This window comes from Niveispirillum sp. GW835-FHT14G11 (genome assembly GCF_058793615.1).
Map to the genome: position 1 here is coordinate 167,327 of NZ_JBXAFZ010000004.1, position 56,995 is coordinate 224,321.

Sequence of the window (56,995 nt, forward strand, 5' to 3'; positions counted from 1 at the left end):
ACTTGATGCGTACTACTTTCCAGGCGATTGCGGCGATGCCCAGCCGAATTGGTGTGCAGGAGATGATGGATTTGGCTCGGGGGTGTTGTGATCGCAGCGGGATGCCGGGGCGGCTGGGCGTGGGCCTGGTGGCGTTGGCGGGCCTTTTGTCGATCGGCTTCAGCACCCTTGCCACCCAGGCACCCAAGGGGGAAGGGCCCCTGCTGCTGGTTACAGAACCCAACCCGCCCGTCAATTTCCTGGACCCGCTGACGGGACAATTGATCGGTCTGGCCACCGACAAGGTGCGTCTGATCATGCAGGATACGGGCATTTCCCATGAATTCCGTATTCTGCCATGGCCGGAGGCGGTTGCCACCGTTGACAGCCAGCCCAATGCCTGCATCTTCCTGATGAACCTGACGGAGGAGCGGCGCCCGCATTACCAATGGGTCTCGCCGTTGATGGAGGGCGGTTGGGCGTTGTTCGCGCCGCTGGGCTTTCAGCGCAAGATCACGTCTCCGGCGGACCTGTCGGGGCTGCGGATCGCCGTGCAGGCCGGCGGTGCCCTGGAAACGCATCTGCGAGACATCACCCGCGACGTGGCGAATGTCACCCTTGTGACGGCGGAAGGGGCTGCGGAGATCGGGAATATCTTCAATGGCAAGGCCGATCTTTATGCCGGCGGTGCCTGGGCGGCACCTTATCAGGCGCGGCAGGTGGACATGCCGGTGCGCATGGTCATGCGCCTGACCCGGTCCACCGGCGCCCTGGCCTGCAACAGGAATGTTCCGGCCGCCACGGTGACCCGATTGCAGAAGGCCCTGCAGGCCATTATTGCCGACGGCCGCGCCGCCTCGGTCGAACGCCGCTATAGCACCCCGGGCAGTTGGGGCGGTTGGGGGCTCGACCGGCGGCCTTGATTGGAAAGTCGCACCTCGAAATAGAATCTACCCAGTCTACAGAAATGCGCCTACAGACATTTGCGTGATAATTTAAATTATGGAAAATACACTTTAATGGATTTCTTTATGAGTCTGATAAATATCAAAACCTTATGACGCGACCTTCCATGGCGCTCTCATGCCCGGCCTCGATCAGTTCCATTACGGCGACGGCTTCATCGGCGGTGACAGGATTATCGCCCGTACCGGCGATGGCCGCCTGAACGGCGGCGTAATAGTGCCGGTAGTCACCGGCCAGTCCTTGGACCGTCTCCACCCGCGGTGCCCCATCGATGATCCGTGTTAATACGCCTGGTGACGGGTCGGCCCCCCAGCCGTCGCAGCCCGGATGGTGGCCAGCCTTCAACATGTCTTCCTGGCTGTCCAGTCCACGCTTGATGAAACTGCCGCGATCACCATGCACGGCGAAGCGCAGACCGCTGTCCTGTGTCAGCATCGACCCGTGCAGGATCACGCGCAAGCCATCGGCATAGGACAGCAGCGCGTGAAAATAGTCTGGTGCACCGCCACCCGACCGCTGCGTACCGATATCGGCGACGATGCTGGCCGGTCGCCCGAACAGGCACAGGGTCTGGTCAATGATATGCGGGCCCAGATCGTGCCAGAGGCCGGCGCCGGGCACGCCAGCCCGCTCGCGCCAGCGGTCACGGGGCACGGGGCGGAACCGGTCGAAATGGCTTTCGAACTGGGTGACCCGGCCAAGCTCGCCCCGCTTGATCAAGCCCGAGAGGGTCAGGAAATCCGCATCCCAACGCCGATTATGGAAAACCGACAGTACCCGGCCCGAGTGCCGCCCCAACGCGGCCAGTTCGTTTGCATCCTTCAGGTTCACAGTGAAAGGTTTGTCCACCACCACATGCTTGCCGGCCGCCAGCGCTCGGCGAGCCAGATCGGCATGGGTGTCGTTGGGTGTGGCGATGACCAGCAGATCGATCACGGGATCGGCCAGGACCGTGGCCATATCGGCCACCACCGGCACTGACGTCCAGGTCGTCCGCACCTTGTCCGGGTTGCCCGAGACGATGGCGGCCAGTTCCAGCCCCGGCGTGGCGGCGATCAGCGGCGCGTGGAAGGTCTGGCCGGCATAGCCGAAGCCGATCAGGGCCGTGCGGATCACGCTCATGATCTTATCCTTTAAAAACAATCTCTTATATGGAGAGTCTCAGTCCCCCTGCCCGCCCGGCACCACCACCATCCCGTCATGGGCCGGCTCCACGCCGGGCGGCAGCATGCTGCGCAGCGTGTCATAATCCATGGACTGGTTCATATGGGTCAGGATGGCGCGGCGCGGCCGCAACCGCTCGATCCAGCCCCTGGTGATCTCCCAATGGGCATGCACCGGGTGCGGCGGGGCCACCCGCACGCAATCCACGATCCAGGTATCCACCCCCAGCAGAATGTCGAACGCATGATCGTCCAGCGCCACCACATCGGTGGAATAGGCGATGGGACCGAAGCGGAAGCCGACGGACCTGGAATAACCGTGATCCTGCTCGAACGGGATTATGTCAATGGAACCAATGCGCAACGGCCCGGTCAGCAGGTGCGGTATCAGCACGGGGCGTGGAAAGAAGGGCGGCCGCGCCGGCGGCGGCTCGAAGCAATAGTCGAACCGCCGGGTCAGGATCTCCAGCGTCGCCCGGTCGGCATGGATATTGACCGGCGTATGCTGCTGCCAGTTCACGGCCCGCAATTCATCTATGCCATGGGCATGGTCGGCATGGGCATGGGTGTACAGCACCGCGTCCAGCCGCCTGATATCGGCATCCAGCAGCTGTTCGCGCACATCCGGGCCGGTATCGACCAGGATGGTCGTGTCCCGGCTCTGGACCAGGATGGACGGCCGGCGGCGGCGGTTGCGGGGATTGGCCGGATCGGCCGCCCCCCAATCATTGCCGATCAGTGGCACGCCACTGGACCCGCCGCAGCCCAGGATGGTGATGCGCAGATCATCCACTTGCTTTAAACCACCTTCACGGCCGATGCCGGCACCTTGTTGAAAAGGCGCAGGAAATTGGCGGTGGAGACCCGTGCCATCTCGCCTGCATCCACGCCCTTCACCTCGGCCAGATGGCGGGCGGTATGGGCGACGAAGGCCGGCTCGTTGCGCTTGCCGCGCATGGGTACCGGCGCCAGATAGGGCGCGTCGGTTTCCACCAGCAGCCGGTCCATGGGCACGATGGCGGCGGTGTCGCGCAGATCGTCCGACTTCTTGAAGGTCAGGATGCCCGACAGCGAGATATGGAAGCCGATTTCCAAAGCCTGTTCAGCCAGTTGCCGGCTGCTGCTGAAACAATGCAGCAGCCCGCGCAACCGGCCCTGCCCTTCCTCCTTCAGGATGCGGATCGTGTCGTCGTCCGCGTCACGGGTATGGACGATGATCGGCAGGTCGGTTTCCAGACAGACGCGGATATGGCGGCGGAAGCTTTCCTGCTGCACGTCGCGCGGCGACTTGTCGTAGAAATAATCCAGGCCCGTCTCACCGATGCCCACCACCTTTGGCTCCCGCGCCAGGCGCAGCAGCGTGGCTTCGTCACAGAGCGGGAATTCCTCGGCCGCCTGATGCGGATGGACGCCCAGGGTGCAATAGACGTCGTCATAGGCCATGGCCACGTCATGGACCTGGGCGAACCGGCTGATATGGGTGCAGATGGTCAGCATCAGGCCCACGCCGGCATCGCGGGCCCGCTGCACCACGGCGTCGCGTTCGGGCGCGAAGTCGGGGAAATCCAGATGGCAATGGCTGTCGACCAGCATCACTTCGCCTCCTCCGGCTCGACATAGCGCGGGAAGGCCGGGGCCGGGGGCGGCAGCAGCGTGCCGGGTGTCAGCGGATTGGCCGCCAGATTGGCAAAGCCACGCTGGTCAGTCGGGACCACCAGCATATCCAGGATACGGTTGCTGGTATCAGGCATGAAGGGTTGGGTCATGATCGCCAACTGGCGAATGACATCTGCCAGGGTATAGAGGACCGTACCCAGCCGCACCTTGTCGGTCTTTGACAGGGTCCATGGGGCCATTTCCTGGACATAGCGGTTGGCCTCGTCCACGACGTGCCAAATCGCATCCAGCGCCCTGTTGAAGGCCTGAAGGTCCAGTTCGGCCCGCACGGCATCCAGCATACCCTTGGCGGCATTCAGAAGGGCCTGGTCATCATCGCTCAGCGTGTCCGGTGCCGGCAACTGGCCGTCGTGATACTTCTGAATCATTGAGAAAACGCGTTGGCACAAGTTGCCGTAACCATTGGCCAAATCGACATTGATCCGCTGCGCCATGGCGCGCTTGGAAAAGTCGCCATCATTGCCGAACGGGATTTCCCGCATCAGGAAATAGCGGGTCTGGTCCAGGCCGTAGGTATCGATCAGGTCGGCGGGCTTCACGACATTGCCCAGCGATTTGGACATTTTCTCGCCCTCCACCGTCCACCAGCCATGGGCGAACACGCGCTTGGGGAGTGGCAGCTTGGCGGCCATCAGGAAGGCTGGCCAATAGACGGTGTGGAAGCGCAGGATGTCCTTGCCCACCATATGCAGGTCGGCCGGCCAGAACTTAGAAAAATCAGCACTTTCATCGGGATAGCCGACGGCGGTGATGTAGTTGGCCAGCGCGTCCAGCCAGACATACATCACATGCTTCTCATCGCCCGGCACCTTGATGCCCCAGTCGAAGGTGGTGCGGCTGATCGACAGGTCGCGAAGGCTGCCTTTCACGAAGCTGATCACCTCCGACCGCTTGCCCGACGGCATGATGAATTGCGGCTGGTCCTCATAGAGCTGCAGCAGACGGTCAGCATAGGCCGACAAGCGGAAGAAATAGCTGGGTTCTTCGACCCATTCGACGGGCGCGCCGGTGGGGGCGAAGCGCTTGTCCTCGCGCACCGTCAGCTCATCCTCGTTGTAATAGGCCTCGTCACGGACGGAGTACCAGCCGCTATAGCTGCCCAGGTAGACATCGCCGCTATCGACCAGCCGGTGCCACAAGGCCTGCACGGCCGTGATGTGGCGCGGCTCGGTGGTGCGGATGAAATCATCGTTGCTGACATTCAGCAATGCCGCCAACTCCCTGAAATTTTGGGAGTTCTTGTCCGCCAGCTCCTGCGGGGTGGTGCCGAACGCCTCCGCCGATTTCTGGACCTTCTGGCCATGTTCGTCGGTGCCGGTCAGGAACTTGACGTCGAAACCGTCCAGCCGCTTGAAACGGGCCATCACGTCGCACGCGATCGTCGTGTAGGCGTGGCCGACATGCGGCGCATCGTTCACGTAATAGATCGGCGTGGTGATGTAATAAGGCACGCGCCCGGACATGGGGGTCTTCTCCGCAACTCGAAGGACAGGATGGTTCAGCCGACGGCGGCCTCAATCCGCGACAGCACCGACATCAACGTCTGGCGCCGGTCGAGATTGGCGGATTCCGCCTTGGCGAACATATGGTTGGTGTTCTCCCACACGTCCACCCACCGATCAAGGCCGCCCACCCGGTGGCTCCCCTGCATCAGGCGATGGACAAGGGCGGCCTCGCCGGGCACCACCTCCGCCGGGATGGTGCCACGGGCCCCGGCACGGGCCAGGCGGCCCAGCCACCAGCCCATCAGTTCGGTCACCGCCACCCAGCTCGCCTCCTCATTGCCGCCGCCCCGCAGGACGGCGTCGATGAAGGCATAGGCTTCCACCACGTCCAGACGCGGCAAGGTCTCGAACACGCCCAGCATGGCCTTATAGAGGGTCAGGCCGCCGGCCGTATGCAATTCCATGGCCCGGCCGATGCTGCCCTCCGACAGTCTGGCGAGTGCGGTGCGCTCCGCATCCTCCAGGTCGGGCAGATAGCGGAACAGCAGCGCCTTGACCTGCGCCTCGCTCAACGGTTCCAGCGCCAGTTTGCGGGTGCGTGAGCGGATGGTGGGCAGCATGGCGCCGACATTGTCGGCGACCAGCAATATCAAGGCCTTGGAGGGGGGTTCTTCAAGGATTTTCAGAATGGCGTTCTGGCCGCTGGTGTTCAGCTGGTCGGCACCATCGACGATCACCACGCGCCAGCCGCCTTCCGCCGAGGTCAGGCGCAGAAAGGGGGCGATCTTGCGGATCTCCTCCACCGGCAGGTCGCGCTTGAACCGCTTGCGCTTCTCGTCCCAGGTGCGCTGGATGGTCAGCAGGTCGGCATGGCCGCCCGATGCGATACGGTGGCTGACGGCGCTGTCGGGATCGACCACCAGGCTGGTCGGATCCGGCGGCGGGCCGAACAGGCCTATCTCCCGCTCCCCCGGCAGTCCCTTGGTCAGCACGAAGCGCGCCATGCGGAAGGCCAGGGTGGCCTTGCCGATGCCGGGCGGCCCGCCGATCAGCCAGGCATGGTGCATGCGCCCGGAATTCCAGCTGTCCAGCAGCAATTTCTGTGCGGTGACATGGCCTTCCAGATGGGTGTTGCGACGCGGGTTGAACGCGTCGGCCGGATCGGGCGGCTGCCCGCTCACAGCGCCACCCCCAGCCGGTCAGTGACGGCGGCGCGGATAGCGGTCTGGATGGCATCGATGCCGGCTGAGGCGTCGATCAAGGCGCAGCGGAAAGACTCAGCCTTTGCAATGGCTTGGTATCCTTTCCTCAACCGCTCATGGAACGCGACCTGCATCCGTTCATAGCGGTCTTCGCCGCCCCGCCGTGCGGCGGCGCGGGCCAGGCCCTGGGCCGGGTCGATATCCAGGATCAGGGTCAGGTCGGGTCGGGTATCGCCCACGGCGATGTCGCGCAGCGTGGTTAGAACGCCGTGGTCCAGGCCGTGACCGAAACCCTGATAGGCCATGGTGCTGTCGGCGAACCGGTCGCACAGCACCCATTGCCCGGCATCCAGGGCCGGGCGGATGGTGCGCATGACATGGTCGTGCCGGGCGGCGGACAGCAGCATGGCCTCGCTGACCGGCAGCCAGCGGCCGGGGTCGCCATTGACCAGCAGGTCGCGCACGGCCTCCGCCCCCGGTGATCCGCCGGGCTCGCGCGTCGTCACCACCTCGATACCGACAGTGCGCAACGCTTCGGCCAGCAGGCGGATCTGGGTGGATTTTCCCGCCCCCTCGCCGCCCTCCAACGTAATGAAGCGCCCGCGTGCCATGCTGGCCGTCACGGTGCCGGCGGGGCGGCTGGGGCCGCCGCGGGCTCCGACGAACCGCCACCGAAGAAGTGCGACAGGGCGGCACCCATGCGGCCGAACAGGCCCAACTGTTCCACGGCCGCACCGGCCAGCAGCGGCAGTTCCACCGTGTCCAGGCCCGGCGCGGTGATGGTCAGGGTGCCCAGCACCGTGCCCTTGGCCACCGGGGCGGCGACCGGGGCATTGGCCTTGAAGCTGACCTTCATCTTCTGCTTCTGGTCATGGGTCATGGTGATCTTCACCTGGTCCTGGACCACGGCCGGCACTGTCGGTGCCACGCCCAGCCAGACCGGCAGATTGTCCACCGTCTCCCCCGCCTTGAACAGGGTGAAATTGTCGAACTCGCGCCAGCCCCATTCCAGGATGCGGGCACTCTCATCGGCGCGGGCCTGCATGCTGGGCAGGCCGTTGACCACCAGCACCAGTCGGCGCCCGTCACGCTCACCCGATGCGATCAGGCCATAGCCGGCGGCCTCGGTATGGCCGGTCTTGATACCGTCCACGCCCATGTTGCGATAAAGCAGCGGGTTGCGGTTGCCCTGCTTGATGCCGTGATAGGTGAATTCCAGTTCCGAATAATAATGATAATACTCCGGGAAATCCCGGATCAGGTGGCGGGCCAGCAGCGACAGGTCGCGTGCCGTGGAATAATGGTCCGGGTCGGGCCAGCCAGATGCGTTCATCAGGTTGGTGTTGGACAGGCCCATTTCCTTCAGCCGCTTGGTCATGGCGGCGGCAAAGGCCGGCTCCGTGCCCGCCATCCCTTCGGCCAGGACGACGCAGGCATCATTGCCCGACTGGATGATGACGCCGCGGATCAGATCCTCGACCTTGATGTTGTTGCCCAGTTCCACGAACATTTTGGAACCCTGGACCTTCCAGGCGCGCTCCGACACGGGCAGCGTATCGTCCAGCGAGATGCGGCCTTCCTTGATCCGCTCGAACAGCATATAGGCCGTCGCCACCTTCGACATGGAGGAGGTGGGCATGCGCTGATCGGCGTCCTTTTCGAACAGGACGGTGTTGGTTTCGGCATCGACCAGGATCGCCTGGGTGGCAATGGTCTCCAGATCGGCCGCCGCTGCCGGCAGCACCGCCACGGTGAACAGCAGGGCCGTCGCAAATTTGCGGGCGGCACCCTTCATCCGATGTGCGATCCGACTATCCATCTCTCTCAAATCCTTCACGTGACCCTAAGGAACAGACGGGGGAGCACGCCCCCGGCGACGGTGGAACGGGCGGAGCGGACATGTCCAGCCCCGCACGCCACCCCGACATTGTGCAACATCGTGAAACATGAAACCGCCCCTGTCGCACAGGGTCAGCCTCATCAATCGACGATGATGCGCGCCTCCGCCGTGCCGGCCTGAAGCACCTGAGCCAGCACCTGATCCGCGCGCTCGACCTGATCGAACGGGCCGACGCGGACGCGGAAATATTGCTGGCCATTGACCATGGCGTTCGACAGGTTGGTCGGCGCGATGGAGTTCAACTTGGCCCGCAGACGGTTGGCATTGTCGTAATTGGCGAAGGCGCCGGCCTGGATATAGATCTTGCCGGCCTTTGCGGGCAGCGCCTGCTGTTCCACCACCGGTGCCGGCATGAAACGGCCATCCGCCGTCGTGGTGCCGGCCAGATTGGTGGGGGCGGCGATGGTGCGCGGCCCGGTGGGTGCTGCCTGGGCCACCTTGGGCGGCAGCGTGCTGCCGGGGGCGGCCTTGGTGCCGGCGGGCGGAGCCAGCGGCGTGGATTCCACTGTTACGCTGGGCCGCGGCGCGGCCTGGGGTAGCGGCCCGCCATCGGGCGACAGGCCGGACACCTGCATGCCGGCATTCATGGCGGCGGCGGCGATGGCCCGGCTTTCCTCTGCCAGCACCTCGACACGCACCTTGGCCGTGCCCTTCTGGTCAAAACCCAGCAGTTGTGCGCCCTTGCGCGACATGTCGATGATGCGGCCCGACACGAAGGGGCCGCGATCATTGATGCGGACCACGATGGACTTGCCGTTTTCCAGGTTGGTGACGCGGACCAGGCTGGGCATGGGCAGCGTCTGGTGCGCCGCCGTCAGCTCCATCTCGTTATAATCTTCGCCATTGGCGGTGACCTTGGCATGGAATCCCGGCCCGTACCAGCTGGCGATACCGGTTTCGTTATAGCCGTAATCGACGCGCGGATAATACCAGACGCCGTCGATCTGATAGGGGGTGCCGACCTTGTAGCTGCCGCCCGGCGTGGGCTTGGGTTCCACCGGTGCGGGTGCAGCAGCGGGAGGCTTGGGCGGCGGGGGCGAGGAACAACCGGCCAGCCCCGCGAGGGAGATGCCCAGGACCGCCATTCTTACAAGATTTGCCCGCGCCATACTTATCCACCCCAACCGATTGTGGCCGCAGCCTACATCAACTCATTTGCCCGCGCCAATATGGTCGGCAAGGATTCCGACCGCGGTTGCGAAATAGGTTGACCGGTTCCAGTCCATGATCGTGCGATAGTTGCCATAGACCAGGAACGCCTTGCCCTTGGGGCCGTCCGGCTGCACCAGCCAGGCATCGATGGCGGCCTTGGGCAGGGCCTTGCCATCGGCGTTGCGCAGGCCGCGCTTCGCCCACACCGACAGGGGCTGCCCCGGCTTGTCCAGACCGGCCCAGGCGGTCGAATCAGCCCCCTTGGGCAGCCGCACGGCCCGGCCCCAGGTCTGGTCGGTCTTCCAGCCGACGGTGGACAGGTAATTGGCGGCGGACGCGAAGACATCGGCATGGGTGGTCCAGATGTCGCGCTTGCCGTCCCCGTCCCCGTCCTGGGCGAACTTGAAAAAGCTGGACGGCATGAACTGGCACTGGCCCATGGCACCGGCCCAGGAGCCCAGCATGCGGTCGGGGGCCACATGGCCTTCATCCAGGATGCGCAGCGCCTTCAGCAGCTCACCCCGGAAAAAGGCACTGCGGCGGCCGTCATAGGCCAGGGTGGCGAGCGCATCGACCACCTTGAACCCGCCCATATTGCCGCCGAAATCCGTCTCCATACCCCAGAGCGCCACGATGAAGCGGGCGGGCACGCCATATTTCTTCGAGACATTTTGCAGCAACGCCTTATGCGTCACCATCCGTTCGCGCCCCTTCTTGATGCGCAGCTTGGTGACGCTGCGTGCCAGATAGGTGTCGAAACTGATGGTGCGTTCCGGCTGCTTGCCATCCAGGTCCAGGATGCGCTGGATAGGGGTGATGCCGGTCAGGGCCGCATCGGCAGTACTGGGCCGGATGCCTTCGCGCAGGGCCTCCAGCCGCAGGTCGGTCAACCATTGCTGGAAATCCGGCGCGGCATGGGCGGTGGGCACCAACAGGGCCGCCAGCAGGGTGGCCGCCGGCAACAGGTGGCGAAGGCGGCGGGTCCGCATCGCTTTGATCATCATCTTGGGGCCTCCCGCCATGGCTGTCCCCATGGGTTGTGGCACGGGCGGGCCGGACGGGGCAAGTGTCAGGGCGGAGGTAGTACCGCCGGGATACGACCGGCGAGGCGATAGGCCACCAGCCCCCGCCATTCATGGGCGGCATTCTCCATCCGCTCCAGATTTTCGGCCAAGTTCAGGCCGAAACGATGGGCCTCCGCCCGGTTGGCATTGTAGCTGACGGGCCAGGCGACGAAGTCCGTCTGCGGCAGCACTGTGCGGAACACGCCGATCGAGCGTGGCATATGGGCGGCCGATGTCACCAGCAGCCAACGTTCGCCCTTGCCCACCAGAGGGGCGCTGTTCACCGCGTTTTCCCATGTATTGCGCGACACGTCCTCCAGCGTCACGCGGTCCGTATCCAGGCCCCAGTCGGCCAGCAGGGCCAGCACGAACGTCGCTTCCCGGTCATCCGGCGCGCGCGGATCGCCGCTGCCACCAGTGAAAACCACCCGGGCGTCGGGAAAGCGGCGCATCAGACCGGGCAGCACGGTCAGCCGTTCCGCCTCCCGATTCAGCTGCGGCGTGCCATGTTCCTTCGACCCCACGGGCATCAGCGCCCCACCCAGCACCATGATCCCGTCCACCTGTCCCAACGAGGCGGCGTCCGGCATCGGGAATCGTTGTTCCAACGGCATCAGCGCCCATGTGGAGACGGGCGTGGTGGCGATCAGTGTCAATCCCAGGACACCGATTGCCACCAAACCGCCGCCCCAACGCCGCCGGCCGAAGCCCAGCATCGTGAGCCCGGCCAACAGCAACAGCAGCAGCAGATTGCCTGGCGATGTCACCGCGGCAAACAGCTTGCCCAGGCCAAATCCCATGGCACCTTACCCTTTCGAAACCCAGGGAAACCAGCTTCGGGCACAGTGGCAGAAAATGGCCAGCCGCTCCATTGATGCGTTCCATCGCCCCTGGGGATGTGCAATGATATTACGCAGGTCGTCGTGGCGCGGCGACGCGGGCGGTATCAAACCGAATTGCGCTTGCTAAGTTCTGGGGACGGGGTGACATGAGCTTTGTAACAATATTCTCGCCCCTCGGCCTTTCGCCTTCCTGACCCGGTACCACGGAACATAGCCGTCGTGACCCTGTCCAAAAGCCTGATCCCGGAAGCGGCCGCCGCGGCCGACTACATCCCCCGCGACGCGGTGACGGGGGTGTGGGAGATGCGGCCTTTCGTGACCCGGGTCGGCGAGATCATGGAACAGCATGGCGGCAACCTGATTGCCGGCCTGTTGGTGGTAGAATTCGACCGCCTGCCCCAGCTGTTCCGCGTCCATGGCCAAGGGGCCCTGGATCTGGCCATGGCCACGCTGGTCAAGCGGCTGACGCCCGTCTGCGGCACCAACGATCTGATCTGCCGATTCGCCCAGACCCAGTTTGCCATCTTCCTGCCCGGCCTTGACCATGCCGGCAAGGCGCTGTTCGCGGCATCGGCCATCGCCAATTCGATGGGTGAGCCGATCATCATCGAGGGCCAGCAGCTGTTCGTGTCGGCCAAGATCGGCATTGCCGTGTCGCCCAACGACGCGACCGACGGCTCTGCCCTGGTCCGCAATGCCTGCGTGGCGCTGGAACAGGCGGTGCAGTCGGGCACGGCCAGTTATCTGCACTTCACCCGCTCCATGCGTGACGAGCTGAAGGAACGGCTTGACCTGGAGGATGAGCTGCGGGCCGCCATCCGCAACAACCAGCTGGTCCTGCATTACCAGCCCAAGGTCGCCATCCAGGGTGGGGAACCGGTGGGTGGGGAGGCGCTGCTGCGCTGGCGTCACCCGGTGCGTGGTATCGTTCCGCCTGGCGTGTTCATCCCGACGGCGGAGGAAACGGGCCTGATCGTCCCCATCGGGGAATGGGTGCTGCGCAACGCCATCAAGCAGATCCGTGAATGGCTGGATGCGGGCCTGCCGCCGATCCAGATCGCGGTGAACGTGTCGGAACGCCAGTTCCGCTGGGGCCATCTGCCCGCCCTGATCGATGTGCTGCTGGCTGAAAGCGGCATCCCGCCGCATCTGCTGCAGCTGGAGATCACGGAAACCATTCTGCCGGACGATCTGGAAGGCGCCTTGCAGCAGATGCGCTGGATCGCCGACCGGGGCGTGGCCCTGGCGCTGGACGATTTCGGCACCGGCTATTCGTCGCTGTCATACTTGCGCGAACTGCCGCTGGACTGCCTGAAGGTAGACCGCAAGTTCGTGATGGATATGGAGCGCGACCAGAGCACGCGCCATATTGTGGAAGCCATCGTGGCCATGGCCCAGGCCATGGACCTGAAGGTGGTGGCCGAAGGGATCGAAACCCCGGCACAGTGGGAAATCCTGAAACGCCTGGGCGTGGAGGAAGGCCAGGGCTACCTGTTCGCCCGCCCCATGCCGGCCGAAGGTTTCGCGGAATTCATCCGCCACGCGGCGCCGGCGGCTTAATATTTCGTTCCCTCAGGCGCCGGCAGTCGCTGGCCTCCAACGGTCATTTTTCCATGACCGTTGGCATCAAGCCTTCTTCTCCCATCCGCCGCGTTCGTTCTGCTGCCAGTAGGTGAGATCGTCGCCGGCCGCCTTGGCCGCGCGCCAGCGGTCGCGCGCGGCGGCCAAGGCATCGGGGTCGTTGCCGTCGAACAGGTCGCAGACCAGTTCCACGCCCGTCAGCCCCTGCCCGTCCACTCCATCGGTCAGGAACAGCACATGGGCCCCGTTGGGTGGCTTTTCCGGCACGCCGTCGGTTGCCGGATGGATCAGCACGGGCTGATGATCGGGGTGCCCGTCCTTGGCGGTGCCGTGTGGCAGGAAGCTGTCATTCTTAAAGGTCCAGAGATGCTGGTTCAGCATGTCGGCCCGTTCGCTACTGCCTGTCATCACCAAGGCGCGCCAGCCGCGTTCCAGCGACTTTTCCAGCAGACCTGGCAAGGTCTGTTCCAGGGTCTTGCGCGTCAGGTGATAGAAACGCCGCTCCGTCATCAACTGATCCCGCCAATGTTCCCGGCCTTGGCTTTAGCATAAAAGCCGGCCGGGAACAGCAGCCTGGGTCTATTTGGCGATCTCCACCGCCAGCTTATATTCCGGCACCAGCCGGGCGCCCTTCAGTACCGCCACCTGCCCACCGGCTTCCTGCACGGGCTTCACCTCCTGCTGGATATAGATGGGCGCGTCGGCGCGTAGCGGCATGATGGTGAGCGTCAGCGGCTCCCGGATTTCCGCCGCGAAGCGCTTCAGGGCGATCCGCCAGGCGGGGCCATTGAAATAATGATCGTCGATCAACCTTGTGCCGGCGAACAGCCGCCCGACATCGCCCTGGTAATCCAGTTCCAGCCAGGCATCGGCCACGCCCTGCAGCACGTCGCGCGGCAGCGTCAGGGTCCAGGCGGCGGAACGGCCATAGGCTTCCGGGGCTGGCTGCATGGCGGCCTTGGCCGGGCCGCCGATACGGATGGGCGGCGCCTTGCCGGCTTCGCGCAACTTTTCCACCGTCACCGGCAGCACCGGGCGGGCCGGCACGGACCGTTCATAGGATGTGAACAGCCCGTCCGCCTTGCCGCCCGGCCCGATGGCAGGCAGGGTCGCATAGCGGAAGACATTGCTGCCGCGGCTGCGCATCTCGAACCCGCGATCCGACGGGTACAGGTCGGTGCCGCTGATTACCGCAACGTCGCGCCCGTCGCGGCGCAGCAGGGTCAGGTTCTCCGCCTGCGCCTCCGTCAGGACCAGCAGGCGCTTGGGCCTGCCTCCGGCCGTGAAGCCGACCACGGCCCCGGTCCCCGGTTCCAGCCCGGTGACGATGCTGCGCCCGTCTTGCTGTTCAACCTTGGCGCCCACCGCTTCCACCTTGCCGGCCCCGGTGAGCGCCAGTTCCACCGGCACGCCCGGTTCGGCCTGCAGGATATGGGTTTCCACCCCATCCACCATGATCCGTGTCACCGGCTGCGCCGTGGCATAGGCCAGCCTGGCACCGCCCAGATCCATGTTCACCGGCCAGATGAAGTGCGACCCGGCGGGGATGGTGATGGGTTTCGCGGGGAAACTCACCCGCCCGCCGGGCAGATCGATGGCGAAACGCACATCGGTCGCCGGCTGCATGCTGTATTGCCGGATATGGGCGCTGAAGAACAGGAAGCCGGCATCGCCGGCACTGCGCAACGACCAGCGCGGGGTGGACAGATCGTCCAGCGCCTTGGGCAGCACCACTGGGGCCTGCGGCACCATGGGTGCCAGCTGGTCCCCGTAGGATGCCGTGAACAGATGGAAGGGCCGTACCCGGCGCAGTACGGGCCGCATGTCGCCATACTGGCCGATGGGCGCCTGGAAATCATAGCCGATGATCGGCGTGTCGTTATGGCCATGGATGGAAGTGTTCTCCTCCAGCGTGGTCCGGCCCAGCGGGTTGCGGCCGCCATGGAACATGTAATAGCCGAACAGGTTGACGCCCGACCCGATCTGGACCGGCAGCATGGCGGAGATGTCGGCCGGATCGATCACGGCCCGGCGGCGATACATGGCCGGCACGCCGCCGCCATATTCGGCGCCCAGGAAGGGCGTGTGCGGAATGTCGGGATCGGCATCGCCCTGGCGCGTGGCCATGGTCTGGGCGCCCAGATTGCCGCTCACCCGGCTGTCGAAGCGGAACGCATAGGTCTCCTTGGGTGGCAGGATGTCCGGGCTGGCCTTCCAGGGCTCGTCCGGATAGCCGCCGAACACCGGCACCACCTGCCCGCTGGGATAGACCGCCTGGTCCCAGCCGGTGACGGTATAGAGCGGCACGTCGAAACCGGCGGCCAGGGCCAGCCGCTTCAGGCTTGCAATATGCTCGCGCCCCTGGCCCGGCCCCGTCAGGTTATATTCATTCTCCAGCTGCACGCCGATGACAGGTCCGCCATCTTTCCACAGCAGGCCCTGCACCTGGGCCGCGATCTGCCGGTAATAGCGGTCGACGAAGCCCAGATATTGCGGGTCGTCACCGCGCGTCGGCATGGCATCCACCACCCAGTCGGGAATGCCGCCATAGCGCACCTCCGCATGCGACCAGGGGCCGATGCGCACCACCAGTTTCAGCCCATGCCTGGCGCACAGTTCGGCGAAGCGGCGCAGGTTGCGGTCGCCGTCCCAGGTGAAGGTGCCCGCCACTTCCTCATGATGGTTCCAGATGATGTAGCTGGCGACGATGTCGACGCCCGCCGCTTTCATCTTGGCCAGCTGTTCGTCCCAGCCATCGGCGGGAAAGCGGCTGTAGTGGAACTCGCCCATGATGGGCAGCCACGGCTTGCCATCCAGGGTCAGATAGCGGTTGTTGATGGCGATGGTGCCACTCTTGGGGCTTACCCCCTGCCCCATCTTCAGATAGCCGGTCTCCAGCGCCGGCGCGGGCCTGGTCGCATCCACGGTCAGCAGCGTTTCGGCAACCGCTATACCGGTCCCGCCCATCAGGGTCGCAACCAGAAGGGCCGTGGCCGTCCGGCCCGGTTCAACGCGCATTCCAACCTCCCAAGACATGATCTTATGCTTGGGTGGGATTATTATACGATAAATATGATGCATGAAACCGGTTCCTGGCCCCCATCCCGGTTTTGTACCGGGATGGGGGTGGATATGGGCAAGCGTCCAGGTGCTTTGCCTTATGCAAACGTCACCTGTTTGCCGCCCCGCAGCACGGGGATGGCATTGCGGCGCAGCTGCCGGGTGCCGGGGTTCAGGATCACTTCCGGGCTGTACTGTGCCAGATAGACACGGCGCATGCGGTCAGTGCGGTTGGCCCCCGTGGCGTGCAGCAGCAGGGAGGAGAACGCCACGATGGAGCCGGCCGGTACCGCCACCACCACCCCTTCCTCATCCCCGCTCCAGCCCACCAGATCGTTGGTGCCGGGCTGGCGGACATGGGGGACGATGCCATCGCGGGTGGCCGGCGCCTGGCTGAACGGCAGGACGCGGACGGTGCCATTCTCGATGGTGGTGTCATCCAGCGTGCACCAGCAGGTCAGATAGGGCTTGTGGTCCGGCGGGCCGCCATTGCCCACGACGTAACCTGAGTCCTGATGCCAGCTGAAGGACATGCCGCCGCCGGCCCCCTTCACCACATATTGATCATAGAAGAAATAGGCGTCGTCGCCGATGGTGGCACGGCAGATATCGGCCATCAATTCGGAGAACAGCATCTCCCGCAATTCCGGCTGCACCCGCTGGCATTCGCCGGCGAAATAGCGGTTGCCGCGATGGGTGATGCCATCGACATCGACCCCCAGCGCGTCCAGGCGTGCATCCTCCCGTTCCACCATGCGGCCGCACTGGGCGCGCAGGATGTCAAGCAATGGCCCCTCCAGCACGCGTTCGAACACGGCATAGCCTTCACGCTGAAACTGTTCACGCTGCGCTTCATATTTCATCTTTTCCTCCCGGCATCGGCTGCTGTTGGAACCATTCTGGCGCCGGATCGGCCATCGCATCCAATCGAATTGCATCACGACTTCATTCGTGAATACTATGTCCCCATGCGGATGCGACAGGTCGAGGCGTTCAGGGCGGTGATGATGAGCGGCGGGGTGACCGCCGCCGCCGCCATGCTGAACATCTCCCAGCCGTCCGTGAGCAGATTGATTGCCGACCTGGAATATGCCGTGGGCTTCCCCCTGTTCGAACGGCGTGGCGGCCGGGTGCATCCCACACCGCAGGCCGAAACCCTGTTTGAGGCGGTGCAGCGTTCCTTTACCGGCCTGGACCTGCTGTCCCAAGCCGCGCGGCGCATAAGGGCGCATCCCGTGGGTACGGTGCGCATCGCGTGTTTGTCGGCCATCGCTACCTCGGTGCTGCCGCCGGTGCTGACCCGGTTCCGCGCCAGCCATCCGGACGTGAAGGTGACGGTGGAGGCGCTGGGGCAGCGTTCCATCGAGGATCGGGTGTTCCTGGGCCAGGCCGATCTGGGTATCGGGGTGGCCGCGTCCCCGCGCGACGGGATCCGCACCGATCCCCTGATCCGCGCCGATTATGTCTGTGCCCTGCCCGCCGGGCACCGGCTGACGGCGCAGGAGATGGTGCGGGTGAAGGACCTGGCCGGGGAGCCGTTCATCGGTCCCATGCATGAGGCCGACGCCCTGTGGAACGGCATCGACGCAGCCCTGGCAGCCCATGGCGTGGTGGTGGAGCGCTTGCTGGAATGCCAGCAATCGCTGCCCATCTATGCCTATGTCGAGGCCGGGCTGGGCCTGGCCATCGTCGAGCCCTTCACCGCCCGGCTGTTCCGCCGGCTGGGTGTGGCGGTGCGGCCCGTGACACCCGCCATCGGCTTCGACTTCACCCTGATCGAACCTGATATCGGTCCCACCCCGCCGCCCGTCGCCTGGCTGCGGGCGGCGGTGCGGGATGAGGCGCAAGCCTGTCTAGCCGGGTCATAGCATCCGCGCATGAGCCGTTGAACGATTGCGATTGGACGGGGCGGGGAGAATGGCGGAAAGCAGCAGGGCCATCACACCGGAGAAACCGATGCCCCGCCTGCTGATCCTGCAATCCGTCTGGGGGCTGGACAAGTGCCCCGGCTTCGATGTGTGGAACGACCTGGAAACGGCGCTGCAGGCCGTGGTGGATGCCGGGTTCGACGGGGCCGGCACCAATCTGGCGCGCAAGGAACGCACCGCCATCACGTCGTGCTTCATGAATGAACGCGGCCTGGCCTGGGAGGCACAGGTGCTGGCCCGCGACGCCGACGAACTGGCGCGGTTCGCCGATGAGGCGGCGACACTCGGCGCCCATCATCTGAACGTCCAGATCGCCGGGCCGATGGACCGGGTGGCCGATGCCATGCGGCTGGTGAAGGGGATGGAGCGGGTGCGCGAGCGGGCCGGCCTGCCCCTCTTCTATGAGACGCACCGGGCGCGGCTGACCCAGGACCTGCCCTTCTTCCTGCGCCTGCTGGACGCAATGCCCCACCTGCCGCTGACCGCCGACCTTTGCCATTATGTCGTGGCCGGGGAATGGGACCTGCCCATCAATCCGGCCCAGCATGAAGCCATCGACCGCGTGCTGCGTCGGGCCCACGCCTTCCATGGCCGCGTCGCCACGGCGCATCAGGTGCAGGCCCCCATCGGCGGCCACCATCAACCCTGGCTGGATCTGTTCCTGGGCTGGTGGCGGCAGGGTTTCGCCCATTGGCGGGCGGGTGCGGGCCCCGACGACACGCTGAGCTTCATGGTCGAACTGGGTCCCCCGCCCTATGCCGTGGTCGATACACGGGGCGGGGAACTGACCGACCGGTGGGAAGAGGCCAGGCGCCTGAAGGACATGGTCCGCGCGCTCTGGGTCTGATCCTTATCCGCGTTCCCGGTGATCGCAACCGATCACCGGGCCTCAGGCGCCGGCGCCAACATCCGTTGGCTTGGCTACGCGGCACGTGCCGCGCGGCGGCAGTCGCCGCCGTACCGGATTCCGATGATTTGTAATCATCGGAATCCGGTGTCACCCCAGCGAGGCGTTGAGGCGGATCTCGGCGTTCAGCACCTTGGAGACCGGGCACATGGATTTGGCCTGGGCGGCGATCTCCTGGAACTTGTCGGCGCTGATGCCCGGCACCTTGGCGACCAGGGTCAGTTCCACAGCGGCGATCTTCCAGCCGCCCCCCTCGCTCTCCATGATCAGGACGGCCCCGGTCTTCAGCTCATCGGGCGGGAAGTTCGCGGCGGTCAGCAGGAAAGACAGCTGCATGGAGAAGCAGCCGGCATGGGCGGCGGCGATCAACTCCTCCGGATTGGTGCCCTTGCCGTCACCGAAGCGGGCCACGAAGCTGAACGGCACGCTGGACAGTGTGGCGCTTTGCGTCGTCAGGGTACCGGAGCCGTCCTTGCCGGTGCCGTTCCACACGGCGTTGGCGGTGCGCTTGATCTGGGCCATGTCGCTTCTCCCTCAGGAATGGTTTTGGCGGCGAAGCGTAGCACCAGTCGGTGACAAACCAGAGGGGGCCGCGGACGGATTTTGCGGAATTTAACCAAACTTGCGCTGAACTCCCGGCCGATCACCGCCGCCGCTTGGTGTTCTTGCCACCGAACTCGATGCCGCCGACCTCCAGCCCGCCATCCTTGGTCTTGGCCGCCCCCTTGGTGCGTCCGCCCTTTTCCGGTTTGCGGTTCGGTGCCCGCGACTTCTCCCCCTGGGCCGAGGCGCGGATGGGCGAGGCACCGGGCGACAGGCCCAGCTCGATGGCCTCCAGCCGGCGGATCTCGTCGCGGATGCGACCCGCCTCCTCGAATTCCAGGTCGGCGGCGGCGGCCCGCATCTTCTTTTCCAGCTCGGCGATGATGGTCTTGATGTCCTTGCCGGCCAGACCGATGCCTTCGGCCGCACCGGTATCCACCTCCACCCGGTCGCCGCGCTCATAGACGCTGCCCAGGATGTCGGCGATGTTCTTCTTCACCGATTCCGGGGTGATGCCATGGGCGGCATTATATTCCAGCTGCTTGGCCCGGCGCCGCGCCGTTTCCTCCAATGCGGCCGTCATGCTGGCCGTCTCGCGGTCGGCATACAGGATGGCGCGGCCTTCGATATTGCGGGCGGCGCGGCCGATGGTCTGGATCAGGCTGGTGCGGGAGCGCAGATAGCCTTCCTTGTCGGCATCCAGGATGGCCACCAGCCCGCATTCGGGAATGTCCAAGCCTTCGCGCAGCAGGTTGATGCCGATCAGCACGTCGAACACGCCCAGGCGCAGATCGCGGATAATCTCAATGCGTTCAAGGGTTTCGACGTCAGAATGGATGTAGCGGACCTTGATCCCCGCTTCCATCATATATTCCGTCAGCGCTTCGGCCATCTTCTTGGTCAGCGTGGTGACCAGGACGCGCAGGCCCTTGGCCGTGACCTCGCGCACCTCCGCCATGACATCGTCCACCTGGGTGTCGGTGGGGCGGATGATCACCGGCGGATCGACCAGGCCGGTGGGCCGCACCACCTGTTCGGTGAACACTCCGCCCGTGCGCTCCAACTCCCAATTGCCCGGCGTGGCGGACACGAAGACGGAGATCGGGCGCATCGCGTCCCATTCCTCGAACTTCAGCGGGCGGTTGTCGGCGCAGGATGGCAGGCGGAAGCCATAGTCGGACAGGGTCGACTTGCGCATGAAGTCGCCCCGGTACATGCCGCCCACCTGCGGCACCATCACATGGCTTTCATCCACCATCAGCAGCGCATCGGGCGGCAGATATTCGAACAGGGTCGGCGGCGGCTCCCCTGGATTGCGCCCCGAAAGATAGCGTGAATAATTCTCGATCCCCGCACAGGAACCGGTGGCCACCATCATCTCGATATCGAAGGTGGTGCGCTGTTCCAGCCGCTGTGCCTCCAGCAATTTTCCTTGTGGAACAAGCTCTTCCAGCCGTAGCTTCAACTCACGCTTGATCTGTTCCACCGCCTGGAACAGCGTCGGCTTGGGCGTGACATAGTGGCTGTTGGCATAGATGCGCACCTCCTTCATGGAGGTCAGCTTCTCCCCCGTCAGCGGGTCGATCTCATGGATCGCTTCCAGTTCGTCGCCGAACAGCGACAGGCGCCAAGCCCGGTCCTCCAGATGGGCGGGGAACAGTTCCACCGTGTCACCGCGCACCCGGAACGACCCGCGCCCGAAGCCCACATCGGTGCGCCGGTACTGAAGTTCAACCAATCTCTGAAGAAACGCCTGGCGTTGCAGGCTCTGCCCCACTTTCAGGGGGATGGTCATCTCCGAATAGGTCTCCACCGACCCGATACCGTAGATGCAGGAGACCGAGGCGACGATGATGCAGTCCTTGCGCTCCAGCAGGGCGCGGGTGGCCGCGTGGCGCATGCGGTCGATCTGCTCGTTGATCGAGCTTTCCTTCTCGATATAGGTATCGGTCCGGGGCACATAGGCTTCGGGCTGATAATAATCATAGTAGGAAACAAAATACTCTACGGCATTGTTCGGAAAGAAACTTTTCATCTCCCCATACAGCTGCGCCGCCAGTGTCTTGTTCGGCGCCAGGATCAGGGTCGGGCGCTGCACGTTCTGGATGACATGCGCCATGGTGAAGGTCTTGCCCGAGCCGGTGACGCCCAGCAGCACCTGATCCCGTTCCCCGCGCAGGATGCCGTTGGTCAGTTCTTCGATCGCGCGCGGCTGGTCGCCGGCCGGGACATAGTCCGACACGACGGTCAGCGGCTCGATATAGGGTCTCTCCTCCACCTTCACGCGCCAGGGCATGGCGGCTTCCAGGGCGGACAGGGCGGCAGCATGGGCGGCTATCTGGGTCATGGCCCTAATCTATGCCGGACCGGGCCGCCCGAAAAGGGGGATGATCCGTTTTTGTTCCCTATTGTCAGCGCTCACCCGATCCGTCCAGCAACTGGCGTCCATCCCAGGGGCTCAGCATCAGCCGGAACCCGTCGCCCGACCGTTCCACATGACGGATCAGGATGGTCGCCGCTTGGAAATCCAGCGCCGTTTCCACCGACAGGGCCACCTGGTCCAGGTCGGGATCGCGAATACGCAGCTGGTTGACCAGGCGCACCAACCGGACCAGGGACGCCGCCAGATCGTCGGGCAGGCTGGATATGTCGGGATAGGTGAGCATGGGCGTAGTATGCCCCCGATCACGCAGGCATGCGACCCGTGGCCGAGCGCTCTTCCAGGTAGGTCTTCGCAAATTCACTGGACCAAATGCCCATCGCGCCTATAACGAATATTCTATGTCCGTCCGGCAGGGTGCCGGGGCGGTGATGGGGGGAGAGTGGGCCGGTGTCTCAGGCGCTTCAAACAGTTGCCCAGCTGGCGCGCGCAGCAGAGAAGGGTTTGCCCATCGGTCCCGGTGCCGTCCGCATGGACGAGGCCGGCGATTTCACCGTCACCAGCCCGACCACCGCGTCCCGCCATCATTTCTTCCTGGATGGGCTGATGTTCCATATCAGCCTGACACCCACCGGCGGTGACACGCTGTTCCAGGTCTGGGCCGAGGTGGGGTACATGCCCTTCACCATCGAATCGCCCGAGAAGCGCGTGCGCCTGTCCAAGGTGCTGCGCGCTGCTGCCGGGAACCTGTCCGCCGCCCGCTTCGTGGTGGATGAGAAGCAGATGATCATGGTTCTGGGCCAGGCTACCGTGTCTGGTCATGTCACCCTGCCCGACCTGATGTACGAGATCGTGCAGTTCGTGCAGGAGGCGCGGCCCTATCTCAAGGTGCTGGGGCAATATCTGTAATCAAAGGGCGGCCAGCGCATCGGGCGTATCCACGTCCAGCAGCACGCCCGCATCCGCCACCGCCACCTCGCACACGGCACCCGCATGCCGGGCGATCAGGGATTTCGCCCCCGCATCGCCACTGAGCCCCATCATCTCCGCCACATAGGCGCGATCCCACAGCACGGGATTGCCCTGCCTGCCGCCGCAGGTGGGCAGGATGATCCCGCGCCCGTCAACCGGACTGAAGGCGGCGACCAGCTGGTCGATGATGCCGGTGGTGACACGCGGCATGTCACCCAGCAGCACGATCACCCCGTCCACATCATCGGGCAGGGCCGCCAGCCCGGCCTTCAGCGTCGCGGATAGCCCGTCCCCATGGTCCGGCGCATGCGCGAAATCCAGGCCCAACCCCTCCAGGGCGGCCCGTACATCATCGGCCTGATGGCCCGTGGCCACGGTGACGCCGGCCAGTTGTGCGGCCAGAGCCGCCTCGGCCACATGCCGGACCAGGGGCTTGCCCTGCCAGGGATGCAGCAACTTGTTGCCGCCACCCATGCGCCGGCTGAGGCCGCCGGCCAGCACCAGCCCGGCAATGCGCGGGGCCCGCGGCAGGGACGTGGCCAGGGCGCGCGGCAGGGGCCGGCCGGCGATTTCCGCCAGCAGCCCGCCCACGCCCATGCCCATCAGGGTGCCGGCATCCACGGGCAGCCCGGCACCCAGCCGCTGCAGCACCCAATCCACACCGTTCAGCTTGGGCGAGCGGGCGCAGCCTGGCAGGCCCAGCACCGGCCGCCCGTCCAGGTCGCCCAGCAGCAGCAGATTGCCCGGATCGACCGGCATGCCGACATGCAGCACACGCCCGCCCGCCGCCTCAATCGCGGCCGGCACCACATCGCGCCGGTCGGTGATGGCCGAGGCACCGATGACCAGCAGGATATCGCCGTCGGCCGCCTGCAGCGAAGCTGCCAGCGGTTCCACCGCATGCGGCACCCGCATCTCCCCCACCAGATGGCTGCCGATGCCGGCCAGCCGCTCCGTGGTAACGGCGACGCTCTTGTCCAGAACGCCAGGCTTCGTGCCCGGCAGCATGGTCTGGATCAGGCCGGCCGACAGCCCGGCCCAGGGGGAAAGCGAAATGGGGCCGGTGCCCGCCAGCATCCATTCCAGATTCGAAATGACATCGCTGGCCACGGCGAAGGGAATGATCTTGATGGTGGCGATCATCTGGCCCTTCAGCACGGGCGTGAAGGGCGGCAGGGTGGCGATGGTCACCGCCTCATGCACGCGGTTCAGTGCATGGATGGTCGATGCCTCCACCAGCGCCAGCCCATCTGCCGCCGCGAACAGGTTGACCCGGCCGGTATAAGCGGCGCTGACCGTAAGGTTTGCACCCGCCAACCGGGCGGCGACGCGCGATGCCGCCGCATCCTCCCCCACATCGCCATCCTCCAGCCGGGCCACGGTGACCGTTTCGATGCCAGACCGGACAAGGGTCGCAATGTCATCGGCGCCGATCACGCGGCCCTTGGCGAATCGTCCGCCTTGATGATGGACGCCATGGGCCAGGATGGCGCCCAGCGCGTGGGCGACCGGGACGGGACCGAAGCGCATTATGCCGTCTTCCATTTCGGCCCACGCAGGGCCAGCACGATGTCGGCCAGGATGGCGACGGCAATCTCCGCCGTCGTCACCGCCCCGATATCCAGGCCCACCGGGCCGTGGATACGGTCCAACTGCACCTCATCAAGCCCCTGCCCGCGCAGCCGTTCCCGCCGCGCCGCCGCGTTGCGCCGCCCGCCCAGGGCACCGATATAGAAGGCGTCGCTGGCCAGTGCCGCGATCAGGGCCGGGTCGTCGAACTTGGGATCATGGCTCAGCACCACCACGGCCGTGCGGGCATCGGGCCGCAGCGTTGCCAGCGCCTCATCCGGCCAGTCGGTGGACAGGGCGGTGTCGGGGAACCGTTCCGGCGTGGCAAAGGCGGCGCGCGGGTCGATCACCGTGACATCGAACCCGGCCAGCCTGGCCGCCGGCACCAGCGCCTGGGCCAGATGGACCGCACCGACGATCAGCAGCCGGTTGGGCGGCGGGAAGATATTGATGAAGAAGCGTCCATCGTAGAACGCCACGATGCCGCGTCGGTCCTGGTGGATGGCGTCCAGCACCTGTGGCAGGAACTCCTCCTCCAGCCCCACCTCCCCCTGCTGGCGCCCGTCGGCATCGACCAGGGTCTGCAGGCCGGAGCCCAGGTCGGTGACCAGGGCCATCGGGCGGCGGTCGGCCAGCGCCTTGCGCAGCGCATCGAACAGCCGGGCTTTCATTGGATGGGCTCCACATAGATTTCCAGCTTGCCACCGCAGGCCAGACCAACCTCCCAGGCCATCTCATTGCTGATGCCGAAGGACAGGAACCGCGCCTCCCCGTCGGCCAGCACCTTCGCCGCCTCCAGCGCCACGGCCCCTTCCACGCAGCCGCCGGAGACGGAGCCGGCCATGGCGCCATCCCCTGACACGGCCATCAGGCTGCCCACCGGCCGCGGGGCCGATCCCCAGGTGGCAATGACATGGGCCAGCGCCACCGGCACGCCGCATTCCCGCCAGCGGGCGGCCTGGGCCAGGATGGCTTCGTTATCGTCTTGTCTCATGCGGATCGGGGTCCTGAAAGGGCATGGGTCATCAAATGGGGTGGCAAGGGGCGATTGTCACCTCCCCGTCATGCCGCACTGCACCCTGCCATAAAGCCGCGACAAAAGGAAAATCCGGCCCGATGCATGGTTGCGCGGCGGCGTTATTTTCTGAAAGATCGGGCATTAACCATGTGGGGCCAGGACAGCCCCCAACGCCCTGCCTTGGGCGTCAACGAAATCGGGAGGATGGGACATGCGGATGCTGAACCGGCGGCAATTCGGTCTTCTGGGTCTGGGCGCTACGGCAGCCATGGGCGGGGCGCTGCCGTCCCTGGCACAGGCACCGCGCTTCATCACCATCCTGACCGGCGGCACCAGCGGCGTCTATTACCCGCTGGGCGTGGCCCTGTCGCAGATCTATGGCAAGGCCATGCCCGACACCAAATTCTCCGTCCAGGCCACCAAGGCCTCGGCGGAGAACCTGAACCTGTTGCAGGCGGGACGCGGCGAACTGGCCTTCACCCAGACCGATACCCTGGTCCAGGCCGTGCGCGGCGATGCGGAGGTGGGGTTCGCCAAGCCGCTGGACAAGCTGCGCAGCCTGGCGGTGATCTATCCCAACTATATCCAGATCGTGGCGTCGGCGGCGTCGGGTATCAAATCCCTGGCCGACCTGAAGGGCAAGCGCGTGTCGGTGGGGGCGCCCAAATCGGGTACGGAGCTGAACGCGCGGGCCGTGGTCAAGGCCGCCGGCCTTTCCTATGGCGATTTCGCCAAGGTGGAGTACCTGCCCTTTGCCGAAAGCGTCGATCTGATGAAGAACCAGCAGTTGGACGCCACGCTGCAATCGGCGGGGCTGGGCGTGGCCTCCTTGCGCGATCTGGCCAGTTCCATCGACATCACGGTGGTGCCGGTGCCAGCCGAAACCGTGGGCCGTATCGGGGAAGCGGTCTACCGTTCCGCCCTGATCCCGGCCAACACCTATAACGGCCAGACGGCGGATGTGCCGACGGTGATCACCGGCAATGCGCTGGCCACCCATGATGGGTTGCCGGACGAGACTGCGTACCAGCTGACCAGACTGATGTTCGAGAATGTGGCCGCCTTGCAGTCCGCCCATGCGGCGGCCAAGCAGATCGTTCTGTCCAAGGACGCGGCGATGGAATTCGCGCCGCTGCATCCGGGGGCAAGGCGCTTCTACACGGAGAAGGGGGTGTTGTGAGGGGTTTTCCCACCGCTTCCCTTTCCTCCCTTCTCGTCATTCCACGACAAGGCCTCGCATGACGACCACCCCGCCCCCGGCCATCGACGCGGAAGCGATCCGCCGTGCCGTGGAAAAGGATGATCCGACATCGGCGATCGACCGGCTGCGGGCCGGCGACCGCCGGGTCATCTTTCTGATCGCCATCGCCTTCGCGCTGTTCCAGCTCTGGACGGCGACGTTCAACCCGCTATCCAGCCTGGTGGTGCGGTCGGTGCATGTGGGCTTCCTGCTGCTGATGGGCTTCCTGCTGATCGGCGCGCGTGACGGGATGCGGCGGGACCGGGTGCCGGCCTATGACTGGGCGCTGGGTGGACTGGCCTTCCTGCTGGGGCTGTACCATTGGGTGTTCGAACATGACCTGATCATCCGGTCGGGCACGCCGACGGACCTGGATCTGTGGGTCGGTGCGCTGAACACAATGCTGGTGGCGGAGGCGGCGCGGCGCATCATGGGCTGGGGCCTGCCCGTGATGTGCCTGATCTTCGTGCCTTACGCCATGTTCGGGCCCCACCTGCCCGCCTTCCTGGCCCATCGCGGCTATGCACTGGATCAGGTGATCGAGCAGTTGCATTTCTCCACCGAAGGCATCTACGGCACGCCGACCTTCGTTTCCTCCACCTTCATCTTCCTGTTCATCCTGTTCGGGGCCTTCCTGGAGAAGGCCGGGGTGATCGGGCTGTTCAACGACCTGTCCATGGCCCTGGTCGGGCGGCGGCTGGGTGGGGCGGCCAAGGTGGCGGTGGTGTCGTCGGGCTTCATGGGCATGGTCAACGGGTCGGGCGTGGCCAATGTCCTGACCACGGGGCAGTTCACCATCCCGATGATGAAGCGCTTCGGCTATAGCGCGAAATTTGCCGGCGCCCTGGAGGCGACGGCCAGCATGGGCGGGCAGATCCTGCCGCCGGTGATGGGCGCCGCCGCCTTCATCATGGCCGAAACGCTGGGCATCTCGTACCTGGAGGTGTGCAAGGCCGCCGCCATTCCGGCCATTCTCTATTTCGTGTCGGCCTATTGGATGGCGCATCTGGAGGCGGCACGCGCCGGCCTGCATGGGTTGCCGGAGAGCGAGTGTCCCCGGCTGCTGCCGTCGCTGCGCCGGGGCTGGCACCTGCTGCTGCCTTTGGTGGCCCTGGTCACGCTGCTGCTGTCGGGCCGCACGCCCCTGTTCGCGGGCGTGGTGGGCATTGCCGGCACGGTGGTGCTGATGATCGGGCTGCTGCTGGTGGCGCGGCTGGGCGGGACGGCGGCGCGCGTAGCCTTCTGGGTGGGGCTGGGCCTGGGGGCCTGGGGTCTGTCCCAGGCGGGATTGCGGACGGAGCAGATGGCCATGGTGGTTATCGCCCTGCTGGTCCTGCCCTGCTTCGCCTTCAAATCGGGGCGGGCGCTGCTGGTGGCATTGACAGAGGCGCTGGCCGACGGGGCGCGGGCGGCGGTGGCGGTGGGGGTGGCCTGCGCCCTGGTCGGCATCCTGATCGGCATGCTGACCCTGACCGGCCTGGCATCGGACCTGGCCGGCATCATTGTCAACCTGTCGGGCGGCAATCTGCTGCTGGCGCTTTTTCTGACCATGATCGCCTGCATCGTGCTGGGCACCGGCCTGCCGACCACGGCCAATTACATTATCACCGCCTCCATCGCCGCCCCGGCGCTGCAACAACTGGGCGTGCCGCTGATCGTCAGCCATATGTTCTGTTTCTATTTCGGCATCATGGCCGACCTGACCCCGCCGGTGGCGCTGGCGGCGCTGGCCGCATCGCCCATCGCGCGGGCCGGACATATGGAGATCGCCTGGCTGGCCACCCGCATCGGTGTGGCGGGGTATCTGGTGCCTTTCATGGCCGTGTTCGACCCGGCGCTGATGCTGCAATCGGGCGACTGGCTGGACACGATCTACATGGTGATCAAGGCGCTGGTCGGAATTGGCATGCTGGGCATCGTCACCATCGGCTATTACCGCACACCCCTGAGATTGTGGGAGATGGCCTGGGGCTTCGTCGCGGCCGTGCTGCTGATCCTGGCCATGCCCTGGACGGATGAGGCGGGCTTCGCCCTGTCCGCCCTGTTCCTGGCCCGGCAGGTGCTGCGCGGCCGAAAGCTGGCCGTCGCCTGATGCCGGCCGGCGCCGTCCTGGCCCTCTGCCTGACCCTGGGTGACCGACCGCCGGTGCGGGTGCCGGCGGACCGCTTCACCCTGTCCTGGACCCATTCGATCGAGAAGGTGGAATGGCGCGAGGAATTCCGGGTGACCAGGGACGGTCTGGTGCTGGAACGCTCCCTGGTCAAGGGCAGCGGCGTGGGCATGGAGCCCGGTCCCGACGCCAAGCTGGTGGATGGCTGGTGGGTCAGCCGTCCCGGCACTTCTCTGAAGGATGTGACCCTGGCCGCCAGCCGCTTCACCGGTGATCACACGCTCTGCGCCGCCGACCGCTGCGCTCTCCTGCATGACTGGCTGGGCACGGATGCGGAAGAGCCGGTGCGGATGACCGCATGTCCGCCCTCCAGTTAATAACGGTTTGCAAAGGCAGGGGCGGCATCCTAAGTATGAAGCCTGTTGGGGGTTCCCGGACCCCGGAATGAAGTGGAAGGCGTCGGCCGCGATGGATGCGACGATCAGCGAGATTTTGCGGCCCGACCTGGACTGTGCCCCGGTACAGCCGCTGGATGCGGCCGGCCCCCGGCGTGCCCCCCTGCCCCTGCCGTCCCTGTCGCTGGACAAGGTCAGCCATCATTACGGGCTCAAGCGCGCGCTGACCGACGTATCCCTGTCCATCGCGCCGGGGGAGATCGTCTGTCTGGTGGGCCCGTCGGGTTGCGGCAAGTCGACGCTGCTGCGGCTGGCGGCCGGTCTGGAGACGATCCAGGATGGCAGCGTCGCCATCGCCGGCCAGACCATTGCCCGGCCCGGCAACTCCCTGCCGCCGGAACGGCGCGGAATCGGGCTGGTGTTCCAGGATTACGCCCTGTTCCCGCACCTGAACGTGCTGGACAATGTGCGCTTCGGCCTGAACCGCCTGCCTGCCGCCGAACGCGATGCCCGCGCGCTGGCAGCATTGGAGCAGGTGGGTATGGAAGGGTTCACCCGGTCCTTCCCGCATGCCCTCTCGGGCGGGCAGCAGCAGCGTGTGGCCCTGGCCCGCGCCATGGCGCCGCGCCCGGCGGTTCTGCTGCTGGATGAACCCTTCTCGGGCCTGGACACCCGGTTGCGGGAGACGGTGCGCGACGAGACCTTGCATGTGCTCAAGCGCAGCGGCGCCGCCACCATGATCGTCACCCACGATCCGGAAGAGGCGATGTTCCTGGCCGACCGCATCGCGCTGCTGCGCGACGGGCATCTGGTGCAGCTGGGATCACCGACCGCCCTCTATACCAAGCCGGTGGACGCGTTTGCCGCCAGCTTCTTCGGCGAGGTGAACAGCCTGTCGGGTGTCGTGCGCCATGGCCGCGTCGATACGCCCGTCGGCTGCCTGACCGTCACGCATCTGCCCGAAGGGACCGTGGTGGACGTCCTGATCCGGCCGGAAGCCCTGCGCCTGACCATGGCCGCCGATGGCGACGTGACCGGCGTGCCCAATCTGGCGCGGGTGGAAGCCTCGCGCCTGCTGGGCCGCACCAGTCTGGTGCATCTGCGCGTCACCGACCGCGACGGGGTCCCGCATCATCTGCATGCCCGCGCGCCCGGCCATTTCCTGCCCGACGATGGCAGTCATGTCAGCGTGACGCTGGAGCCACGCCAGGCTTTCGTCTTTGAAAAACGGTAACACCCGGCCGCATTGCGGCCCCCGGTGCTTTCTGCCATGATCCCGCGCCTTTTCCGGCGGTATGGGTATTGGTGCCCCTTTAGTCAGGCGGAGTGATTGCAATGGGTGGTTTGGGGTGGATGGAGATCCTGGTGATCCTGGTGATCCTCCTGGTCATTTTCGGCGCAGGCAAGCTGCCGAAGGTGATGGGGGACCTGGGCAAGGGCATCCGCAGCTTCAAGTCCAACCTGTCCGACGGTTCCCGGGACGGCACCCAGCCGGACAAGGATGCCCCGCCCGCCAAGACCGACGACGCGCCCAAGGCTTGAGGCACCATGTTTGATATCGGCTGGTCCGAACTGCTTGTGATCGGGGTGGTGGCGTTGATCGTCATCGGCCCCAAGGATTTGCCCAAGGCCTTGAGCACGATGGGCAAATGGGTCGCGCGCGCCCGCGGGATGGCGCGGGAATTTCAAAACAGCGTCGATGACATGGTGCGTCAGGCGGAGCTGGACGAACTGCGCGAGCAGGTGCAGAAGGCCCGCAGCTTCAACCTGACGGACGAGCTGGAAAAGAGCATCGATCCCGATGGCGAGGTGCGCAGGACCCTGGCGGTGGAGGATTTCACCACGCCGGCCACCGGGTCCGCCACCGCCGCCGACACCGGCACGCAGGCCAAGGCGGAGGAGCGCCCGGCCCTGCCAGCCGCCGATGTCAGCGGGGAAGCGGTGGCCGATCTGGCCAGTGCGGCCACCCCCCTGCCCGCCCCGGCAACGGTCACCGAACCCGCCACCCCCCCGGAACCCACCAAGGATCAGACGCCTTGAGCGAACCGACCGAACCGGATGAGTTGGATTCAGGCAAGATGCCGCTGCTCGAACATCTGATCGAGCTGCGCAACCGTCTGATGTGGAGCGGGGGCGCCCTGATCCTCGCCTTCCTGGCCTGCTTCGCGGTGGCCGACCATATCTACCAGTTCCTGATGCATCCGCTGGTGCAGGCGCTGGGCGTCAAGGCCTCTGAACGCCGGATGATCTTCACCGCCCCGCAGGAATTCTTCCTGACCCAGGTGAAGGTGGCCTTCTGGGCCGGCGCCATGCTGGCTTTCCCCATCATCGCCACCCAGATCTGGAAGTTCGTGGCGCCCGGCCTTTACAAGCATGAGCGCAAGGCCTTCCTGCCCTTCCTGGTGGCCACGCCCGTGCTGTTCGCGCTGGGCGCGTCGCTGGTCTATTTCTTCATCATGCCCATGGCCTTGAAGTTCTTCCTAGGATTCGAGGTGGAGGCGACGGCGACCACGCTGGCCGTGCAGGCGGAGACCCGTGTGGCGGACTATCTGTCACTGATCATGGCGATGATCTTCGCCTTCGGTCTGGCGTTTCAGCTGCCGGTGCTGCTGACCCTGCTGGTGCGGGCCGGGCTGGTTTCGGCCGATGGCCTGGCGTCCAAGCGCCGCTACGCTATCGTCATCATCTTCGTGGCCGCCGCCATCCTGACCCCGCCTGACGTGATCAGCCAGATCGGTCTGGCCGTCCCGCTGCTGCTGCTCTACGAGGTGTCGGTCTTCATGGCCCGGCGCATCGAGAAGAAGCGTGCGGCGCGTGATGCGGCACTGGAGACGTAACCCGTTTATCTGGGCAATGGACGGATGAGACTGGCCTCCAATTTCATCTCCTGCTTGTAATCCGGATTGAAGCCCCTACCATGTTGCGGTGCAGCGTCATGGTGGGGGCGATTCATGCGCGTCAACGCGGTTCCATTCTTGTCGATGCTGGCGGCAGCCTGGATGTTGTCCGCAATCCCCGTCAAAGCCGATCCGCAAAGTCTGGTCCAAGGCAATTATGAACTGCCGGAGCCGGATAGCTGTGCCGTTCCCAATAACTATCCAACATCAGAATATAACAAGGACCGCGAGGGCTGGGTTGATCTGCGCTTTACGGTGAAGGCCGATGGGACCGTCGCCGATATTGAGCCGTCAGCCTTGATGGGACGCACCGCCTTTGCCGAACAGGCGACGCACTGGTTGAAAAACTGCCGGTTCAAGCCCGTGATGGAGAATGGCAACCCTGTCGATATCCAGAATATTGTGCAGCGCTTTCATTATCAGATGCAAATGACGCCCGGCGCCGGTCGGGGCATTCGCACCCGCCTTCTGGACGTGAACGACATGATCCAGCAGGGCAGGCTGGAAGAGGCGGATGCGGCCCTGGACGCCATCGAACGGGATGCAAAACTGATCTATGAGTTTGTGCATGTCCTGTTGCGTCGGGCCACGATCATGGTGTTGCGCGACAGGACCGATATCGCCTTGCTGTATCTATGGCAGCTCAGCAGCAGCAATAAATATCTCGATCCGGAGGAATATGGTCGGTATCTGCGCATGCAGCTACAACTGGAGCTGAAGCACGGGCTGCTCAACAGCGCCTTATGGACCCTGCCCCATTTCAAGGATCTGGGTAAGCGACCGGGGGATGACAAACTGATCGCGGCGCTGGAAAAGCTGAAATCCATCGCCGCGTCTGATCAGCCGATGATGATTGTCGGCCGAATCCCGGCGGAGTGCCGGGGGATCATCTGTCCCAGCGCACGTCTGACCTGGGATTATTTCCCCGTCCGGCGAACCGTGTCCCTGACCGGGATTGAGGGGGCGCTTGATCAGGTGGAGGGTTATTGCCCCCATAAAACCTTCAAGATCAAGGCCCAGGCGGACGTAACCCTGACCATACCGGCAAGCTGGGGTCAATGCGCCATCAGGGTCACCGGCACCCCGGGCAGCACCTTCAAGCTGATTGACGAGAATTTGTGAGCGGCAGAGGGGCTTTCGCTGAGCGTCAATGCGCTCTGCCTCCCCCTCACCGGATCGGGAACGGATCGAAATCCACTTCCTTGGCCATGGCGCGCAGATCGTCCAGGTTACCGGTGCGGGTGGTCAGCATGACGATACCATCCACGCCCACGGGGATCTGGATCTGGTAGAGCGGCAGCTTGGCTTCCGGCCAGGCGGTGACGATGGCCTTCTTGCCGCTCACCACCTCCACCTTGCCATTGGGCGGCAGGGTGCCGGGCACGGTGATCGAGCCCATGACGGCCTTGAACAGCGTCGGGCTGCGGGCGGCACCCACCACCACCTCAATCGTGCCCTTGCGATAGCTGGCCTCGGCCGTGGCCACCGAATACATCGGCAGCGCCCCCCCGGCGACGCGGATATCGCTCATCTTCCAGCCGTCGGGATCGTCGGGCAGCACGCCCTTCATCTGCCGGTTGGGTTCCACCCCCAACTGCGCCAGCGCCGGCAGGGCGGGCGCCAGGGACAGCGGGGCCGCCAGCAGGGCGAGGCAAAGGGCGAGGGTCGGGCGACGCATGGAACCGATCTCCGTCAAGTCACAAAATATTTGGTAGAGGGGGGCCGGCGTTCAAGCCGGCCCCCTTGCCTTTGATCAGCCTTCGTAATGCGTGGCGACCAGCTTATCCAGCAGGCGCACGCCAAACGCCGTGGCACCCTTGGGCACGATGCCCTTGTCAGCGCGGGACCAGGCGGTGCCGGCGATGTCCAGATGCGCCCACGGCACCTTGTTCACGAAGCGCTGCAGGAACTGCCCCCCGATGATGGAGCCGGCATTGCCCGGGCGGCCGATATTCTTCACATCGGCCACATCGCTGTCGATGTCCTTGTCATAGGCGGGCGACAGCGGCAGGCGCCACAGCTTTTCGCCCGTCTTCAACCCGGCGTCCGTCAGCTTGGCAGCCAGATCGTCATCGTTGGAGAACAGGCCGGCATATTCATTGCCCAGGCTGACGATGACGGCACCGGTCAGGGTGGCCAGATCGACCATGAATTTCGGCTTGAACTGGTCCTGGCAGTACCAGAGTGCATCGGCCAGTACCAGGCGGCCCTCGGCGTCGGTGTTCAGCACCTCGATCGTCTGGCCCGACATGGTGGAGACGATGTCGCCCGGGCGCTGGGCATTGCCGTCGGGCATGTTCTCGGCCAGGGCCACGACGCCGACGGCATTGACCTTGGCCTTGCGGCCGGCCAGCACGGCCATCAGGCCGATGACGGTGCCGGAACCGCCCATGTCCCACTTCATGTCGTCCATATTGGCGGCCGGCTTGATGGAGATGCCGCCGGTGTCGAAGGTGATGCCCTTGCCCACGAAGGCCACCGGCGCCTCACCCTTCTCGCCACCGTTCCAGGTCATGACGACCAGGCGTGGCGGACGGATGGAGCCCTGGCCCACGCCCAGCAGCGCGCCCATGCCCAGCTTCTTCATCTTCTTCTCGTCCAGCACATCGACCTCAAGGCCCAGCTTGGACAATTCGACGCAGCGGTCGGCCAGCGTCTCCGGATAGATGACGTTGGGCGGCTCGGACACCACGTCGCGGGTCACGAAGATGCCCTCGGCCACCTTTTCCAGCTTCTCCCAGACCTTCTTGGCGGCTTTGGCCCCCTCGGTCTGGATGGTGACCTTCTTTACCGACGGCTTCTTGTCGTCGGCAAGCGTGGTCCGGTACTTGTCGAAGCGGTAGGAGCGCAGGACGGCGCCGAAGGCGGCTTCGGCCGCCAGCTCACCCGCCTCGCCGGCGATGCCGTCATGGGCGTCCAGCGCCACGGCCAGATCGGCCTCACCCGTGCTCTGGGCGGCGGCATAGGCAGCGGCACCGGCATTGGCGGCACCATTGGCGTCGAATTCCCCCGGCGCACCGATGCCGACCAGAATCAGGCGAGAAATGTCCAGGCCCGGCGGGGCGATGAGGTTCAACACCTCTTCCGCCTTGCCCTTGAAGCGGCCCTGCTCCATGGCGCGGGTCAGCTGGCCGCCGGTCTTCTGGTCCAGATCACGGCCCAGCGCGCCCAGCGTGCGGTCGGCGGCGACGGTGACGGCCAGGATGCCGGATTTCGGCGTACCGGGCGAAGCGAAGGCGATTTTCATTCCGGGGCTCTCTTGTGTCGTTGAACCGGCGTCGCGATGGCGCCGGCAGTTGTGTGCATGGCAAGGAGTCGATAAAGAACAGCCACGTACCCATGTCAAGGTCACCCTGGGCCAAAATCTGTCGGTCCGCCACGAACAGGACGCAATCACGCGGTACGTGCTTGGGTGCGATACTGGTCGGCGATGGGCCGGCCGCTTCGGGAAATGATGTCTCAGATCAACCGCTACCTTCTGCGCAATCTTGTCCTGGCCACGGTCGTGGTGACGGGCGCGCTGTCGGCTGCCATCTGGCTGACCCAGTCGCTGCGGCTGGTGGAACTGGTGGTGGAGGGGGGGGCCGGGCTGGGCGCCTTCGCGCAGCTGGCCATCCTGTCCTTCCCCACCTTCCTGCCCATCGTGCTGCCGTTCGGCGTGCTGACCGCTGTGCTGTTCACCTATAACCGCCTGACCCAGGACAGCGAGCTGGTGGTGATGCGCGCCGCCGGCCTGGGGCCGATGGCGCTGGCAAGGCCGGTGCTGATCCTGGCGGCGGCGGCCACATTGCTGAGCTTCCTGCTGTCGGTCTATCTGGGGCCGGCTGCACAGCGCAGCCTGGTGACCATGCGCCAATCGGTGCGCAGCGACATGTCGGCGGCGCTGCTGCGCGAGGGGACGTTCAATGAGCTGTCGGACAAGCTGACCCTCTATGTTCGCGACCGGCTGGCCGACGGCACGCTGATCGACATCCTGATCCATGATGCGCGTACCGAGGGTGTCACCACCACCATCGCGGCGACCAGCGGCACCCTGACCGATGCCGAGGGCGTGCCGCGCGTCCTGGTGCATGATGGCACGCAGAGCAAGTTCACCCAGGCCACGGGTCGCACCGAATGGCTGGAATTTGAACGCTATGCCGTGGATTTGCAGTCGCTGCGTCGGGAATTGCCCAACCGCTGGGTGGAGCCGCGCGAACGCAGCCTGGATCAGCTCTGGACACCCAACGCCGACGACCCCACGGACAAGCGCTTCGCCGGCCGCCTGCGGGCGGAGCTGCATAACCGGCTGGCCTCGCCCTTCCTGGTGCTGTCTTTCGCCATCATCGCGCTGGCGGCCCTGCTGCCGGGCGAATTCTCCCGCCGGGGGCATGGAAGGCGCATCACGGTTGCCGCCATCGGCGCCCTGGTGCTGCAAAGCGCCTTCCTGGGCATCGTCAGCCTGATCGGCAAGGTGCCGGTGCTGGCCGTCCTGTTGTATATTTTTGTGCTGGCGCCCGTACCGCTGGGCCTCTGGTACCTGCGGCGCGAGGGCGCGCACCGGCCTGTGATGGGGGGGATCTGACGCCATGCGCCTGTCCTCCACCTTGGCACTTTATATCGGCCGGCAGTTCCTGCTGTGGTTCGCGGCGGGCCTGTCGTCGCTGCTGGCCCTGGTCTATCTGCTGGACACGGTGGAACTGCTGCGCCGGTCGGCCAACCGGCCGGAGGCGACGTTCGATATCATCGTCACCATGGGCCTGCTGAAACTGCCGGAGATCGGGCAGGAAGTGTTCCCGTTCGTGGTGCTGTTCGCCGCCATGTACACATTCTGGCGCCTGACCCGCACGCATGAGCTGGTGGTGGCGCGGGCCAGCGGCATCAGCGTCTGGCAGTTCACCGGCCCCGTCCTGGCCTGGGCCGCCATTATCGGCGTCGTGCTGGTCACCGTGCTGAACCCGATCTTCGCGGCCATGCTGACCCGCTATGAGCGGATGGAAAACCGGTATCTGCGCGGCCAGACCTCGTCCTTGGATATCGGCCGGTCCGGCATCTGGCTGACCCAGCTGACGCCGGAGGGGGCCTATCGCATCCATGCGGAGTCGGTGGTACCCGGCACGCTGGAGATGCGCCGGGTCATGGTGCTGCTCTCCACGCCGCAACAGCGCCTGTCGGCCCGGCTGGACGCGATGTCGGCGGAACTGGTGCCGGGTTTCTGGAACCTGTCGGAAGTCTGGTACAACAAGCCGGGGGAGCCGGCGCAGTTCCTGGCCCGCTACCAGCTGCCCACCGACCTGACCGAACAGCGCATCCAGGACAGTTTCGCCAGCCCGGATACGCTGTCCTTCTGGGAACTGCCCAATTTCATCCGCACCCTGGAACTGACCGGCCTGTCGCCGGTGCGGCACAAGCTGCACTGGCATACGCTGCTGGCCCAGCCTTTCCTTTATGCCGCCATGGTGCTGTTGGCCGCCGCCTTCTCCTTGCGCCAGATGCGCGGCGGCGGCACGCTGGCACTGGTGGGGGCGGGCATTGTCACGGCCCTGGTGCTGTTCATCGTCAAGGACGTGATCATGGCGCTGGGCATGTCGGGTTCCGTACCCGTGCTGCTGGCCGCCTGGGCGCCGGCGGGGGTGACGGTGATGCTGTCCGTGGCAGCCTTGCTGCACACCGAGGACGGATGAGCAGCGGTACGCTTTGCGTTTCAGCTCCTGAGCCTCTATAAGAACGCGCCATGATGCAGAATGTGACCCGACCGACCATGAATAGCCTCGTGCGTAAAGCCCTGCTGGGTGCGACCGCCCTGTCCATCGCCCTCTCTTCCGGCCCCGCCTTCGCGCAGGTCGCCGGTGGCGCGCAGGGCCAGCTGGGCCGCATCGCCGCCATCGTGAACGAGGAACCGATCACGGTGGCCGATGTGGAGGGCCGCATGCAGCTGGCCATCGTCTCCTCGGGTCTGCCCGACAATGCGGAAACCCGCCAGCGCCTGCTGCCGCAGGTCATCCGCCTGCTGACGGACGAATCCCTGCAGATACAGGAGGCGCGGGAGCGCAACCTGACCGTCACCGAGGATGAGCTGACGGAGGATCTGGAGGCCGCCGCCCAGCGCAACCGCATGGATATCGAGCAGTTGAAGGCCGCCTTGGCCCAGGCCGGTGTGCCCTGGACCACCATGCGCCAGCAGATGCTGGCCCAGATCGCCTGGAGCAAGGTCGTGCAGCGTGTTGTGCGCCAGCAGGTGACCGTGCCTGACAGCGAGGTGAACGCCTATATCGAGCGTATCCGCGCCAATGCCGGCAAGCCGGAATACCAGGTGGCGGAGATCTTCCTGGCTGTCGACAACAACACCAACGAAGCTGAGGTACAGAACCTGGGCGAGCGTCTGGTGGAACAGATCGGCCGGGGGGCGAACTTCAACGCGGTCGCGCGCCAGTTCTCGCAGTCGGCCGGTGCCGCCAATGGCGGCGACCTGGGCTGGATCCAGCAGGGCCAGTTGGAGGAAAACCTGGACCGCTCCCTGCAGCAGATGCAGAAGGGCCAGTTCTCCCGCCCCATCCGCGGCGCTGCCGGCTATCATATCCTGTGGCTGCGTGACCAGCGCATCGTGGCGGCCGGTGATCCCAAGAACATCCAGATCTCCATCCGCCAGTTCGTGGTGCCGTTCGCCAACGATGGCCAGCAGGAGGCGGCGTTCAACGCCGCCAAGCAGGTGGGCGAACAGGCCAAGGGCTGTGAGGCGCTGGAACAGGCCACGCAGCAGGTTCCCGGATCGCAGATTTTCACCCAGCCGCTGAGCCGCCTGGGCGACATTCCCGAACAGATCGGCCAGCTGGTCGGCGCCCTGGGCGTGGGTCAGGCCACGGCCCCGATGATGACCGATCGCGGCGCCATGCTGCTGATGGTCTGCGACCGCATCGTGCCGGAGGGCAGCCTGCCGCCGCCCGACCAGGTGCGCGGCGCCCTGTTCCAGGAACGCATGGATTTGCAGCAGCGCCGCTATCTGCGCGACCTGCGCCGCAACGCCACCATCGAAACCCGGATGTGACACCATGGCGGCACCACTGGGCCTGACCATGGGGGAACCGGCGGGCATCGGTGGCGACATCGCCCTGAAGGCCTGGATGGAACGCGGGGCGGCAGGTTTGCCGCCCTTCGTCTTGCTGGACAACCCCGACCGTATCCAGGCACTGGCCGCCCGCCTGGGGCTGGACGTGCCGATGGCGGTGATCGGAGAGGATGAACTGGACCGCGTCGCGGCCCTGTTCGCCGATGCCCTGCCCATCCTTCCCGTCCCCCTGCCCGCCCCCGTCACCTATGGCCAGCCCGATCCGGCCAATGGTCCGGCCGTGATTGCGGCCATCGACCGGGCCGTGGCCCTGTCGAATGCCGGCAAACTATCGGGCGTCGTCACCAACCCGATCCAGAAAAGTGCGCTCTATGCCTGCGGCTTCCGCTGGCCCGGCCATACGGAATATCTGGCGCATCTGGCCGGCCTGCCCGATGACGGTACCGTGATGCTGCTGGAAGGCGGCGGCCTGCGTGTGGTGCTGGTCACCATCCATCTGGCGGTGAAGGATGTGGCGCAACATCTGACGTCGGATGCCATCCTGCATGTCGCCCGCGTCACGCATGCCGCCCTGCGGCGTGACTTCGGCATTGCCGCCCCGCGCCTGGCCGTGGCGGCGCTGAACCCGCACGCCGGCGAAGGTGGGGCCATGGGGCGGGAGGAGATCGAATTGATCGCCCCGGCCGTGGCCGTGCTGCAGGCCGCCGGCATCGACGCCGCCGGCCCCTTCCCCGCCGACACTTTGTTCCATGCCGGGGCGCGGGCCCGCTATGACGCGGTGGTCTGCATGTATCATGACCAGGGGCTGATCCCGCTGAAGACCCTGGATTTTGACACGGGCGTCAATATCACCCTGGGCCTGCCCTTCGTGCGCACCTCTCCCGACCATGGCACGGCCCTGTCGCTGGCAGGGACTGGTGCGGCCAATGCCTCCAGCCTGATCGCGGCGCTGCATGCCGCCTCCCGCATCGCCGCCCGCCGGCACATGAGTGTTTCCCATGAGTGACGGCCGCGACCTGTCCCACCTGCCGCCGCTGCGCGACGTGATCGCCACGCATGAGCTGGCCGCCAAGAAGGCGTTCGGGCAGCATTTCCTGCTGGATCTGAACGTCACCCGCCGCATCGTGCGCGAGGCGGGCGATTTCACCGGCGTGAACATTGTGGAGGTCGGGCCCGGCCCCGGCGGCCTGACCCGTGCCCTGGTGGAAAGCCCGGCCGCCAGCATTACCGCCGTGGAGCGCGACACGCGCTTCGCCGCCGCCTTGGCCGATGTGGTGGCGGCGTCGGCGGGGCGCATGACGCTGGTGCAGGCCGACGCCCTGACCGTCGATCCCGTCGATCTGGTCCCGGCCCCGCGCGCCGTGGTCTCCAACCTGCCCTATAATGTCGGCACGCCGCTGCTGATCGGCTGGTTGAAGCGGATCGGGGAATACCGGTCGCTGACCTTGATGTTCCAGAAGGAAGTGGCCGACCGCATCGTGGCCGGCACCCGCACCGACGCCTATGGCCGCCTGTCGGTGATGGCGCAGTGGCTGGCCCATTGCCGCAATCTCTACGACCTGCCGGCCCGCGCCTTCACCCCGCCGCCCAAGGTGGACAGCGCCGTCGTGCATCTGACCCCGCGCGACCGCCCGGCCGACGATCCCGACTTCGCCACCATGGAGGCGCTGGTCGGGGCCGCCTTCGGCCAGCGGCGCAAGATGCTGCGCGCCAGCCTGAAATCGGTGATGAAGGAACCGGAGCCTCTGCTGCTGTCGGTCGGGATTGCCCCAACGGCACGGGCGGAAGAGATCGACGTGGCGGGGTTCGTGGCGCTGGCCAAGGCGTGGAAGCCGCGCGACGCCAAGTAGGCACGGAACTTCCGGCCCCGCAGACGCGTTCCCGATAGTGAAACCGCCACTATCGACGGAGGAACGACATGCGCGGCATTCTTCTTTGGGCCCTAGGCATTCCCCTGCCCATCATCATCATCCTTTACCTGATGGGCGTCATCTGAACCCGCCGCCGCCATCGCCATGGCGAACAAGCCCTTGCCAATAACGGGCAAAGGCCGGAATCATCCGCACCCCAGGTGCGGATGGCACCCGCGCCAAAGCCTTATCGGAAGGACAAGGGTGATGACCGATAGCCAGACCTTGCGGATCGCCACGGCGGATCGCGCCGGACTTGACCGGATGATCGAATGGGCGGCGGCGGAAGGGTGGAATCCCGGCCTGGATGACGCCGGCCCGTTCATGGCGGCCGATCCGGAGGGATTCCTCATCGGCTGGCTGGGTGACCGGCCGGTCACCTGCATTTCCGTGGTCCGCTATGGATCAGGCTTCGGCTTTCTCGGCTTTTACATCTGCGCACCCGAATTTCGGGGCCAGGGTCACGGTTGGCGCACTTGGCAGGCCGGGATGGCACGCCTGGACAGACGGGTTGTCGGGCTGGATGGCGTGGTCGCCCAGCAGGATAATTACCGCAAATCCGGCTTCACCTATGCCCATGCCAATGTCCGTGTCGCCGGCCGGCTGACGGTCCCGCGACCAATGGATGGGCGGTTGCGCCGGATTGGCTCCGATCTGCTGGATGCCATTATCGCCTATGATCGGCCCTTCTTTGCTGATGACCGTACCGCCTTCCTTCGCGAATGGCTGGGCGGGGAGCGGCGCCAGGGATATGCCATGATCGACGATGGACGGCTGACCGGATATGGGGTGATCCGCCCCTGCCGGGAGGGACACAAGATCGGCCCGCTGTTCGCCGATGACGCGGCAGGTGCCGATCTGCTGTTTCGCGCTCTTGCGGCGACCGTGCCAGGGGGGACAATCATCCTCGACCCGCCCGGCATCAATGCGCAAGCGCAGGCCCTGGGCGAGCGCTATGGATTGTCACCGGTCTTCGAAACGGCCCGCATGTATCGCGGGCCGGCCCCGATGCTTCCCATGGATCGTCTCTACGGCATCACGACATTCGAGCTGGGCTGAGACAGTGATCAGGCCGCCGCCGTCGTCACGCTCTTGTTCTGCTCACGCGTCTTCAGGAACCGCAATGCGGGGAAATCCTCCTGCGCGCGGTTCAGCTGCCAGCCATTGCGGGCCAGATAGACCAGGGCCCCGTCATGATCCTCGGCGATGTCGGCACGGCGGCTGTCGATGAAGGCCTTCAGCACCACCGGATCGTCGCTTTCCACCCAGCGGGCGGCATCATAGCCGGCGGTCTCAAACCGCGCCTTCATGCCGTACTCCGCCTCAATACGCGACGCCAGCACCTCGAACTGCAGCTGTCCGACCACGCCCACCACCCAGTCGGCACCGACCACGGGTTTGAACACCTGGGAGGCGCCTTCTTCGGCGAAATGCTCCAGCGCCTTGCGCAGATGCTTCACCTTCATCGGATCATCCAGGCGCACGCGCTGCAGCAGTTCCGGCGCGAAGCTGGGCACGCCCGTGTAACGCAGTTCCTCGCCCTCAGTCAGCGTGTCGCCGATGCGCAGGGTGCCGTGGTTGGGGATGCCGATGATATCGCCGGGGAACGCATCCTCGGCCAGCTCGCGGTCGCGCGCCAGAAACAGCACGGCATTGTTCACGGCCAGGATCTTGCCGCTGCGCATGTGCTTCAGCTTGGTGCCACGCTTGAAATGGCCGGAACACAGGCGGAAGAAGGCGATACGGTCGCGGTGGTTGGGGTCCATGTTGGCCTGGACCTTGAACACGAAGCCGGTGACCTTGCTCTCATCAGGCTCCACTTCGCGGCTGTCGGCCTTCTGCGGGCGCGGCGGCGGCGCATATTCGGCCAGGCCCAGCAGCAACTCGCGCACGCCGAAATTATTGATGGCGGAACCAAAGAACACCGGCGTCTGGTGGCCTTCGCGATAGGTTTCCAGGCTGAAGGGCGGGCACAGTTCCCGCACCATGGCCACGTCTTCGCGCAGCTTGGCGGCCTGATCGGCGGGGATCATCTGGTCGATCCTGGGATCGTCGACGCCGTTGCATTCGATGCCGTCGGTCGCCACATCCCCCGACTTGCGGTCCATCAGGATCAGCCGGTCGCGGATCAGGTCATAGCAGCCACGGAAATCCGATCCCGACCCGATGGGCCAGGAAGCGGGCGTCACTTCCAGCTGCAGGTCGCGCTCCACCTCGTCCATCAGCTCGAACGGATCGCGGGCCTCGCGGTCCATCTTGTTGATGAAGGTGATGATGGGCACGTCGCGCATGCGGCACACCTCGAACAGCTTGCGCGTCTGCGCCTCGATGCCCTTGGCGGCGTCGATGACCATGACGGCGCTGTCCACGGCGGTCAGCGTGCGATAGGTGTCTTCGGAAAAGTCCTCGTGGCCCGGCGTATCGACCAAGTTGAAGGTGCGGTCGGCATAATCGAAATTCATCACCGATGCGGTGACGGAAATCCCGCGCTCCCGCTCCACCTTCATCCAGTCCGACCGGGCCCGCCGCTGCTCGCCCCGCGCCTTCACCGCGCCCGCCATCTGGATGGCACCGCCGAACAGCAGCAGCTTCTCCGTCAGCGTCGTCTTACCCGCGTCGGGATGCGCGATGATGGCGAAGGTACGGCGCTTGGAGACTTCCGTCTCAAGGATATTGTCGGGCATGGACGCTACTCTCAGACGGATCGGCTCTTGGCGTTGGTGGATTAGCGGAAGCCGATGGAAACTTGAAATGAAAAAGCCCCTCCCCCGGCCAGCGGCGGGAGAGGGGCTTGGATGTCAACCGTCAGCCCGGCTGACGGAACGGCCGGCGCTGCGGGGCGGCGGCACCGCCCTCGCGGCCTTCGGCCCGGCGCTCGCCCCGGAACTCACGACGGCCTTCGCCGGCGGGCTGGGCATCGCCGCGGAAGTCGGCGCGGCCTTCACCGCCATGGCCGTGCGGACGGCCCTTGCCGGCATGCGGCTTGTACGGGTTGGCCTTGTGCGGGTGCGGGCCGCGGCGTTCACCGCCGAAACCGTCACCAGCGGCCGGGCTGGCATCCGGGGTCCAGGCGCGCTGCGGACGCTCGCCACCCTGGCTCTGGCCTTCGCCCTGCCAGCCGCCCAGACGCTCGCCCTGGGAAGCGCCTTCACGATGCTCGCCCTGGAATCCACCCTCGCGACGCTCGCCACCACCCTGGTAGCCGCCGCCGCCCTGGTAACCACCACCCTCACGGCGCTGGCCGCCATAGCCGCCCTTGTTGCCATAGGGCTTGCCGGCATAGTTGCTCTTGGTGCCGAACGGCTTGCCGCCGCCGCCGGCGGGACGGAACTTGCTGCGCTCCGGCTCGGGCATCGGCTCCAGGCCCGGCAGGGTGCTCTGCATGTGTGGCTGGCCCGTGTACTGCTCGATGGCGCGGACCAGGTTGCGGTCATGGCGGGTGAACAGGCTGTAGGAGATGCCGGTGGCGCCGGCGCGGCCGGTGCGGCCGATCCGGTGCACATAATCTTCCGCCACGCGCGGCAGGTCGAAATTGATCACGTGGGACAGGTCGGAAATGTCGATGCCGCGGGCGGCGACATCGGTGGCGACCAGCACATTGATGCGGCCGTCGCGCAGCCACTGCACCACGCGGTTACGCTCGCGCTGCTGCATGTCGCCATGCAGCGGCATGGCGCGCTGGCCCTGCTCGGACAGCTGATCGGCCATCCGGTCGCAATCCAGCTTGGTGGCCATGAAGACGATGCCCTTGCTGAAGGCTTCATCTTCCAGCAGGCGCATCAGCAGCTTGTGCTTGTGATCCAGCCCGTCGGCGCGTAGCCAGCGCTGTTCGATGGAATCGTTGGTCACGGCCTTGCCGGCGACATCGACGCGGACCGGGTTCTTGGTCAGGCTGGCGGCCAGCTTTTCCGCCGTGCGGTCCAGCGTGGCGGTGAACAAAAGCGTCTGGCGGTCGGCCGGGCAGGCACCGGAGATCTGCTCCACCGCGTCGCGGAAGCCCATGTCCAGCATGCGGTCGGCCTCGTCCAGCACCAGCATCTCGACACAGGAGAGATCGACCTTGCCATTCTCCAGATGGTCGATCAGGCGGCCCGGCGTGGCGACGATCAGGTCGGCGCGGCGGCGCAGCATCTCGATCTGGGCGCGATAGGGCATGCCGCCCAGCACCGAACCGGTCTGGATGCGGCCGAACTTGGACAAGAGGCGCACCTGATCCAGGACCTGGGTGGCCAATTCACGGGTCGGGGTCAGCACCAGAACGCGCGGGCCCCAGGAACCGGCCTGACGCTCCGATGCGCCGATGCGGGCCAGGGCCGGCAGCACGAAGGCCGCGGTCTTGCCGGTGCCGGTATTGGCCGACGCCACGACATCCTGGCCGGCCAAGGCGGCCGGAATGGCTTGGGCCTGGATCGGGGTGGGATTGACATAGCCCAGCTCGGCAACAGCCTGCATCAGCGGGGCGGGAAGGGCGAGATCGGAAAAGGTGATGCTCAAGGAATGTGCTTTCTTGGAACAAACCAGACGCTCCGCCAACGCCGGACCTTCATGAAGGTCCGGTCGCGAAAGAGCGCAAGGGGTGACGGACGGCGGGATCATCCCGTCGCCGACGGTTGCGCTGGAGCGGCTCGATTTGTTCGGAAAGCGAAGGGCGGCACCATCAAGGAGATGGGCAGCGACACGACCCGACATTCATCATTCGGGGCGTATCTTGATGGCGGCATGGATAACCGCCGGGGGCCCCACAGCCACTCGGTACGGACCGGAATATGCAGGCGCCCTCCTCTTCGCACCAGCGAAATCGTTCCGGCCCCGCCACAGGTCTGGGCAGCGCCGGGCGCAGGTCGGTCCACCTAGCCACAATCCATTGGCGCCACTTTAGCGGCTTGAGCCAGGAAGCGAACGGGCGTAAATTACATTCAGGTTTTACTATATATTCGCCGGAGGTTGCATGTTTGCAACGAAATTAATTCCTGCCGCCGCTTGCGCACTATTGCTGGCTGCACCAGTACAGGCGGCAGGCACTTGGCAAGAGGCCAACAAGGCTTCTGTGGCGTTGATGGTGGAAGGCAAGCTGCAACCGGCCTTCGACTTGGCCTGGCAGGCGGCGGAACTGTATGAGAAGGCGCCCAATTACAAGGCGGGCAATCATGAACGTCTGCTGCTGAACGCGGCGGACATCTTCCTGCAGATCCAGAATCCGGCCAGGACGCCGGAGATCCTGCAAAAGGCGCTGGTGGCCATCGGCCGGCACGTGCCCGCCGACGCGCCGGAAACCATCGCGCTGAACGAACAGTTGGCCAAGGCCTATCTGGCCATTGGCGACGCGACCGAAGCCAAGATCGTCTATGAGCGCGTGGCCGGCCTCTATGAGAAGAATTTCGGCGCAGACAGTGTGGGTAGCGTCACTGCCCAGCTGGAACTGGTGCGCACCGCCAAGGCCGCCCGTGATCCCGTCACCGCCCAGCGTTACCTGGATCGGATCGATGGCCTGACCAAGGGCCTGGCCGCCGATCACCCGATCCGCCTGCAGGTGGAGTTCGAGCAGGCGATGGCTGCCATCAATGCCGGACGCGACAGTGCCGCCGCCGCCCAGTTCCGCACCATCGTGCGTCAGGCCCGCGCCTCGCAGAATGTGGCCGTGCGCAGTCTGGCTCGTGACGGATATGGCATGCTGGCCTTCATCGCCCAACGCCAGGGCGACCCGCAGACCGAGGACCAGATGGTGGAGGCCACCCGTGGCCTGCCCCAGCATGCCGACGGGTCACGGCCGCTGTTCCGGTCGATACCCGATACCAGTGACGGCTCCATCTCCGGTTCCGCCACCATGGAACTGCGCGTCTCCACCGCCGATGGCAAGGTCAAGGAAGTGCGGGTGCTGGAAAGTGCTGGCGATCCGAAATATGCCGCGCTGATGAGCCGGTCAGCCCTCAATTGGCGTTTCCAGCCCACGGCTGAGAAGGGAACCGCCGGTTCCCTGTTCACCGTGCGGCAGAGCGTGAGCACCGCCGCCAGCTGATACCGGCACGGGAGCCGCATGCAATTGCATGCTACTTTCAGTGCAAAATTTATTGTATGGCTCACCCTTGAAGCGATACTATATCCAGGTGATATCGCTTTGAGGTTTTCCATGCGCATAGCAAGTCTGGCCGTCTGTCTTCTTCTGTGCGCGGCGCCGGCATCCGCCCTGACCTGGCAGGAAGCCAACAAGGCCTCGGTGGCCAAGATGAATGAGGGCAAGCTGCAGGAAGCCTTCGATCTGGCTTGGCAGGCAACCGAGATTTACGAGCAATCGCCGACCTACAAGGCGACCAGCCATGAACGGCTGCTGTTGAACGCCATTGATATCTTCCTGCAGATGGAACGACCCTCAGGCACGCCGACCGTCGTCCGCAATTCCATCACGGCCCTGGGGCGGCATGTCACCGAAGATGACGCGACAATGATCAGCCTGTATGTGCAGCTGGCGGCCGCGTTCTCAAGCGCGGGGGATTTTCCGGCTGCGCGCGCCACCCAGGACCGTGTCATCGCCCTGAACGAGAAGAATTATGGCGGGGATTCCCTGGGACTGGTCACCGCCCTTCTGGACCAGGCGCGCAGTATCAAGCAGGTCCAGGACATTGTGGTCACCCGCAAATATCTGGACCGCGCCAGCGACATCGTGGCCAAGCTGGCACCGGACAATGGCATCCGCCTGATGGTGGAATATGAGCAGGCGCTGCTGACACTTGAGACCGACCGCTATGACGATGCGGAACCGCTGTTCCTGTCGATTGCCGAACGGGCAGAGCCAAACCGGTCGCAGGCCGGTATCGGCGCCATCCTGCGATCCACATACGGCATGCTGGCCTATATCGCACATAGGAACCGCGATCAGGTGCGTGAAGACCGGATGGTAGAGGCGACGCGCGGCCTGCCGGTCGAGCAGGGAGAGGCAAAGCCCCTGTTCCAGGAGGCGCCGCGCATGCCCGGTGGCGCCGAACTGTCCCTGTCCGGTGCTGCTATGATCGAGTTCACAATATCGACCGCCGATGGCAAGGTGAAGGAAACCCGTATCCTGGAAAAGTCGGGTAACCCGCAATTTGCCTTCATCGCTGCCGACGCCATCCGTGAATGGCGGTTCCAGCCGTCGGCGCCCATCGGCAGCGCGGGAGAGCTGATCACCCGCCGTCAATTGCTCAGCTACCAGTATGAAAATGAGCGGCCGGAGACGGGCACCCGCTTGAAGCGCAGAAACTGATTGCCGAAGACGGGGGCCGCGACACAAGCGGCTGCGCGGATCAGTCCGCCTCCCCCGCCAGCGGCTGTACCGGTGACACGCCCCAGATTTCCCGCGCATAATCCAGGATGGTGCGGTCGGACGAGAACCAGCCCATGCCGGCGGTGTTCAAGATCGCCTTGGCCGTCCATTCGTCGCGGTCGCGGTAGAGCGAGACGGCGGCGGCGTGGGTGTTGCGATAATCCTCGAAATCGGCGGTGACCAGGAAATGGTCGCCATGCAGCAGCGCATCGACGATAGGCCGGAAGCGGCCGGGATCGTCGGGGCTGAAGGCGCCGCCGCCGATCATGTCCAGGGCGCGCTTCAGATGCGGGTTGGCACCCACCACCTGGCGCGGGTCGAAGGCCCCGCCTTCGCGCAGATCCTGGACCTCCGCCACATTCAGGCCGAAAATGAAGATATTGTCGGCCCCGACATGGTCCCGCATCTCAACATTCGCCCCGTCCAGCGTACCGATGGTCAGGGCGCCGTTCAGCGCCAGCTTCATGTTGCCGGTGCCCGACGCTTCCATCCCCGCCGTTGAAATCTGCTCCGACAGATCGGCGGCGGGCATGATGATCTCCGCCTGGCTGACATTATAGTTGGGCAGCATCACCAGCTTCAGCCGGTTGCGCACGGCCGGGTCGTTGTTGACCACCTGGGCGATGTCGTTGGCCAGCTTGATGATCAGCTTGGCCTGGTGATAGGCGGGTGCGGCCTTGCCGGCCAGGATCTTGGTGACGGGCACGACATCGCGGGTCGGGTTGTCGCGGATGTCATTATAGAGCGCCACCGTCTGCAACAGGTTCAGCAACTGGCGCTTATATTCATGGATGCGCTTCACCTGCACGTCGAACAGGCTGTCGACATCGACATCGATGCGCAGGTGCCGGGCGATATAGGCGGCCAGCCGCTTCTTGTTCTGCCGCTTGGCACGGCGGAATTCCTCGGCGAACACCTTGTCACCGATACGGTCACGCAATGCTGTCAGCTGTTCCAGGTCGGTGATCCAGCCATCGCCGATGCGGCTGCTGATCAGGCGCGACAAGGCCGGGTTGGCCTGGTGCAGCCAGCGGCGCGGCGTGATGCCGTTGGTCTTGTTGGTGATGCGATCGGGGAACTCATGGTGGTAATCGGCGAACACCGTCTGCTTCATCAGTTCCGTATGCAGGGCTGAGACGCCATTCACCTTGTGGCTGCCCAGGAAGGCCAGCCCACCCATGCGCACCCGCCGTCCGCCATTCTCATCGATCAAAGACAAACGGCGGATCGTATCGATATCGGAATGACCCCGAACCCTGTCCAGGAAGCGGGCATTGATGTCATAGATGATCTGCATGTGCCGGGGCAGGACGCGTTCCATCATCGCCACCGGCCAGCTTTCCAGCGCCTCCGGCAGCAGCGTGTGGTTGGTGTAGCTGAAGGTGCGCCGCGTGATGTCCCAGGCCTTGTCCCAGCCCAGCCCATGGATATCGACCAGGATGCGCATCAGTTCGGCGATGCCGATGGCCGGATGCGTGTCGTTGAGCTGGATCGCGGCCTTTTCCGGCAGCGCATCGAAATCCCGATGATGCTGCATGTAGCGGCGCAGGATGTCCTGAATGGACGCACTTGTGAAGAAATATTCCTGCTTGAAGCGCAGTTCACGCCCCACCTCCGTCGCGTCATTGGGATAGAGCACGCGCGACAGGTTCTCTGACAGGACCTTGTCCTCCACCGCCTTCAGATAATCGCCGTCATTGAAGCGGGTAAAGTCGAAATCGCTCATCGCACGGGCCGACCACAGGCGCAGCGTATTGATCGTTTCGCCACCGTAACCGACGACGGGCGTGTCGAAGGCCATGGCATGGACCGTTTCGGTATCCACCCAGCGGCGGCGCTCCACCCCCGCCCCGTCGATATAGCGCTCCACCCGCCCATGGAAATGGATGGGATACAGCACTTCCGGCCGCGCGAATTCCCACGGGTTGCCGAAGCGCAGCCAATTGTCGGGGAATTCCACCTGCCAGCCCTGGTCGAAGCGCTGTTCGAACAGGCCATATTCATAGCGGATGCCATAGCCATAGGCCGGCAGATGCTGCGTCGCCATACTGTCCAGGAAGCAGGCGGCCAGCCGGCCCAGGCCGCCATTGCCCAATGCGGGATCGGGTTCCGCCTCCAGCACCTCCTCCAGCCGCAGGCCCAGCTGGTCCACCGCTTCGCGGCAGGCTTCCGTCAGGCCCAGATTGTCCAGGTTGTTGTGCAGCAACCGGCCGATCAAAAATTCCATGGAGAAATAATAGATGCGCTTGGCATCGGCGGCATAGACGCCGCGCGTCGTGTCCATCCAGCGATCGACGACCCGGTCGCGCACGGACAGGGCGCCGGTGTTGAACCAGTCACGGCGCGTGGCCGTCTTGGCATCCTTGCCCACTGAATAGACCAGCCATTCCAGAAAGGAACGCTTCAACGCATCGACATCGACGGCCTTGCGGCCGATTTCACGCGAACGGTAACGGGCATCCATGGGTGGGCGGACTTTCAACAACAGGCGATGACAGAAAGATGTCACCATTCCGCCTTGCCGCCGACCGCTTGGCAATGGGAAAAGTAGGGGACACCCCTGGCCGTTCGCCCTGTCAAGCTGTTACAGGGGATATGCCCGCCCGTTACCGATGCCCGAGGCCGATGAGTTCCCCCCCATCCCCTTCCCGTAAACGACCGCGCCAGCGCCAGGCGCCGCCGGCGATCCTGCTGGGCCCGTTGGTGCGGGCGCGTGGCGCCCAGGGGGCGACCGGGTCGGGGCAGCGCTGGCGCGTGTCGGCCTGCTTCCTGCTGGCCGGCGATGCGGAGCCGCCGGACCTGCGCGTGGACGGGGTCACCCTGGCCGTGCCGCCGCGTTTCCTGCATGAATGGAAGGATCTGCCGCCCGTGGGGCCGGCGGGCGTGCCCTGCCCGCCCGGCATCCTGCGCATGTGGCGCTATGATTTCGCCGTGCCGCGCGGGCTGCAGGACGGGCGCGCGGCCTATGGATTCCAGGATGACGAACGGCGCTGGACCCTGTCGGTACCCGGTACCGCCATCCCGCCGCGCATCGCCTTCGTCAGCTGTGGCGGCTGCGAGGATGAGGCGGAGATCGAGGCGACGGGCCTGAAGCGCAACGCGCTGTGGGCCCGGCTGCTGGGCCGGCACCGGGCGCAGCCCCTGCACCTGATGCTGATGGGCGGCGATCAGGTCTATGCCGACGAGCTGTGGCAGCGGGTCCCCGCCCTGCGCCAGCTTTCCGACACCCCGAAGTTGATGAAGCGCACCGGCCTGACGGCGGGGCCGGAGCTGGAAACCCAGCTGGAGGCCTGGTACATCGCGACATACCTGCATGCCTGGAGCCAGGCGGAGCCGGCGGCGCTGCAGGCCGGCGTGGCGTCGCTATGCATGTGGGACGATCACGACATCATCGATGGCTGGGGATCGCATCCGCCGGAACTGCTGGACAGTCCCGCCTATCGCGCCATCTATGACGCGGCCCGCCGTGCCTTCCGCCTGTTCCAGGTGGGCATGAGCGATGATGATCCCGCCGACACGCTGGTGGCGTCCGGCCCGCCATCCTTCAGCCAGGGGATGATGCTGAACGGCGTCGGCATCCTGGCACCCGATCTGCGCAGCGAGCGCACGCATACAAGCGTCCTGTCGCCGGCCAGCCTGTCGGAACTGCCGGAATGGCTGGAACGGTTCGCCGCCTGCCGCCATCTGCTGCTGATGTCGTCGGTGCCGTTGATCTTCCCCGGATTCGGGTTTGCCGAACGGCTGCTCAACCTGCTGCCCGGCCGCCAATCCATGGAGGATGACCTGCGCGACCAGTGGCGCAGCCCCGTGCATCGTGAGCAATGGTGCACCGTGCTGCGCATCCTGGCCGATTTCGCCCGCCGCAGTGGCACCCGCGTCACCATCCTGTCTGGGGAGGTGCACCTGGCAGCGCATGGTACCATCTCCGGCCCCGGCACCCTGCTGCGCCAGTTGGTCAGCTCCGGCATCGTCCATCCCCCGCCGCATGGGTTGGGCGTGCAGATGATGGAACTGCGGGCCGGCAAGCGGGAGGAATTGTGGGACCGGCTGTCGCTGTCCATGGAACCGATGGATGCCGATGGGCACTATCTGCTGGCGCAGCGCAACTACCTGACCCTCACCGGTCTGGATGAGGGCGATTTGCGCGCCGAATGGCATATCGAGGGGCAGGACGAGCCGTGGACGGTCACGATCCGTTGACGCCCCCCCGCCGCCACGCCACCAGCCGCCGCGCGGCCTCCGCCACCTCCGCCTCCGCCGCGGCGAAGCTGATACGCAGAAAATGCCGGCCGCGCACCGTGTCGAAATCCAGGCCCGGCGTGATGGCCACACCCGTCTCCGCCAGGATGCGTTTGCAGAACGCTTCGCTATCGTCGGTCAGGCCGCTGACATCGGCATAGACATAGAAGGCGCCGTCGGCCGGGGCCAGATTGTCGAATCCGGCACGCGGCAGCTCATTCAGCAGCAAATCGCGGCTGCGGCGATAGCGGGCGACATGGCTGTCAGCCTCGTCTGTACAGTCGAAAGCGGCGACGGCGGCACGCTGCGACAGGGTGGGTGCGGAAATATAGAGGTTCTGCGCCAGGCATTCGGTGGACCGCACCAGCTCAGGCGGCACCACCATCCAGCCCAGGCGCCAGCCCGTCATGCTGAAATATTTGCTGAAGCTGTTGATGATGATGGCCCGGTCGCTGAAGGCCAGGGCCGTCTGGCCCTTCACCTCGGTGAATTCGATGCCGTGATAGATCTCATCCGACACCAGGCGAACGCCATTCGCCTCGCACCAATGCGCCAGATCGCGCAGCGCCGTCGGCGACAGCATGGTGCCGGCCGGATTGGACGGGCTGGCCACGATCAGGCCCTTCACCGGCTTATCCAGGGCCGCCAGCAGGGCCGGCGTCGGCTGGAACCGTGTTTCCGGTCCGGTCAATATCTCCACCGGCTCCAGGTCGAGTGCCCGCAGAATATTGCGATAGGCGGGATATCCTGGGGCGGCCAGCGCCACCCGGTCACCGGGCTCGAACGCTGCCAGGAAGCCCAGCAGGAAGCCTGCCGACGATCCGGTGGTGATGGCGATACGCTCCGCCGGCACCGATACGCCATGGCGGTCCCGGTACCATCTGGCGATGGCCTCACGCAGGGCTGCGATGCCGAACGCGTCGGTGTAGGCGATGCGGTCACTGTCCAAAGCCGCATGCGCCGCCGCGATCACGCCCTTAGGCGCCGGCGTGCCTGGCTGCCCGATCTCCAGATGCAGCACGTCGCCGCCGGCCGCGGCGCGTTCATTGGCGGCGCGCATCACCTCCATCACGATGAAGGGGGCCACGCTGCCGCGCTTGGCCGGTCCCCAATGCCCGTCACCGATCAGCGCCGTCAAACTCGCCCTTCCCTCGCCATGTTTTTCGTGGCTAGTGTCGGCGTGAGGGGCCTTGCCGATGGATAAAGACATGTTTGCGGTTCCAAAGCGGATTGCCAGTGCGGCCGTGGCGTTGTTGATGTCGGTGACCTGGGCGACCGAACCCGCCATGGCCCAGCGTTCGATCAGTTTCATCCGCGACACCGAAATCGAGCATATCCTGCGGGTCTATTCCACCCCGATCTTGCAGGCGGCCAATGTCGTGCCGGAATCGGTGACCATCGCCCTGGTCAATGATGACAGCCTGAACGCCTTCGTGGCCGGCGGGCAGAACATGTTCTTCCATACCGGCTTCCTGATGGATACCGGCATTGACGAACTGGTGGGCGTGACGGCGCACGAGACGGGGCACATTGCCGGCGGCCATCTGGCGCGGGCCGGCGACGCCATGTCGAACGCCGCCACCATCGCCACCATCTTCACCCTGCTGGGCATGGCCGCCGCCATCGGGGCGGGCCGTTCCGACGTGGGCATGGGCATTATGGGCGGCGGGCAGGAAGCGGCCATGCGCACCTTCTTCGCCTTCACCCGCGGCCAGGAAGGTTCCGCCGACGAAGCGGCGATGGCGTACCTGGAAAAGCTGGGCTGGTCGTCCGAAGGCCTGATGAAGATGATGCAGCGGCTGGCCGGACAGGAATTGCTGCCGGAAAACCGGCAGGTGGAATATGTCCGCACCCATCCGCTGACCCGCAACCGCATTGACGCCATCCGCAATTTCGTGGAAACGAAATCCAAGAACAATGGCAAGCGGTTGCCGGAGAATTTTTATGAAATGCATGAACGCATGGTTGCCAAGCTGATGGGCTTCATGCGGCCCGACATTGCGCTGCGCCGCTATCCGGCGACCGACAAGTCCATCCCTGCACGCTATGCCCGCTCCATCGCCCTTTACCAGAAGGGCAATATCCGCGAGGCGCTGGCCATCACCGACGGGTTGATCGATCAGGAGAAGGACAACGCCTATTTCTATGAATTGAAAGGGCAAATCCTGTTTGAGGATGGCAAGGCGGCCGATGCGGTGATCCCCTATCGAGAATCTGTGCGCCTGGACCCGGAATCAGGCCTGCTGCGCAATGCCCTGGGCCATGCGCTGCTGGAGGTGGGGAATGACCGTTTCCTGAATGAGGCCATCACCCATCTGACCGCCGCCGCCCGGCTGGAGCAGAATTCGGCGCTGACTTGGCGGCTGCTGTCATCGGCCTACAGCCGTGCCGACATGGCCCCGCAACTGGCCTATGCAAGGGCGGAAGAAGCCCTGGCCCGTGGCGACATCCGCGCCGCCAAATACCATGCCGACCGCGCCGAACGCCTGCTGCCCGCCGGATCGCCGGAATGGATCCGCGCGCAGGATATCCGGGTGATGGTGGAAAGCCATCCGGTGTCGCGGGAATATAACTGACTGTTGGCAGGGTGCGGTGGATGCCTACCGCACCCGCCCGCGCGCCTGACGCACCTTGAAGAAGGCCGCCACCACGGTGGGGTCGAACAGGGTTCCGGCCCCGTCCCCGATGGATTTCAGGGCATCGGCCAGCGGCACCGCATCGCGCCAGGAACGGCGGTGGGTCAGGGCGTCGAACACGTCGGCCACCGCCACGATGCGTGCCGCCGCCGGGATGTCGGTGCCCGACAGGCCGTGCGGATAGCCGCTGCCGTCCCAGCGTTCCTGGTGCGCCCGGGCGATGGTGGCGCCGAAGGACAGGTAGTTGCTGCCCTCCACCAGCCGCGACGCCTTCTCCAGGATGGCGGCCCCACGCTCACAATGCAGTTCCATCTGGTGGCGTTCCTCGTCATCCAGATGCTGTTCCTTGCGGATGACGCTGTCGGGCACGCCGACCATGCCGATATCATACAGCATGGACCCCATGGTGATCTGGTCCAGGAACTCGTCATCGATGAGCGTGTCCCAGCCCTCCTCCGAGCGCAGGGCGAACGCGATCTCCGTCACCAGACGGGAGATGCGCAGCCCATGGTCGCCGCCGCCATCCGGGTCCTTGTATTCGGCCAGACCGGCCAGGGCAATGACGGCGGCCTTGTGCGAGCGCTTCACCTGTTCATAGAGGTGCAGGTTGTCGAAGCCGATGGCGATTTTCGCGCCCAGCACTTCCGCCAGCTTGCGTTCCAGCTGATCCAGCGGGCGACCCACATGCAGACAGGCGGCGGCATCGCGGCCGTCGGCTGTACGCAGCCACAAGATCGCATCATGATCATCGAACCGGTGCTGGCGCAGGCGCAGCACCTCCATGATCTTGGCGGCCAGGGCGGGCTCGACACTATGGCCCAGCGGCAGGCCGACGCTGTCGGCGTGGCGGCCGGCAGCGGCCAGAATCTGCGCATCGGTGCGGGCATTGCCGCGCGGCACGCAGACCAGGCCGTCGGGGCCGGTGTTCAGCACATGTGCCAGCTCACGCAGCACGGCTTCGGCGAACCGATCGACGGCGCGCAGCGCGAACAGGCTGCCGGCGGCGTCGATGATGCGCTCCATCCCCTGGCGAGACCGCATCAGCTCGGTGATATGCTCATAAGACCGCAGGGCCGCCACCGTGGCCGTGCCCAGCTTCTGGGCCGTCAGCTCCGTCTTGGCCTTGTAATCATTGATGTCATAGCCGTGGATGACGTCATCCTCGGGCGCCTGTCCGGGCTGGCCGGTGCGCAGGATGATGCGGACCTGGCTATTGCCCAGCTCGTCACGGATGCGCGGCACCAGGCGCAGACCGGCATCGTCCGTCTCCATCACCACATCCAGCAGGATCATGGCGATACCCGGATCGTTGCGCAGGATACCCAGCGCCTCCTCCGCCGAATAGGCGGACAGGAATTGTATGGGCCGGTCGCGGTAGGTGAATTTCTTCATCACCAGCCGCGTCATGGCGTGCACTTCGGGATCGTCATCGACGATCAGGATCAGCCACGGCCGCTTCGGTGCGGTCGCGTCGCCGGTGACCGGTGATTCCGGCCCCTCTTCCTTGAAGAGGAAATCGTCGTCGCCTGCGACCATCAGACCGTCATCGCTCCCAAAAGCCTTGCCCGTAGCATTCTGTCGCCGGGCTTTCTCTAGGCCAAGTTTGCACATTGCTATTGGCGGTACCAATGCACACTTACGTATCACGGCATAGCTCGTGCCCATAGGCAAGTCCCCTTCAAAACCGCGGGGCGAAAACCGGGAATGCGTCCTGCGTGGCGGTTGCACGCCGGGCGGGGCCGGTCCATGGTGCGGGCAACTCGTCAATGGATGTGAGAACGATGTCCCTTCGCCTTCCTGTTTCCGGCCGGTTCCAGGCCCTGTGTGCAGCACTTGCGCTTTGCGCCGCCCTGCCTGCCCTGCCGGTTTGCGCCGCTG

Annotated in this window: 50 protein-coding genes (1 of these 50 only partly in view); 24 read left to right on the top strand and 26 right to left on the bottom strand. The window is 65.3% G+C overall.

The features are described 5' to 3' along the window. Positions 1-101: 101 nt before the first annotated feature. On the top strand, positions 102-902 hold the full coding sequence (locus tag AC1Q7F_RS09355) for a substrate-binding periplasmic protein (protein ID WP_492506026.1): 801 nt from the start codon (positions 102-104) through the stop codon (positions 900-902). 124 nt (positions 903-1,026) lie between these two features. Here AC1Q7F_RS09355 and AC1Q7F_RS09360 read toward each other — a convergent pair whose 3' ends face one another. The 10 genes from AC1Q7F_RS09360 to AC1Q7F_RS09405 form a co-directional block, all read right to left on the bottom strand. Next, the gene (locus tag AC1Q7F_RS09360) at positions 1,027-2,067 is read right to left on the bottom strand and encodes an oxidoreductase (RefSeq protein ID WP_492506028.1); all 1,041 of its coding nucleotides are present in this window, start codon (positions 2,065-2,067) and stop codon (positions 1,027-1,029) included. A 39-nt stretch (positions 2,068-2,106) separates the two neighbouring features. After that, positions 2,107-2,901: an MBL fold metallo-hydrolase gene (locus tag AC1Q7F_RS09365; protein ID WP_492506030.1), complete on the bottom strand. Its 795-nt coding sequence runs from the start codon at positions 2,899-2,901 to the stop codon at positions 2,107-2,109. A gap of 5 nt (positions 2,902-2,906) precedes the next feature. After that, positions 2,907-3,701, bottom strand: coding sequence for a TatD family hydrolase (locus AC1Q7F_RS09370; RefSeq protein ID WP_492506032.1), 795 nt, complete (start codon positions 3,699-3,701; stop codon positions 2,907-2,909). Then, positions 3,701-5,248, bottom strand: coding sequence for a methionine--tRNA ligase (gene metG, locus AC1Q7F_RS09375; protein ID WP_492506034.1), 1,548 nt, complete (start codon positions 5,246-5,248; stop codon positions 3,701-3,703). The genes AC1Q7F_RS09370 and metG overlap by 1 nt, the downstream gene beginning before the upstream one ends. A 35-nt stretch (positions 5,249-5,283) precedes the next feature. After that, positions 5,284-6,411 carry a DNA polymerase III subunit delta' gene (locus tag AC1Q7F_RS09380; protein WP_492506036.1) on the bottom strand — a complete coding sequence of 376 codons (1,128 nt, stop codon included), beginning with the start codon at positions 6,409-6,411 and terminating at the stop codon, positions 5,284-5,286. Next, positions 6,408-7,043: a dTMP kinase gene (gene tmk / locus AC1Q7F_RS09385; RefSeq protein ID WP_492506038.1), complete on the bottom strand. Its 636-nt coding sequence runs from the start codon at positions 7,041-7,043 to the stop codon at positions 6,408-6,410. Before tmk ends, AC1Q7F_RS09380 begins: the two co-directional genes overlap by 4 nt. 8 nt (positions 7,044-7,051) lie before the next feature. Next, positions 7,052-8,251 (bottom strand): D-alanyl-D-alanine carboxypeptidase family protein, encoded by a 1,200-nt coding sequence (locus AC1Q7F_RS09390; protein ID WP_492506040.1) that lies wholly within the window; start codon positions 8,249-8,251, stop codon positions 7,052-7,054. Positions 8,252-8,412: 161 nt separating this feature from the next. Next, positions 8,413-9,417, bottom strand: a complete 1,005-nt coding sequence (locus AC1Q7F_RS09395; protein WP_492506042.1) for a septal ring lytic transglycosylase RlpA family protein — start codon at positions 9,415-9,417, stop codon at positions 8,413-8,415. 66 nt (positions 9,418-9,483) lie between these two features. Continuing rightward, positions 9,484-10,488 carry a lytic murein transglycosylase gene (locus tag AC1Q7F_RS09400; RefSeq protein ID WP_492506044.1) on the bottom strand — a complete coding sequence of 335 codons (1,005 nt, stop codon included), beginning with the start codon at positions 10,486-10,488 and terminating at the stop codon, positions 9,484-9,486. A 65-nt stretch (positions 10,489-10,553) separates the two neighbouring features. Further along, positions 10,554-11,348, bottom strand: a complete 795-nt coding sequence (locus tag AC1Q7F_RS09405) for a YdcF family protein (RefSeq protein WP_492506045.1) — start codon at positions 11,346-11,348, stop codon at positions 10,554-10,556. A gap of 261 nt (positions 11,349-11,609) precedes the next feature. Between AC1Q7F_RS09405 and AC1Q7F_RS09410 the strand changes: the two genes are divergently transcribed. Continuing rightward, complete coding sequence (locus tag AC1Q7F_RS09410) at positions 11,610-12,950, top strand: putative bifunctional diguanylate cyclase/phosphodiesterase (RefSeq protein ID WP_492506047.1); 1,341 nt, start codon at positions 11,610-11,612, stop codon at positions 12,948-12,950. Positions 12,951-13,016: 66 nt separating this feature from the next. Here the strand turns inward: AC1Q7F_RS09410 and AC1Q7F_RS09415 are convergent, their stop codons facing one another. From AC1Q7F_RS09415 to AC1Q7F_RS09425, 3 genes are all read right to left on the bottom strand, one after another. Further along, positions 13,017-13,481, bottom strand: coding sequence for a DNA polymerase III subunit chi (locus tag AC1Q7F_RS09415; RefSeq protein ID WP_492506049.1), 465 nt, complete (start codon positions 13,479-13,481; stop codon positions 13,017-13,019). A 69-nt stretch (positions 13,482-13,550) separates the two neighbouring features. Continuing rightward, complete coding sequence (locus AC1Q7F_RS09420) at positions 13,551-15,989, bottom strand: beta-galactosidase (protein WP_492506051.1); 2,439 nt, start codon at positions 15,987-15,989, stop codon at positions 13,551-13,553. Positions 15,990-16,129: 140 nt separating this feature from the next. Then, on the bottom strand, positions 16,130-16,894 hold the full coding sequence (locus tag AC1Q7F_RS09425) for a phytanoyl-CoA dioxygenase family protein (RefSeq protein ID WP_492506052.1): 765 nt from the start codon (positions 16,892-16,894) through the stop codon (positions 16,130-16,132). A gap of 105 nt (positions 16,895-16,999) precedes the next feature. Here AC1Q7F_RS09425 and AC1Q7F_RS09430 point away from each other — a divergent pair, with 105 nt between their 5' ends. Together AC1Q7F_RS09430 and AC1Q7F_RS09435 are read left to right on the top strand one after the other, a co-directional pair. Then, positions 17,000-17,899, top strand: a complete 900-nt coding sequence (locus tag AC1Q7F_RS09430) for a LysR substrate-binding domain-containing protein (RefSeq protein ID WP_492506054.1) — start codon at positions 17,000-17,002, stop codon at positions 17,897-17,899. 88 nt (positions 17,900-17,987) lie between these two features. Further along, positions 17,988-18,806 (top strand): sugar phosphate isomerase/epimerase family protein, encoded by an 819-nt coding sequence (locus AC1Q7F_RS09435; protein WP_492506056.1) that lies wholly within the window; start codon positions 17,988-17,990, stop codon positions 18,804-18,806. 150 nt (positions 18,807-18,956) lie between these two features. Here AC1Q7F_RS09435 and AC1Q7F_RS09440 read toward each other — a convergent pair whose 3' ends face one another. The 3 genes from AC1Q7F_RS09440 to AC1Q7F_RS09450 form a co-directional block, all read right to left on the bottom strand. Next, positions 18,957-19,388, bottom strand: a complete 432-nt coding sequence (locus tag AC1Q7F_RS09440; protein WP_492506058.1) for an OsmC family protein — start codon at positions 19,386-19,388, stop codon at positions 18,957-18,959. Between the two features lie 121 nt (positions 19,389-19,509). After that, positions 19,510-21,705 (bottom strand): excinuclease ABC subunit UvrB, encoded by a 2,196-nt coding sequence (gene uvrB / locus AC1Q7F_RS09445; RefSeq protein WP_492506491.1) that lies wholly within the window; start codon positions 21,703-21,705, stop codon positions 19,510-19,512. A gap of 115 nt (positions 21,706-21,820) precedes the next feature. Further along, a complete protein-coding gene (locus AC1Q7F_RS09450; protein ID WP_492506059.1) occupies positions 21,821-22,075 on the bottom strand; it encodes a hypothetical protein in 255 nt (84 codons plus the stop codon). A 164-nt stretch (positions 22,076-22,239) separates the two neighbouring features. On the opposite strand from AC1Q7F_RS09450, the gene AC1Q7F_RS09455 reads away from it, so the two are divergent. Continuing rightward, positions 22,240-22,698 carry a hypothetical protein gene (locus AC1Q7F_RS09455; RefSeq protein ID WP_492506061.1) on the top strand — a complete coding sequence of 153 codons (459 nt, stop codon included), beginning with the start codon at positions 22,240-22,242 and terminating at the stop codon, positions 22,696-22,698. On the opposite strand, the gene AC1Q7F_RS09460 is transcribed toward AC1Q7F_RS09455, so the two are convergent. From AC1Q7F_RS09460 to AC1Q7F_RS09470, 3 genes are read right to left on the bottom strand one after another with little or no spacing between them, the layout of a single operon-like run. Then, the gene (locus AC1Q7F_RS09460) at positions 22,699-24,291 is read right to left on the bottom strand and encodes an NTP transferase domain-containing protein (protein WP_492506063.1); all 1,593 of its coding nucleotides are present in this window, start codon (positions 24,289-24,291) and stop codon (positions 22,699-22,701) included. Next, on the bottom strand, positions 24,291-25,001 hold the full coding sequence (locus AC1Q7F_RS09465) for an XdhC family protein (protein WP_492506065.1): 711 nt from the start codon (positions 24,999-25,001) through the stop codon (positions 24,291-24,293). The genes AC1Q7F_RS09460 and AC1Q7F_RS09465 overlap by 1 nt, the downstream gene beginning before the upstream one ends. Then, positions 24,998-25,324: an XdhC family protein gene (locus AC1Q7F_RS09470; RefSeq protein ID WP_492506067.1), complete on the bottom strand. Its 327-nt coding sequence runs from the start codon at positions 25,322-25,324 to the stop codon at positions 24,998-25,000. Before AC1Q7F_RS09470 ends, AC1Q7F_RS09465 begins: the two co-directional genes overlap by 4 nt. A gap of 235 nt (positions 25,325-25,559) precedes the next feature. On the opposite strand from AC1Q7F_RS09470, the gene AC1Q7F_RS09475 reads away from it, so the two are divergent. From AC1Q7F_RS09475 to AC1Q7F_RS09510, 8 genes are all read left to right on the top strand, one after another. Then, positions 25,560-26,528, top strand: coding sequence for a TAXI family TRAP transporter solute-binding subunit (locus AC1Q7F_RS09475; protein ID WP_492506069.1), 969 nt, complete (start codon positions 25,560-25,562; stop codon positions 26,526-26,528). Between the two features lie 58 nt (positions 26,529-26,586). Continuing rightward, entirely contained in the window at positions 26,587-28,680 is a 2,094-nt protein-coding gene (locus AC1Q7F_RS09480; protein ID WP_492506071.1) for a TRAP transporter permease, read from the top strand. Next, positions 28,680-29,075: a DUF1850 domain-containing protein gene (locus AC1Q7F_RS09485; protein WP_492506073.1), complete on the top strand. Its 396-nt coding sequence runs from the start codon at positions 28,680-28,682 to the stop codon at positions 29,073-29,075. The genes AC1Q7F_RS09480 and AC1Q7F_RS09485 overlap by 1 nt, the downstream gene beginning before the upstream one ends. Before the next feature lie 67 nt (positions 29,076-29,142). Beyond that, positions 29,143-30,327, top strand: coding sequence for an ABC transporter ATP-binding protein (locus tag AC1Q7F_RS09490; protein WP_492506075.1), 1,185 nt, complete (start codon positions 29,143-29,145; stop codon positions 30,325-30,327). A 101-nt stretch (positions 30,328-30,428) separates the two neighbouring features. Continuing rightward, positions 30,429-30,635 carry a twin-arginine translocase TatA/TatE family subunit gene (gene tatA, locus AC1Q7F_RS09495; RefSeq protein WP_492506077.1) on the top strand — a complete coding sequence of 69 codons (207 nt, stop codon included), beginning with the start codon at positions 30,429-30,431 and terminating at the stop codon, positions 30,633-30,635. Between the two features lie 6 nt (positions 30,636-30,641). Then, entirely contained in the window at positions 30,642-31,133 is a 492-nt protein-coding gene (gene tatB / locus AC1Q7F_RS09500; RefSeq protein ID WP_492506079.1) for a Sec-independent protein translocase protein TatB, read from the top strand. Then, positions 31,130-31,930 carry a twin-arginine translocase subunit TatC gene (tatC, locus tag AC1Q7F_RS09505; RefSeq protein WP_492506081.1) on the top strand — a complete coding sequence of 267 codons (801 nt, stop codon included), beginning with the start codon at positions 31,130-31,132 and terminating at the stop codon, positions 31,928-31,930. Before tatB ends, tatC begins: the two co-directional genes overlap by 4 nt. Positions 31,931-32,092: 162 nt before the next feature. Further along, positions 32,093-33,112: an energy transducer TonB gene (locus AC1Q7F_RS09510; protein WP_492506083.1), complete on the top strand. Its 1,020-nt coding sequence runs from the start codon at positions 32,093-32,095 to the stop codon at positions 33,110-33,112. A 46-nt stretch (positions 33,113-33,158) separates the two neighbouring features. On the opposite strand, the gene AC1Q7F_RS09515 is transcribed toward AC1Q7F_RS09510, so the two are convergent. After that, a complete protein-coding gene (locus AC1Q7F_RS09515) occupies positions 33,159-33,668 on the bottom strand; it encodes a hypothetical protein (protein WP_492506085.1) in 510 nt (169 codons plus the stop codon). Between the two features lie 75 nt (positions 33,669-33,743). Further along, positions 33,744-35,237: a leucyl aminopeptidase gene (locus AC1Q7F_RS09520; protein WP_492506087.1), complete on the bottom strand. Its 1,494-nt coding sequence runs from the start codon at positions 35,235-35,237 to the stop codon at positions 33,744-33,746. Between the two features lie 207 nt (positions 35,238-35,444). Here AC1Q7F_RS09520 and lptF point away from each other — a divergent pair, with 207 nt between their 5' ends. From lptF to AC1Q7F_RS09550, 6 genes are all read left to right on the top strand, one after another. Next, the gene (gene lptF, locus AC1Q7F_RS09525; RefSeq protein ID WP_492506089.1) at positions 35,445-36,554 is read left to right on the top strand and encodes an LPS export ABC transporter permease LptF; all 1,110 of its coding nucleotides are present in this window, start codon (positions 35,445-35,447) and stop codon (positions 36,552-36,554) included. Positions 36,555-36,558: 4 nt separating this feature from the next. Then, entirely contained in the window at positions 36,559-37,653 is a 1,095-nt protein-coding gene (gene lptG / locus AC1Q7F_RS09530) for an LPS export ABC transporter permease LptG (protein WP_492506091.1), read from the top strand. 53 nt (positions 37,654-37,706) lie between these two features. Next, positions 37,707-39,014, top strand: a complete 1,308-nt coding sequence (locus tag AC1Q7F_RS09535) for a peptidylprolyl isomerase (protein WP_492506493.1) — start codon at positions 37,707-37,709, stop codon at positions 39,012-39,014. A 4-nt stretch (positions 39,015-39,018) separates the two neighbouring features. Beyond that, positions 39,019-40,041, top strand: coding sequence for a 4-hydroxythreonine-4-phosphate dehydrogenase PdxA (gene pdxA, locus AC1Q7F_RS09540; protein WP_492506093.1), 1,023 nt, complete (start codon positions 39,019-39,021; stop codon positions 40,039-40,041). After that, positions 40,034-40,885, top strand: coding sequence for a 16S rRNA (adenine(1518)-N(6)/adenine(1519)-N(6))-dimethyltransferase RsmA (gene rsmA / locus AC1Q7F_RS09545; RefSeq protein WP_492506095.1), 852 nt, complete (start codon positions 40,034-40,036; stop codon positions 40,883-40,885). Before pdxA ends, rsmA begins: the two co-directional genes overlap by 8 nt. Before the next feature lie 267 nt (positions 40,886-41,152). Next, complete coding sequence (locus tag AC1Q7F_RS09550; RefSeq protein WP_492506097.1) at positions 41,153-42,004, top strand: GNAT family N-acetyltransferase; 852 nt, start codon at positions 41,153-41,155, stop codon at positions 42,002-42,004. Between the two features lie 8 nt (positions 42,005-42,012). Here the strand turns inward: AC1Q7F_RS09550 and AC1Q7F_RS09555 are convergent, their stop codons facing one another. Then, on the bottom strand, positions 42,013-43,629 hold the full coding sequence (locus AC1Q7F_RS09555; protein WP_492506099.1) for a peptide chain release factor 3: 1,617 nt from the start codon (positions 43,627-43,629) through the stop codon (positions 42,013-42,015). Positions 43,630-43,750: 121 nt separating this feature from the next. Then, entirely contained in the window at positions 43,751-45,439 is a 1,689-nt protein-coding gene (locus AC1Q7F_RS09560) for a DEAD/DEAH box helicase (protein ID WP_492506101.1), read from the bottom strand. 562 nt (positions 45,440-46,001) lie between these two features. Between AC1Q7F_RS09560 and AC1Q7F_RS09565 the strand changes: the two genes are divergently transcribed. Together AC1Q7F_RS09565 and AC1Q7F_RS09570 are read left to right on the top strand one after the other, a co-directional pair. Then, on the top strand, positions 46,002-46,961 hold the full coding sequence (locus tag AC1Q7F_RS09565) for a hypothetical protein (RefSeq protein ID WP_492506103.1): 960 nt from the start codon (positions 46,002-46,004) through the stop codon (positions 46,959-46,961). A gap of 111 nt (positions 46,962-47,072) precedes the next feature. Beyond that, the gene (locus tag AC1Q7F_RS09570) at positions 47,073-48,182 is read left to right on the top strand and encodes an energy transducer TonB (protein WP_492506105.1); all 1,110 of its coding nucleotides are present in this window, start codon (positions 47,073-47,075) and stop codon (positions 48,180-48,182) included. Between the two features lie 40 nt (positions 48,183-48,222). On the opposite strand, the gene AC1Q7F_RS09575 is transcribed toward AC1Q7F_RS09570, so the two are convergent. Continuing rightward, the gene (locus AC1Q7F_RS09575; RefSeq protein WP_492506107.1) at positions 48,223-50,706 is read right to left on the bottom strand and encodes a glycogen/starch/alpha-glucan phosphorylase; all 2,484 of its coding nucleotides are present in this window, start codon (positions 50,704-50,706) and stop codon (positions 48,223-48,225) included. Between the two features lie 161 nt (positions 50,707-50,867). On the opposite strand from AC1Q7F_RS09575, the gene AC1Q7F_RS09580 reads away from it, so the two are divergent. Beyond that, the gene (locus AC1Q7F_RS09580) at positions 50,868-52,442 is read left to right on the top strand and encodes an alkaline phosphatase D family protein (protein WP_492506109.1); all 1,575 of its coding nucleotides are present in this window, start codon (positions 50,868-50,870) and stop codon (positions 52,440-52,442) included. On the opposite strand, the gene AC1Q7F_RS09585 is transcribed toward AC1Q7F_RS09580, so the two are convergent. Then, positions 52,429-53,550 (bottom strand): pyridoxal phosphate-dependent aminotransferase, encoded by a 1,122-nt coding sequence (locus tag AC1Q7F_RS09585; protein WP_492506494.1) that lies wholly within the window; start codon positions 53,548-53,550, stop codon positions 52,429-52,431. The genes AC1Q7F_RS09580 and AC1Q7F_RS09585 overlap by 14 nt on opposite strands. Before the next feature lie 139 nt (positions 53,551-53,689). On the opposite strand from AC1Q7F_RS09585, the gene AC1Q7F_RS09590 reads away from it, so the two are divergent. After that, positions 53,690-55,057 carry a M48 family metalloprotease gene (locus tag AC1Q7F_RS09590; RefSeq protein WP_492506111.1) on the top strand — a complete coding sequence of 456 codons (1,368 nt, stop codon included), beginning with the start codon at positions 53,690-53,692 and terminating at the stop codon, positions 55,055-55,057. A gap of 24 nt (positions 55,058-55,081) precedes the next feature. Here the strand turns inward: AC1Q7F_RS09590 and AC1Q7F_RS09595 are convergent, their stop codons facing one another. Continuing rightward, on the bottom strand, positions 55,082-56,653 hold the full coding sequence (locus tag AC1Q7F_RS09595) for a DUF3369 domain-containing protein (protein WP_492506113.1): 1,572 nt from the start codon (positions 56,651-56,653) through the stop codon (positions 55,082-55,084). Between the two features lie 245 nt (positions 56,654-56,898). Between AC1Q7F_RS09595 and AC1Q7F_RS09600 the strand changes: the two genes are divergently transcribed. Continuing rightward, positions 56,899-56,995, top strand: the beginning of a protein-coding gene (locus AC1Q7F_RS09600; RefSeq protein WP_492506114.1) for a DsbA family protein. It continues 680 nt past the right edge of the window; 97 of the gene's 777 nt are visible here — the first part of the coding sequence; it begins with the start codon at positions 56,899-56,901; its stop codon lies beyond the right edge, outside the window.

What these genes read in the sequence shown, in the direction of transcription:
- AC1Q7F_RS09355 (WP_492506026.1), top strand. Translation starts at nt 102, where the DNA reads ATGCCGGGGCGGCTGGGCGTGGGCCTGGTGGCGTTGGCGGGCCTTTTG.
- AC1Q7F_RS09360 (WP_492506028.1), bottom strand. Translation starts at nt 2,067, where the DNA reads ATGAGCGTGATCCGCACGGCCCTGATCGGCTTCGGCTATGCCGGCCAG.
- AC1Q7F_RS09370 (WP_492506032.1), bottom strand. Translation starts at nt 3,701, where the DNA reads ATGCTGGTCGACAGCCATTGCCATCTGGATTTCCCCGACTTCGCGCCC.
- metG (WP_492506034.1), bottom strand. Translation starts at nt 5,248, where the DNA reads ATGTCCGGGCGCGTGCCTTATTACATCACCACGCCGATCTATTACGTG.
- tmk (WP_492506038.1), bottom strand. Translation starts at nt 7,043, where the DNA reads ATGGCACGCGGGCGCTTCATTACGTTGGAGGGCGGCGAGGGGGCGGGA.
- AC1Q7F_RS09390 (WP_492506040.1), bottom strand. Translation starts at nt 8,251, where the DNA reads ATGGATAGTCGGATCGCACATCGGATGAAGGGTGCCGCCCGCAAATTT.
- AC1Q7F_RS09395 (WP_492506042.1), bottom strand. Translation starts at nt 9,417, where the DNA reads ATGGCGGTCCTGGGCATCTCCCTCGCGGGGCTGGCCGGTTGTTCCTCG.
- AC1Q7F_RS09400 (WP_492506044.1), bottom strand. Translation starts at nt 10,488, where the DNA reads ATGATGATCAAAGCGATGCGGACCCGCCGCCTTCGCCACCTGTTGCCG.
- AC1Q7F_RS09405 (WP_492506045.1), bottom strand. Translation starts at nt 11,348, where the DNA reads ATGGGATTTGGCCTGGGCAAGCTGTTTGCCGCGGTGACATCGCCAGGC.
- AC1Q7F_RS09415 (WP_492506049.1), bottom strand. Translation starts at nt 13,481, where the DNA reads ATGACGGAGCGGCGTTTCTATCACCTGACGCGCAAGACCCTGGAACAG.
- AC1Q7F_RS09420 (WP_492506051.1), bottom strand. Translation starts at nt 15,989, where the DNA reads ATGCGCGTTGAACCGGGCCGGACGGCCACGGCCCTTCTGGTTGCGACC.
- AC1Q7F_RS09425 (WP_492506052.1), bottom strand. Translation starts at nt 16,894, where the DNA reads ATGAAATATGAAGCGCAGCGTGAACAGTTTCAGCGTGAAGGCTATGCC.
- AC1Q7F_RS09430 (WP_492506054.1), top strand. Translation starts at nt 17,000, where the DNA reads ATGCGGATGCGACAGGTCGAGGCGTTCAGGGCGGTGATGATGAGCGGC.
- AC1Q7F_RS09435 (WP_492506056.1), top strand. Translation starts at nt 17,988, where the DNA reads ATGCCCCGCCTGCTGATCCTGCAATCCGTCTGGGGGCTGGACAAGTGC.
- AC1Q7F_RS09440 (WP_492506058.1), bottom strand. Translation starts at nt 19,388, where the DNA reads ATGGCCCAGATCAAGCGCACCGCCAACGCCGTGTGGAACGGCACCGGC.
- uvrB (WP_492506491.1), bottom strand. Translation starts at nt 21,705, where the DNA reads ATGCCCTGGCGCGTGAAGGTGGAGGAGAGACCCTATATCGAGCCGCTG.
- AC1Q7F_RS09450 (WP_492506059.1), bottom strand. Translation starts at nt 22,075, where the DNA reads ATGCTCACCTATCCCGACATATCCAGCCTGCCCGACGATCTGGCGGCG.
- AC1Q7F_RS09460 (WP_492506063.1), bottom strand. Translation starts at nt 24,291, where the DNA reads ATGCGCTTCGGTCCCGTCCCGGTCGCCCACGCGCTGGGCGCCATCCTG.
- AC1Q7F_RS09465 (WP_492506065.1), bottom strand. Translation starts at nt 25,001, where the DNA reads ATGAAAGCCCGGCTGTTCGATGCGCTGCGCAAGGCGCTGGCCGACCGC.
- AC1Q7F_RS09470 (WP_492506067.1), bottom strand. Translation starts at nt 25,324, where the DNA reads ATGAGACAAGACGATAACGAAGCCATCCTGGCCCAGGCCGCCCGCTGG.
- AC1Q7F_RS09475 (WP_492506069.1), top strand. Translation starts at nt 25,560, where the DNA reads ATGCGGATGCTGAACCGGCGGCAATTCGGTCTTCTGGGTCTGGGCGCT.
- AC1Q7F_RS09480 (WP_492506071.1), top strand. Translation starts at nt 26,587, where the DNA reads ATGACGACCACCCCGCCCCCGGCCATCGACGCGGAAGCGATCCGCCGT.
- AC1Q7F_RS09485 (WP_492506073.1), top strand. Translation starts at nt 28,680, where the DNA reads ATGCCGGCCGGCGCCGTCCTGGCCCTCTGCCTGACCCTGGGTGACCGA.
- AC1Q7F_RS09490 (WP_492506075.1), top strand. Translation starts at nt 29,143, where the DNA reads ATGAAGTGGAAGGCGTCGGCCGCGATGGATGCGACGATCAGCGAGATT.
- tatA (WP_492506077.1), top strand. Translation starts at nt 30,429, where the DNA reads ATGGGTGGTTTGGGGTGGATGGAGATCCTGGTGATCCTGGTGATCCTC.
- tatB (WP_492506079.1), top strand. Translation starts at nt 30,642, where the DNA reads ATGTTTGATATCGGCTGGTCCGAACTGCTTGTGATCGGGGTGGTGGCG.
- AC1Q7F_RS09510 (WP_492506083.1), top strand. Translation starts at nt 32,093, where the DNA reads ATGTTGTCCGCAATCCCCGTCAAAGCCGATCCGCAAAGTCTGGTCCAA.
- AC1Q7F_RS09515 (WP_492506085.1), bottom strand. Translation starts at nt 33,668, where the DNA reads ATGCGTCGCCCGACCCTCGCCCTTTGCCTCGCCCTGCTGGCGGCCCCG.
- AC1Q7F_RS09520 (WP_492506087.1), bottom strand. Translation starts at nt 35,237, where the DNA reads ATGAAAATCGCCTTCGCTTCGCCCGGTACGCCGAAATCCGGCATCCTG.
- lptF (WP_492506089.1), top strand. Translation starts at nt 35,445, where the DNA reads ATGTCTCAGATCAACCGCTACCTTCTGCGCAATCTTGTCCTGGCCACG.
- lptG (WP_492506091.1), top strand. Translation starts at nt 36,559, where the DNA reads ATGCGCCTGTCCTCCACCTTGGCACTTTATATCGGCCGGCAGTTCCTG.
- AC1Q7F_RS09535 (WP_492506493.1), top strand. Translation starts at nt 37,707, where the DNA reads ATGCAGAATGTGACCCGACCGACCATGAATAGCCTCGTGCGTAAAGCC.
- pdxA (WP_492506093.1), top strand. Translation starts at nt 39,019, where the DNA reads ATGGCGGCACCACTGGGCCTGACCATGGGGGAACCGGCGGGCATCGGT.
- rsmA (WP_492506095.1), top strand. Translation starts at nt 40,034, where the DNA reads ATGAGTGACGGCCGCGACCTGTCCCACCTGCCGCCGCTGCGCGACGTG.
- AC1Q7F_RS09550 (WP_492506097.1), top strand. Translation starts at nt 41,153, where the DNA reads ATGACCGATAGCCAGACCTTGCGGATCGCCACGGCGGATCGCGCCGGA.
- AC1Q7F_RS09555 (WP_492506099.1), bottom strand. Translation starts at nt 43,629, where the DNA reads ATGCCCGACAATATCCTTGAGACGGAAGTCTCCAAGCGCCGTACCTTC.
- AC1Q7F_RS09565 (WP_492506103.1), top strand. Translation starts at nt 46,002, where the DNA reads ATGGTGGAAGGCAAGCTGCAACCGGCCTTCGACTTGGCCTGGCAGGCG.
- AC1Q7F_RS09570 (WP_492506105.1), top strand. Translation starts at nt 47,073, where the DNA reads ATGCGCATAGCAAGTCTGGCCGTCTGTCTTCTTCTGTGCGCGGCGCCG.
- AC1Q7F_RS09575 (WP_492506107.1), bottom strand. Translation starts at nt 50,706, where the DNA reads ATGGATGCCCGTTACCGTTCGCGTGAAATCGGCCGCAAGGCCGTCGAT.
- AC1Q7F_RS09580 (WP_492506109.1), top strand. Translation starts at nt 50,868, where the DNA reads ATGAGTTCCCCCCCATCCCCTTCCCGTAAACGACCGCGCCAGCGCCAG.
- AC1Q7F_RS09585 (WP_492506494.1), bottom strand. Translation starts at nt 53,550, where the DNA reads ATGGAGGTGATGCGCGCCGCCAATGAACGCGCCGCGGCCGGCGGCGAC.
- AC1Q7F_RS09590 (WP_492506111.1), top strand. Translation starts at nt 53,690, where the DNA reads ATGTTTGCGGTTCCAAAGCGGATTGCCAGTGCGGCCGTGGCGTTGTTG.
- AC1Q7F_RS09595 (WP_492506113.1), bottom strand. Translation starts at nt 56,653, where the DNA reads ATGGTCGCAGGCGACGACGATTTCCTCTTCAAGGAAGAGGGGCCGGAA.